54 protein-coding genes, 1 tRNA gene and 1 pseudogene (2 of these 56 only partly in view) are annotated in these 57,338 nt (G+C 68.1%); 39 read left to right on the top strand and 17 right to left on the bottom strand.

The genetic code is table 11. The annotated features are described in order from the left end of the window. On the top strand, positions 1-905 hold the 3' portion of the coding sequence (locus tag J2S53_RS07350) for a styrene monooxygenase/indole monooxygenase family protein (protein ID WP_456240364.1). The gene continues 328 nt to the left of window position 1, outside the view; the window shows 905 of its 1,233 coding nt (coding positions 329-1,233); its start codon lies beyond the left edge, outside the window; it ends in the stop codon at positions 903-905. A gap of 69 nt (positions 906-974) precedes the next feature. Here J2S53_RS07350 and J2S53_RS07345 read toward each other — a convergent pair whose 3' ends face one another. After that, complete coding sequence (locus J2S53_RS07345; RefSeq protein ID WP_130467698.1) at positions 975-1,886, bottom strand: PAC2 family protein; 912 nt, start codon at positions 1,884-1,886, stop codon at positions 975-977. 215 nt (positions 1,887-2,101) lie between these two features. Here J2S53_RS07345 and J2S53_RS07340 point away from each other — a divergent pair, with 215 nt between their 5' ends. From J2S53_RS07340 to J2S53_RS07330, 3 genes are all read left to right on the top strand, one after another. Continuing rightward, complete coding sequence (locus J2S53_RS07340) at positions 2,102-2,818, top strand: HAD family hydrolase (protein ID WP_456240363.1); 717 nt, start codon at positions 2,102-2,104, stop codon at positions 2,816-2,818. A gap of 64 nt (positions 2,819-2,882) precedes the next feature. Beyond that, a complete protein-coding gene (locus tag J2S53_RS07335; protein WP_092928048.1) occupies positions 2,883-3,146 on the top strand; it encodes a phosphoribosyl-ATP diphosphatase in 264 nt (87 codons plus the stop codon). A gap of 381 nt (positions 3,147-3,527) precedes the next feature. Continuing rightward, entirely contained in the window at positions 3,528-4,376 is an 849-nt protein-coding gene (locus J2S53_RS07330) for a VOC family protein (RefSeq protein WP_456240362.1), read from the top strand. 97 nt (positions 4,377-4,473) lie between these two features. On the opposite strand, the gene J2S53_RS07325 is transcribed toward J2S53_RS07330, so the two are convergent. Then, positions 4,474-5,259 (bottom strand): thioesterase family protein, encoded by a 786-nt coding sequence (locus J2S53_RS07325; protein WP_456240361.1) that lies wholly within the window; start codon positions 5,257-5,259, stop codon positions 4,474-4,476. 80 nt (positions 5,260-5,339) lie between these two features. Then, positions 5,340-6,239, bottom strand: coding sequence for a RecB family exonuclease (locus tag J2S53_RS07320; protein WP_456240360.1), 900 nt, complete (start codon positions 6,237-6,239; stop codon positions 5,340-5,342). Positions 6,240-6,479: 240 nt separating this feature from the next. On the opposite strand from J2S53_RS07320, the gene J2S53_RS07315 reads away from it, so the two are divergent. Further along, positions 6,480-7,619 (top strand): site-2 protease family protein, encoded by a 1,140-nt coding sequence (locus J2S53_RS07315; protein ID WP_092973415.1) that lies wholly within the window; start codon positions 6,480-6,482, stop codon positions 7,617-7,619. Positions 7,620-7,762: 143 nt separating this feature from the next. Then, positions 7,763-8,593: a tRNA (adenine-N1)-methyltransferase gene (locus J2S53_RS07310; protein WP_092927910.1), complete on the top strand. Its 831-nt coding sequence runs from the start codon at positions 7,763-7,765 to the stop codon at positions 8,591-8,593. Positions 8,594-8,686: 93 nt separating this feature from the next. Here the strand turns inward: J2S53_RS07310 and J2S53_RS07305 are convergent, their stop codons facing one another. The 3 genes from J2S53_RS07305 to J2S53_RS07295 all read right to left on the bottom strand — a co-directional run bounded on the left by J2S53_RS07305 (position 8,687) and on the right by J2S53_RS07295 (position 11,289). Then, complete coding sequence (locus J2S53_RS07305) at positions 8,687-9,571, bottom strand: Rv0361 family membrane protein (RefSeq protein ID WP_456240359.1); 885 nt, start codon at positions 9,569-9,571, stop codon at positions 8,687-8,689. A gap of 99 nt (positions 9,572-9,670) precedes the next feature. Beyond that, the gene (locus J2S53_RS07300) at positions 9,671-10,420 is read right to left on the bottom strand and encodes an Rv0361 family membrane protein (RefSeq protein ID WP_456240358.1); all 750 of its coding nucleotides are present in this window, start codon (positions 10,418-10,420) and stop codon (positions 9,671-9,673) included. Positions 10,421-10,602: 182 nt separating this feature from the next. Continuing rightward, a complete protein-coding gene (locus J2S53_RS07295) occupies positions 10,603-11,289 on the bottom strand; it encodes a hypothetical protein (protein ID WP_456240357.1) in 687 nt (228 codons plus the stop codon). Positions 11,290-11,792: 503 nt separating this feature from the next. Between J2S53_RS07295 and arc the strand changes: the two genes are divergently transcribed. Continuing rightward, positions 11,793-13,586, top strand: coding sequence for a proteasome ATPase (arc, locus tag J2S53_RS07290; protein WP_456240356.1), 1,794 nt, complete (start codon positions 11,793-11,795; stop codon positions 13,584-13,586). Positions 13,587-13,813: 227 nt separating this feature from the next. Next, positions 13,814-14,767, top strand: a complete 954-nt coding sequence (locus J2S53_RS07285; protein WP_456240355.1) for an aldo/keto reductase — start codon at positions 13,814-13,816, stop codon at positions 14,765-14,767. 294 nt (positions 14,768-15,061) lie between these two features. Here J2S53_RS07285 and J2S53_RS07280 read toward each other — a convergent pair whose 3' ends face one another. Continuing rightward, positions 15,062-15,652, bottom strand: a complete 591-nt coding sequence (locus tag J2S53_RS07280) for a helix-turn-helix domain-containing protein (RefSeq protein ID WP_456240354.1) — start codon at positions 15,650-15,652, stop codon at positions 15,062-15,064. Between the two features lie 55 nt (positions 15,653-15,707). Here J2S53_RS07280 and J2S53_RS07275 point away from each other — a divergent pair, with 55 nt between their 5' ends. Further along, entirely contained in the window at positions 15,708-16,751 is a 1,044-nt protein-coding gene (locus tag J2S53_RS07275) for an NAD(P)/FAD-dependent oxidoreductase (RefSeq protein WP_456240353.1), read from the top strand. A gap of 67 nt (positions 16,752-16,818) precedes the next feature. Here the strand turns inward: J2S53_RS07275 and J2S53_RS07270 are convergent, their stop codons facing one another. Beyond that, positions 16,819-17,490 (bottom strand): TetR/AcrR family transcriptional regulator, encoded by a 672-nt coding sequence (locus J2S53_RS07270; protein WP_456240352.1) that lies wholly within the window; start codon positions 17,488-17,490, stop codon positions 16,819-16,821. Between the two features lie 157 nt (positions 17,491-17,647). On the opposite strand from J2S53_RS07270, the gene J2S53_RS07265 reads away from it, so the two are divergent. Beyond that, positions 17,648-18,412 (top strand): SDR family NAD(P)-dependent oxidoreductase, encoded by a 765-nt coding sequence (locus J2S53_RS07265; RefSeq protein WP_456240351.1) that lies wholly within the window; start codon positions 17,648-17,650, stop codon positions 18,410-18,412. 104 nt (positions 18,413-18,516) lie between these two features. Here the strand turns inward: J2S53_RS07265 and J2S53_RS07260 are convergent, their stop codons facing one another. Continuing rightward, complete coding sequence (locus J2S53_RS07260) at positions 18,517-19,029, bottom strand: NUDIX hydrolase (protein WP_456240350.1); 513 nt, start codon at positions 19,027-19,029, stop codon at positions 18,517-18,519. Positions 19,030-19,223: 194 nt separating this feature from the next. On the opposite strand from J2S53_RS07260, the gene dop reads away from it, so the two are divergent. The 14 genes from dop to J2S53_RS07190 all read left to right on the top strand — a co-directional run bounded on the left by dop (position 19,224) and on the right by J2S53_RS07190 (position 34,799). Further along, positions 19,224-20,720 (top strand): depupylase/deamidase Dop, encoded by a 1,497-nt coding sequence (dop, locus tag J2S53_RS07255; protein ID WP_456240349.1) that lies wholly within the window; start codon positions 19,224-19,226, stop codon positions 20,718-20,720. A 224-nt stretch (positions 20,721-20,944) separates the two neighbouring features. Continuing rightward, positions 20,945-21,142 carry a ubiquitin-like protein Pup gene (locus tag J2S53_RS07250; RefSeq protein ID WP_092927919.1) on the top strand — a complete coding sequence of 66 codons (198 nt, stop codon included), beginning with the start codon at positions 20,945-20,947 and terminating at the stop codon, positions 21,140-21,142. Positions 21,143-21,367: 225 nt separating this feature from the next. Further along, a complete protein-coding gene (gene prcB, locus J2S53_RS07245) occupies positions 21,368-22,216 on the top strand; it encodes a proteasome subunit beta (RefSeq protein WP_456240348.1) in 849 nt (282 codons plus the stop codon). A gap of 140 nt (positions 22,217-22,356) precedes the next feature. Continuing rightward, a complete protein-coding gene (gene prcA / locus J2S53_RS07240) occupies positions 22,357-23,130 on the top strand; it encodes a proteasome subunit alpha (protein WP_130467685.1) in 774 nt (257 codons plus the stop codon). A 206-nt stretch (positions 23,131-23,336) separates the two neighbouring features. After that, entirely contained in the window at positions 23,337-24,695 is a 1,359-nt protein-coding gene (gene pafA, locus J2S53_RS07235; protein WP_043574844.1) for a Pup--protein ligase, read from the top strand. A 61-nt stretch (positions 24,696-24,756) separates the two neighbouring features. Further along, on the top strand, positions 24,757-26,235 hold the full coding sequence (locus tag J2S53_RS07230; protein WP_456240347.1) for an amidase: 1,479 nt from the start codon (positions 24,757-24,759) through the stop codon (positions 26,233-26,235). Positions 26,236-26,399: 164 nt separating this feature from the next. Further along, positions 26,400-27,386 carry a helix-turn-helix transcriptional regulator gene (locus tag J2S53_RS07225; protein ID WP_456240346.1) on the top strand — a complete coding sequence of 329 codons (987 nt, stop codon included), beginning with the start codon at positions 26,400-26,402 and terminating at the stop codon, positions 27,384-27,386. Further along, the gene (locus J2S53_RS07220; protein ID WP_456240345.1) at positions 27,383-28,354 is read left to right on the top strand and encodes a helix-turn-helix transcriptional regulator; all 972 of its coding nucleotides are present in this window, start codon (positions 27,383-27,385) and stop codon (positions 28,352-28,354) included. The genes J2S53_RS07225 and J2S53_RS07220 overlap by 4 nt, the downstream gene beginning before the upstream one ends. Positions 28,355-28,372: 18 nt before the next feature. Beyond that, on the top strand, positions 28,373-28,564 hold the full coding sequence (locus tag J2S53_RS07215) for a bacteriophage holin (RefSeq protein ID WP_092973389.1): 192 nt from the start codon (positions 28,373-28,375) through the stop codon (positions 28,562-28,564). Between the two features lie 78 nt (positions 28,565-28,642). Next, positions 28,643-28,948, top strand: coding sequence for a Sec-independent protein translocase subunit TatA (gene tatA / locus J2S53_RS07210; protein WP_456240344.1), 306 nt, complete (start codon positions 28,643-28,645; stop codon positions 28,946-28,948). A gap of 100 nt (positions 28,949-29,048) precedes the next feature. After that, positions 29,049-29,918, top strand: coding sequence for a twin-arginine translocase subunit TatC (tatC, locus tag J2S53_RS07205; RefSeq protein WP_456240343.1), 870 nt, complete (start codon positions 29,049-29,051; stop codon positions 29,916-29,918). Between the two features lie 71 nt (positions 29,919-29,989). Next, positions 29,990-32,788 carry a DEAD/DEAH box helicase gene (locus J2S53_RS07200; protein ID WP_456240342.1) on the top strand — a complete coding sequence of 933 codons (2,799 nt, stop codon included), beginning with the start codon at positions 29,990-29,992 and terminating at the stop codon, positions 32,786-32,788. Between the two features lie 175 nt (positions 32,789-32,963). Then, on the top strand, positions 32,964-33,479 hold the full coding sequence (locus J2S53_RS07195) for a DUF4333 domain-containing protein (protein ID WP_165400653.1): 516 nt from the start codon (positions 32,964-32,966) through the stop codon (positions 33,477-33,479). Positions 33,480-33,584: 105 nt separating this feature from the next. Next, positions 33,585-34,799 carry a GNAT family N-acetyltransferase gene (locus J2S53_RS07190; RefSeq protein WP_456240341.1) on the top strand — a complete coding sequence of 405 codons (1,215 nt, stop codon included), beginning with the start codon at positions 33,585-33,587 and terminating at the stop codon, positions 34,797-34,799. Positions 34,800-34,853: 54 nt separating this feature from the next. Here the strand turns inward: J2S53_RS07190 and J2S53_RS07185 are convergent, their stop codons facing one another. Further along, positions 34,854-35,861, bottom strand: a complete 1,008-nt coding sequence (locus J2S53_RS07185; RefSeq protein WP_456242729.1) for a 5'-3' exonuclease — start codon at positions 35,859-35,861, stop codon at positions 34,854-34,856. A gap of 116 nt (positions 35,862-35,977) precedes the next feature. Here J2S53_RS07185 and J2S53_RS07180 point away from each other — a divergent pair, with 116 nt between their 5' ends. The 5 genes from J2S53_RS07180 to J2S53_RS07160 all read left to right on the top strand — a co-directional run bounded on the left by J2S53_RS07180 (position 35,978) and on the right by J2S53_RS07160 (position 40,762). Further along, a complete protein-coding gene (locus tag J2S53_RS07180) occupies positions 35,978-36,544 on the top strand; it encodes an ArsR/SmtB family transcription factor (protein WP_456240340.1) in 567 nt (188 codons plus the stop codon). Next, positions 36,541-37,869 carry an MFS transporter gene (locus tag J2S53_RS07175; protein ID WP_456240339.1) on the top strand — a complete coding sequence of 443 codons (1,329 nt, stop codon included), beginning with the start codon at positions 36,541-36,543 and terminating at the stop codon, positions 37,867-37,869. The genes J2S53_RS07180 and J2S53_RS07175 overlap by 4 nt, the downstream gene beginning before the upstream one ends. A 183-nt stretch (positions 37,870-38,052) precedes the next feature. Then, entirely contained in the window at positions 38,053-39,207 is a 1,155-nt protein-coding gene (locus tag J2S53_RS07170; protein WP_456240338.1) for a M24 family metallopeptidase, read from the top strand. Next, positions 39,204-39,677 (top strand): Lrp/AsnC family transcriptional regulator, encoded by a 474-nt coding sequence (locus J2S53_RS07165; protein WP_092973375.1) that lies wholly within the window; start codon positions 39,204-39,206, stop codon positions 39,675-39,677. Before J2S53_RS07170 ends, J2S53_RS07165 begins: the two co-directional genes overlap by 4 nt. Positions 39,678-40,057: 380 nt before the next feature. Continuing rightward, the gene (locus J2S53_RS07160; RefSeq protein WP_456240337.1) at positions 40,058-40,762 is read left to right on the top strand and encodes a class I SAM-dependent DNA methyltransferase; all 705 of its coding nucleotides are present in this window, start codon (positions 40,058-40,060) and stop codon (positions 40,760-40,762) included. On the opposite strand, the gene J2S53_RS07155 is transcribed toward J2S53_RS07160, so the two are convergent. After that, a complete protein-coding gene (locus J2S53_RS07155; protein WP_456240336.1) occupies positions 40,749-41,858 on the bottom strand; it encodes a GDSL-type esterase/lipase family protein in 1,110 nt (369 codons plus the stop codon). The genes J2S53_RS07160 and J2S53_RS07155 overlap by 14 nt on opposite strands. A gap of 208 nt (positions 41,859-42,066) precedes the next feature. Between J2S53_RS07155 and J2S53_RS07150 the strand changes: the two genes are divergently transcribed. The 4 genes from J2S53_RS07150 (at position 42,067) to J2S53_RS07135 (ending at position 47,196) form a co-directional block, all read left to right on the top strand. After that, on the top strand, positions 42,067-42,678 hold the full coding sequence (locus tag J2S53_RS07150) for an FxsA family protein (protein WP_456240335.1): 612 nt from the start codon (positions 42,067-42,069) through the stop codon (positions 42,676-42,678). 199 nt (positions 42,679-42,877) lie between these two features. Then, a complete protein-coding gene (locus J2S53_RS07145) occupies positions 42,878-44,494 on the top strand; it encodes an amidohydrolase (RefSeq protein WP_456240334.1) in 1,617 nt (538 codons plus the stop codon). A gap of 271 nt (positions 44,495-44,765) precedes the next feature. Then, positions 44,766-46,304, top strand: coding sequence for an apolipoprotein N-acyltransferase (lnt, locus tag J2S53_RS07140; protein WP_456240333.1), 1,539 nt, complete (start codon positions 44,766-44,768; stop codon positions 46,302-46,304). 97 nt (positions 46,305-46,401) lie between these two features. Beyond that, positions 46,402-47,196 carry a polyprenol monophosphomannose synthase gene (locus J2S53_RS07135; protein ID WP_456240332.1) on the top strand — a complete coding sequence of 265 codons (795 nt, stop codon included), beginning with the start codon at positions 46,402-46,404 and terminating at the stop codon, positions 47,194-47,196. 105 nt (positions 47,197-47,301) lie between these two features. Here the strand turns inward: J2S53_RS07135 and J2S53_RS07130 are convergent, their stop codons facing one another. From J2S53_RS07130 to J2S53_RS07120, 3 genes are all read right to left on the bottom strand, one after another. Then, on the bottom strand, positions 47,302-47,658 hold the full coding sequence (locus J2S53_RS07130) for an RNA polymerase-binding protein RbpA (RefSeq protein ID WP_092927937.1): 357 nt from the start codon (positions 47,656-47,658) through the stop codon (positions 47,302-47,304). Between the two features lie 593 nt (positions 47,659-48,251). Further along, positions 48,252-49,649 (bottom strand): MFS transporter, encoded by a 1,398-nt coding sequence (locus J2S53_RS07125; RefSeq protein ID WP_456240331.1) that lies wholly within the window; start codon positions 49,647-49,649, stop codon positions 48,252-48,254. A 144-nt stretch (positions 49,650-49,793) separates the two neighbouring features. Next, positions 49,794-50,615 carry a glycerophosphodiester phosphodiesterase family protein gene (locus J2S53_RS07120; RefSeq protein ID WP_456240330.1) on the bottom strand — a complete coding sequence of 274 codons (822 nt, stop codon included), beginning with the start codon at positions 50,613-50,615 and terminating at the stop codon, positions 49,794-49,796. Positions 50,616-50,759: 144 nt separating this feature from the next. Between J2S53_RS07120 and J2S53_RS07115 the strand changes: the two genes are divergently transcribed. After that, on the top strand, positions 50,760-51,122 hold the full coding sequence (locus J2S53_RS07115; RefSeq protein ID WP_342752583.1) for a hypothetical protein: 363 nt from the start codon (positions 50,760-50,762) through the stop codon (positions 51,120-51,122). 162 nt (positions 51,123-51,284) lie between these two features. After that, positions 51,285-51,947, top strand: coding sequence for a VOC family protein (locus tag J2S53_RS07110; protein WP_456240329.1), 663 nt, complete (start codon positions 51,285-51,287; stop codon positions 51,945-51,947). Between the two features lie 21 nt (positions 51,948-51,968). On the opposite strand, the gene J2S53_RS07105 is transcribed toward J2S53_RS07110, so the two are convergent. Together J2S53_RS07105 and J2S53_RS07100 are read right to left on the bottom strand one after the other, a co-directional pair. Further along, positions 51,969-52,979, bottom strand: coding sequence for a tyrosine-type recombinase/integrase (locus J2S53_RS07105; RefSeq protein ID WP_456240328.1), 1,011 nt, complete (start codon positions 52,977-52,979; stop codon positions 51,969-51,971). A 159-nt stretch (positions 52,980-53,138) separates the two neighbouring features. Continuing rightward, the gene (locus J2S53_RS07100) at positions 53,139-54,500 is read right to left on the bottom strand and encodes a M20/M25/M40 family metallo-hydrolase (RefSeq protein WP_456240327.1); all 1,362 of its coding nucleotides are present in this window, start codon (positions 54,498-54,500) and stop codon (positions 53,139-53,141) included. A 122-nt stretch (positions 54,501-54,622) separates the two neighbouring features. Between J2S53_RS07100 and J2S53_RS07095 the strand changes: the two genes are divergently transcribed. The 3 genes from J2S53_RS07095 to J2S53_RS07085 all read left to right on the top strand — a co-directional run bounded on the left by J2S53_RS07095 (position 54,623) and on the right by J2S53_RS07085 (position 56,373). Continuing rightward, positions 54,623-54,709: transfer RNA gene (locus J2S53_RS07095), tRNA-Leu, on the top strand. 82 nt (positions 54,710-54,791) lie between these two features. Further along, on the top strand, positions 54,792-55,322 hold the full coding sequence (locus J2S53_RS07090; protein ID WP_456240326.1) for a hypothetical protein: 531 nt from the start codon (positions 54,792-54,794) through the stop codon (positions 55,320-55,322). Beyond that, on the top strand, positions 55,315-56,373 hold the full coding sequence (locus J2S53_RS07085; RefSeq protein ID WP_456240325.1) for a tyrosine-type recombinase/integrase: 1,059 nt from the start codon (positions 55,315-55,317) through the stop codon (positions 56,371-56,373). The genes J2S53_RS07090 and J2S53_RS07085 overlap by 8 nt, the downstream gene beginning before the upstream one ends. Positions 56,374-56,544: 171 nt before the next feature. Here J2S53_RS07085 and J2S53_RS07080 read toward each other — a convergent pair. Then, positions 56,545-56,999 (bottom strand): annotated as a pseudogene (locus tag J2S53_RS07080) (IS5 family transposase); the annotation flags it as partial. A gap of 90 nt (positions 57,000-57,089) precedes the next feature. Here J2S53_RS07080 and J2S53_RS07075 point away from each other — a divergent pair. Next, positions 57,090-57,338, top strand: partial view of a transposase gene (locus J2S53_RS07075; protein WP_456240324.1) — the 5' portion only. It continues 177 nt past the right edge of the window; the window shows 249 of its 426 coding nt (coding positions 1-249); the start codon lies at positions 57,090-57,092; its stop codon lies off the right edge, out of view.

The following is a 57,338-nucleotide window of genomic DNA, read 5'->3' as shown; positions in this document are numbered from 1 at the left end:
GGTTGGAGCTGTTCGAGGACAACGGCGGCAAGGTCATCTTCCACGGGGTGACGACCTCGGATCTGGACTCGCTGACCAGGCACTACGAACTGGTGCTCGTCGCGGCGGGCAAGGGCGAACTCGTCCAGCTGTTCGGACGCGACCCCGACCGCTCGCCCTACAACACCCCGCAGCGAGTGCTGTCGGTCAGCTATGTCCACGGTGCGGATCGTCGGCCGGAGCACCCGGACATGGACGCGGTGCGGTTCAACGTGGTCCCCGGCGTGGGTGAGCTGTTCGTCATTCCCGGCCTGACGTTGAGCGGGCCGTGTGAGATCCCGTTCTTCGAGGGCATACCGGGTGGCCCCTTGGACTGCTGGTCGGACAGGCCCGCCCCGGGCGAGCACTGGAAGCGCATGCTGGAGCTGATGCGGCAGTACGTCCCGTGGGAGTACGAGCGCTTCAAGCACGCCGAGCTCACCGATTCGCAGGCGACCCTTTCCGGAGGTTACGCACCGGTGGTGCGTAACCCCGTGGGCGAACTGCCGTCGGGAGGGGTCGTTCTCGGTATGGCCGACGTCGTGGTGGCCAACGATCCCATCACCGGGCAGGGCTCCAACAACGCGAGCAAGTGCGCCGCGTCCTACCTCGAGAGCATCCTGGAGCGGGGCGGCGAACCGTTCGACAGCGACTGGATGCGGCGAACCTTCGAACGCTACTGGTCCGTGGTCGAACCGGCCACCACCTGGACCAACGCGATGTTGCAGCCCCCGCCGGCGCACGTGCTCGACATCTTCTCCCGTGCCGAGCGCAACGCGACCATCCGCAAGCGCTTCGTCAACGGCTTCGACGATCCGGCCGATTTCGGTAACTGGTTCCTCGATCCGGAACTGGCCGAGCGGTACCTGCGTGAGGTCGACGGCTGAGCGGTCCCGCTCCCGACGCGACGGCTCGGCCGGGCCCCACCCGGCCGAGCCACACGGGGCCCGTTCCGACTACGGGTTCTTGCTCGGTCCGGCGGGCCCCTTACCGCGTCCTCCACCCTCCCCGGGGCCACCGGGACCCCTGCGGCGCAGGTAGCGCTCGAACTCCGCCGCGATCGTCTCACCGCTGGTCTCACTCAGCGTGTTCTCGGCGTCGCCACGTTCCTCCAGGGCCCGCACGTAGTTGCGAACGTCCTCGTCCTCCTCGGCCATCTCGCTGACGGTGTTCTCCCACTCCTCCGCCTGCTCGGGCAGATTGTTGAGCGGGACCTCCAGGTCCAGCGCCTCCTCCACGCGGTGCAGCAGCGCCAGAGTGGCCTTCGGCGAGGGGGGTTGCGAAACGTAGTGCGGAACCGCGGCCCAGAACGAGATAGCCGGGATACCGGCCTGTACACAGGCGTCCTGGAAGATGCCGAGAATGCCGGTGGGGCCCTCGTAGCGGGAACGCTCCAAGCCGAACCGGCTCGCCGACTCGGCGTCGTAGGCGCTGCCGGTCACCGGGATCGGCCGGGTGTGCGGGGCGTCGGCCAGCAGTGCCCCGAGACTGACCACGGTGCTGGCGCCCGCCTGCTCGATGTGGGACAGCAGTTCGGAACAGAACGCGTTCCAACGCATGTTCGGTTCGATTCCGTGTATCAACACCACGTCCCTGCTGCAACCGGGTGGACGGCACACCGAGAGTCTCGTGGTCGGCCAGGAGACTTCTCGCGTCACACCGTCGACCAGTTTGACGGTGGGCCGGGACACCTGAAAGTCGTAGTAGGGATCCGGATCGATCTCCGTCCAGCTGGTAGCGTCCCAGGTGAGCTGGAGGTGTTCCACGGCTGTACTGGCGGCGTCGCCGCCGTCGTTCCAGCCCTCGAAAGCACAGATTATGATGCTGTTCTCGAGGGTGAAACCGGCAGGTGGGGCAGGTACGGACACATGGCGAGGGTACTACCCACCTCGTGCGCTGTCGGAGATGATGGATGCCGAGTGCTGTACCCGCTCGGTAACCGCCCTCGTGGCTGTGCTCACATCGCGTACTGCGCACCGTGAACGAGCCAGTAAGCTGGACGCATGCGTAACGATCTTCGACGGTCGTCCTGCCCGGGCCGTCCCGGAGCCTGGTCCCGGGAACGGGCGGGAGGTCCGCTTCGATGACCGAAACCGATCCTCGCGCCGCTGAGTCCCAGCGGCCCGCTGTTCCGGAGTTCCCCGCCGCCGTGCTCTTCGACATGGACGGCACCCTGGTCGACTCCGAGAAGCTCTGGACGGTCGCCATGGACGACTACGCGGCGGCCAACGGCGCCGAGATCAGCGATGCCGCGCGTGCGCGCATGGTCGGCTCCAACATGTCCCGCAGCATGCGGTTGCTGCTCACCGACATCGGCATGTCCACCGGCCCGGCCGACATCGAGGCGGCGGGCCAGCAGGTGATCGAGCGGATGGCCGAGATGCTCGCCAACGATCTCACCTGGCGTCCCGGCGCCGAGCAGGCACTGCGTCGGGTCAGTACCGACGGTGTTCCGGTCGCGCTGGTGACCTCCACCATCCGGTCGCTGACCGACATCGCGCTGCGAACCATCGGTGCCGAGATGTTCGACGCCACCGTCTGCGGTGACGAGGTGGACGGCTACAACAAGCCCGATCCGGAGCCCTATCTGCGCGCGTGCCGCGAGCTGGGCGTCGACCCGGCGGACTGCGTCGCGATCGAGGATTCCCCCACCGGGGTGAGTTCTGCCGTGTCGGCGGGGTGCGCGGTGCTCGGAGTGAGCTGCGAGGTCCCGCTGGAGCCCGAACTCGGGTGCACCATCCGGGAGTCCCTGGAAGGGCTCGACACCGCTGAGCTCGGTACGTTGCTGCGTCGCGGCTGAGCTCGTCGCGTCCGGCGCCGGGCGGTGTTCGGCCGAGCGTGGCGGGATGCAAGGATCACCGGTCGTGAAGACCTTCGACGAGCTGTTCAGTCAGCTTCAGCAGCGTGCGCACAGCCGGCCCGAGGGATCCGCCACGGTTGCCGCCCTCGACGCGGGGATCCACTCGCAGGGCAAGAAAGTCCTGGAGGAGGCAGGGGAAGTCTGGTTGGCCGCCGAACACGAGTCCGACGAGCAGCTCGCCGAGGAAGCCTCCCAGCTGCTCTACCGGCTGCAGGTGATTCTGCTCGCGAGGGGCCTCTCCCCCGAGGACGTATACCGCTATTTGTGATTCAGATTCCTCGCTCGTCGTGCCGGGGTGGGTGCGTGGCGGAACCTCTCGCGGGCTCTCGCTGCGGGGAGGCCCGACATCGAGTAGGTACTACGCCACGTCGGGCCTTCCTCACGAGAGCACCACGAGAGAACCCGCGGCGGTGCCGACTGCATGAGCGGCAGGAGCTCGGCCAGCGGAAGTGGTAGGAGTTCGGCTCTGGAAGCGACGCGGGCCCCGCGATTTCGCGAGAAATCGGCACCGCTCCGGCCACACCACCGCACCGGCCCGGCGGTTCCGCGTTCCGGTGAGGTGATCGGATCGTGATTGGAACAGCACATACAGCGCGTGTCGCGGCGGATAATGGTGTCCGGAAGACGCCAAGTACTAGCGGGAGGACCCATGGGTGTGGTCCCGGTGGACTCCGCGCCGCCGAAATGGCAGCTGTACGCGGGGATGCCCTGCTGGATCGAGTTGATAACTCCGGACCTCGAGCGGGCATGCGAGTTCTACACGGCACTGTTCGGCTGGCGGTACGAACAGCGCCGGGCATCGGACGGCAGTGATCACCTGATCGCCACGCACGACGACTTTCCCGTCGCGAGCCTGCGCGCGGCGGGTGAGGACGTGGCCGGATGGCGGTTGTTCCTGGCCACAGGGGACTGTCGAACAGCCTGCGAGCAGGCCGAGAGCAACGGTGCCACCGTGACCGTGCCGCCCGGCCATCTCAGCGGTATCGGCACCAAGGCCGTGCTCACCGATCCCTCCGGCGTCGAGTTCGGACTGCTCGAACCGGAGGACTCCTGGCAGTTCGACGTGGGCCTGCCCGCCACCCTCATGTGGGCTGAGCTGCTCACCATCAAGGCGCAGACGGCCGATCTGTTCTTCCAGGAGCTGTTCGGCTACACCGCCACGCAGTTCGGCACCGAGAACCAACTCGACTACTCGGTCTGGTACCTGGGTGAGGAGTCGGTGATGGCCCGCGTCAGCATGCTCCGTGATCACATCAACGGTGAGACCGAGCCGCACTGGTTGATCTATCTCGGTGTCGACTCGAACATCGGCACCGACGAGACGGTCCGGCGTGCCATCGCCGCGCATGGCAGGGTGCGGGCCAACCCGTACGACTCGTCCCTGGGCAGAATGGCTGTGTTGCGTGATCCCACCGGGGCGAGGTTCGCACTGGTGGATGCTTCGGAGGCGTCACGCGGCCACGGGATTCCCGGCAACTACGATCCCTACGAGGACTGAGCGGACCTTCCCGCTCGGGCGAGGCGGAGTCGCGTTCGCGGCCCCGGTCGGACTCGGCCCCGGTCGGACTCGGCCCCGGTCGGACTCGACTGGGACCTCAGAGTCGAGTGGGTAGCAGGGCCTGCGCACTTTGTCCGACGGGGCCTGCGGCGTCGTGCAGCGTGGTCCGGGTCAGTCCCGCGCCGTCCGGACCGAGCGTCATGCGCGCGTCGAGACCCACCCACTCGCCGTGTGGTTGCCGGGCCAGGTGCACGGTGAGATCGGTGTTGGCGAACGCCCACCGCTCGAACGGCAGACTGCTCGATACGCCGCTGGCGCAGTCGGCCACGGCGAACAGTCGCTGCAACGGGCTCGGCTCCTCGCCCGCCACCAGCGGCATGCGCTGCCTCGCCCACACCTCCGCGTGGCCCGGTTCCGGTGTCGCGGTGCTCGCCGTACGCCACTCCAGTGCGTCGGCGTAGCCGCCCGACCAGCCGGCCGGTAACGGCATCGCGGGGCACTCGGCCGGATCCGTGAGCCGCCGCGCGTCGTCGCGGGCTACGTCGGCGGTGTCGGAGCGCAGCATCCGCCAGGCCCGTGCCGTGGCCGCGATCCGTCCCGAGGCCGCTATCTCGGCGGTGACCAGTTCCACGGAGCGTCCCGGACGCGCGACCTCCGCTCGTACCGTCACCTCGTCCACCGGCACCGGCCCGAGCACGTCCACACTCACCCTGCGGACGGAGCGGCGTTCGTCGGGTTCACAGCACTCGATGCCGCGTACCAGCAGTGCCGCCACCGGCCCCAGATGCTGGGCCTTGTCCGACCACGGCCCGACGGTGTGCTCCGTGGCGCGGAAAACACCGTGGTCGAGCTGCTCGTAGAACACTTCCTCCGTCGCTGCCAACGCGGTTCCCTTCGCCGTTTCGTCATTCCGCCGTGTGATCGGTTCCGCACGGCCGTTCTCGCTCGGACTGCTGTCGGAGTTCAGGCGCCGTGCTTGGCGGAGGCGGCGGTTCGCTGTTCCGGTTCCGGCCAACCGGGGTAGGGCGGAGCCGTCCCGCCGTGTGCGGGGCACAGCGGTTTGAAGTCGCAGAAGTCGCACAACCGGGACGGCGTGGGGCGGAAGTCGCCGCTGCGTCCCGCGCGCAGGATGGCCTGCCAGATGGCCTCCAGCGTCCGCTCGAACCGACGCAGCTCCGCCTCGTCGGGCTTGTAGGTCAGCGACTGTCGGTCCTTCAGATACATCAGCAGCAGCTGCCGGGGAAGCTCTCCCCGGCTTCGCCACAGCACCAGGGCGTAGAACTTCATCTGGAACAGCGCCTTGTTCTCGCCTGGTTGCCGGGGCGCGGCACCGGTCTTGTAATCGACCAGCCGCACCTCCCCGGTGGGGGCGACATCGACCCGGTCGATGAACCCCCGCAGCAGTACACCGCTGTCCAGTTCGGTCTCCACCCGCAGCTCGCACGCCTCGGGGTCGAGTCGCCGCGGGTCCTCCAGCTCGAAGTACGATTCGAGTAGCTCGCCGGTCGACTCCAGCCACTCGGTCAGCTCGTGCTCGTCGGCGAACAGCTCGGCCAGTTCGGGCTGTTCGGCGCGCAGTTCCCGCCAGACGGGCGTGAGGAGTTCGGTTGCCGTGGCACGGTCCCGCCGCGCGGCGGGCAATTGGAACATCCGTTCCAGCACCGAGTGCACCACGGTGCCGCGTGCCTGCGCCTTCGTGGGGGTTTCCGGAAGCCGGTCCACCGCGCGGAACCGATACAGCAGCGGGCACTGTTTGAAGTCGCTCGCGCGGGACGGTGAGAGCGCCGGACGACGCCCGCCGGATCCCCCACGCGCGGAACTCGCGAGCTCGCCGCCTGTCTCGTTCCGGGCAGATTCCGCCATGACCGGCAACCCTAGTAGGGCTTCGTGGTTCCGATTCGCCGAGGTGCTCGCGTGGTGGGACTCGGCGGGCTCGCCGTCGCGGGCAGGGTTCGTGCCGGGAATTCGGCCGGTACGCCGGTGCTTCCGCGCCGGAGTGTTCGCAGCGGAGACGGCTCTCGGAGGAGTACCGAGAGCCACGACACGCCGCGTTCCCGGCACCGTGATCCGCTCGTTGTCGTCGCGGCGTTCTAGGCTGCTCGTATGGCCACCACCGAGGAGAGGCGAGCGGGTTCCGGCGGTGCGGGGCTGCGGCTCTGCCGGGTCGTCGGGGTTCCGGTACTGCTGTCCCCGTCCTGGTGGTTGGGCGCCGTCCTCATCGTGCTGCTCTACACCCCGCTGGTGCGCGGCCTGCTGCCGCACGCGGGGATATGGGCGAGCGCGTTCGTCGCGGCCGCGTTCACCGTGTTCCTGGCCGGTTCGGTGCTGCTGCACGAGCTCGGGCACTGTCTCGTGGCGCTGCGCCTGGGCCTGCCGGTGCGGCGGGTACGGCTGTTCCTGCTCGGCGGGATATCCGAGATCGCCCGCAGCCCTCCCACCGCGTTCCGGGAGGGGCTGATCGCGGCGGCGGGCCCCGTGGTGTCGTTGGTGCTCGCCGGTTTCACCGGGATCGGCTGGTTCGCGCTGCAGCCGCACGGTGCGGTGTGGCTGCTGGTGGCGCAGACCTGCGTGGCCAACCTCGCGGTCGGGGTGTTCAACCTGCTCCCCGGGCTGCCGCTGGACGGCGGCAGGATGCTGCGTGCGGTCACCTGGCGGCTGACCGCCGACCGGCACCGCGGAACCGTCGCGGGGGCTCTGGGGGCGGTGGTCGTCGCGCTCGGACTGCTCGGGTGGGCGGTCGGTGGTGCGCTGGGCGACGCTCCCGGGCGGTGGTTGCGGCTGGCGGTGTGTGCGCTGATGGCCTGGTTCGTGCTCGCAGGGGCGTACTCGGAGTACACCGCCGGACGGGGAGAGCGCTGGCCCAGCGGGGCGGTGTTGGCGGACCTGTTGCGGCCCGTGCTGCAACTGCCCGCGGAGAGCCCGGTGGGCGACGCGCTGTCGGCCGCCGCGGGACGTGGCGTGGTGCTGGTGCGGGCCGACGGGGTCGCGGTGGGGCTGCTGGACCAGTCACGTGCCGCCCAGCTGGCCGCGACTTCTCCCGGAGAGCCCGCCGAACGGGCGTCCGAGGAGGTGCTGCCCGAGACCGTGCTGCTGCGCGACGAGTCCCCTGAACAGGTGTTGCACCGGCTGCGCACCGTATCGGCGGAGCAGCTCCTGGTGGTCGACTCCGAGGGCAGACCCTGCGGCGTGTTGCGCCGTACCGCCGTACGGGACGCGGCGCGGCGCTACGGGCCGCAGTCCTGACCCGCGGCCCGGTGCTGCTCCACCGTGCCGCCGTAGGGACTCAGCGGCAGGGGCGCAGCTGCAGGGGTTTACGGCGCGTCTGGCAGGATGAGCCGCCGTGTCCGCATCGGTCCAGTGGACGCATTCGCGGGAGGTTCGCACAGGTGAGCAGTGTCAGCGGTCCGTTCGAGGCGGGAGACCGCGTCCAACTGACCGACCCCAAGGGTCGGCGTAAGACGATCGTGTTGCAGTCCGGCGGCGAGTACCATACCCAGCACGGTGTGCTGCCGCACGACGAGATCATCGGACGCGACGAGGGCTCGGTCGTCAGCTCCAACGGCGGAACCTCCTATCTGGCGGTCCGCCCGTTGCTGTCCGACTACGTGCTGTCCATGCCGCGCGGGGCGCAGGTCATCTACCCCAAGGACGCCGCGCAGATCCTGATGTGGGGCGACATCCGGCCCGGAGCCAGGGTGCTGGAGGCCGGTGCCGGCTCGGGCGCGTTGACCTGTTCGCTGCTGCGCGCGGTGGGCGACGGTGGCTCCGTGGACTCCTGGGAGGTGCGCCAGGACCACGCCGACCACGCCGAGCGCAACGTCGAGCGGTTCTTCGGCGAGCGGCCGGACAACTGGACGTTGCGGGTCGGCGACGTCACCGAGTACGACGGAGGTGAGGTGGACCGGGTCGTGCTCGACATGGTCTCGCCGTGGGAGGCACTGGAGACGGTGCACCGCGCTCTCGTGCCCGGTGGTGTGCTCGTGGTCTACGTGGCCACCACCACCCAGCTGTCCACGGTCACCGAGGCGCTGCGCGAGCAGCAGGGCTGGACCGAGCCGCAGTCCTGGGAGACGCTGCTGCGGCCGTGGCACGCGGTGGGTATGGCGGTGCGCCCCGAGCACCGCATGGTCGCCCACACCGCGTTTCTGCTGGTTACGCGTAGACTGGCCGACGGGGTCACGCCGCTGCGGGTACACCGCAGACCGAGCAAGGGCTGACCCGCCGCCCGAGTGACCCTCGCTTGGTCACAGGGTGGCTCCGACTTCCCGAGCCTGGCTTCCCGGCGGGGAAGTCGGAGCTGAGCCGTGGTTTCAGCCGGTGGGCTGGGCGGCGCCGTCGCACATCTTCCACTCGCCGTCCTCGACCACCATGTCCATCTCACCGCCGATGTTCTCTTCGTTCGACCGCGTTCCCGTCGGCCCCTCGAACTTGATCACCATGTTTCCGGTCATGCTGGCCACTGCCGTGGTGTCGGACTTTCTGGTGACCTTTTCGAGCTCGACGTTGAACTCCATCTCGTTAAAGACCTGGGTCGCTTGCTCCTGGCTGAGCCCCCGATTCTTGAACGAATCGATCAGGTCTTCCCTGTTGACGTCGTTGAAGGGGTTGTCCTGATCACTTAGTGTATTTTCACAGGTCATCGAGGCCAGTGCGGGGAAGTCCTTCTCCTTGATCTTGTTCACGTACTCCTGCGCCACGTCCTTCGGGTCGCCGGGGCCGCCGAGCACCACGAACAGCAGGGCGATGATCCCGCCGATGACGACGACGCCCGCCCCGGCGCCGCCGAGGATCCAGGGGAGTTTGGATTTCTTCTGCTGCGGCGGATAGGGGCCGCCCGGCTGCGTGTAGGGCGGGTAGGCGTTGGGATCGCCCGGGAAGCCCTGCTGCGGCTGTCCCCACGCCTGCTGTCCCCACGCCTGCTGTGGTCCCCACCCCTGTTGGCCCCATGCCTGCTGCGGGCCGCTCTGCGGGTACTGCCCACCGGTTTGCGGGTACTGCCCATCGGGCTGCTGTCCCCACACGGGTTGCCCGCCCGTCTGGGGATACTGCCCGCCCGGTTGCTGCCCGTAGGGATCCTGGCCGTACTGCTGTCCCCAGGCCGGTTGCCCGCCGGACTCGGGATAGTAACCGCCCTGCTGTCCCTGGTTCTGCTGCCAGGGGTCGTTCGGATCGGGATGCTGCGAAGGGTAGGTCATCGCTCCTCGCGTTTCGAATGGGTGTGCTTTTCGTCGAGCGGTGCGGTCACCGGTGTGCTCCGTTGGGATACCGGGCCGTTTCGGCGGTGAACTCCGGATTCAGGAGGGATAGCAGATCTTCCAGTCGTCGTTTTCCTTGACCAGATCGAGTTCGTTGGTGATCGGTTCCTCTCCGGGCGTGCTTATCCGCATCGTGAATGTGCCGCTCTTGTCGTCGTGCTCGACATCCCGCGTGGTCACGGTTGTGCGGCGCAGCTTGGACAGCTCCTGCTCACCGAGTTGTGAGGTCTGCTCCGTTTGGTTGCGAAGAGTTTCCTTCATGGCCTGCCGCTGCTCTTCGCAGAGCAGTTCGTCGTACTCCGACATTGGTGGCTGATTCAGCGGATTGGAAATCTGCTGCTGTGCGGCCTTCTCATAACGGGCGACCACGTCCTCGGGACCGTTCCCGCCCAGCAGGGTCACCAACAGCAGCGTGACGACTCCTCCCAGAACGAGAACACCGCCGATGCCGCCGCCGAGGATCCAGGGGAGTTTGGATTTCTTCTGCTGCGGCGGATAGGGGCCGCCCGGCTGCGCGTAGGGCGGGTAGGCGTTGGGATCGCCCGGGAAGCCCTGCTGCGGCTGTCCCCACGCCTGCTGTGGTCCCCACCCCTGTTGGCCCCATGCCTGCTGGGGGGCGCTCTGCGGGTGCTGACCGCCGGGGTGTTGCCCGTAAGGGTGGGGTTGGCCGTACTGCTGTCCCCAGGCGGGCTGCCCGCCGCTCTGCGGGTGCTGATCGCCGGGCTGGCCACCGTACGGCTGTTGGGCGCCCCGGGGATCGCCCTGTCCGGGAGGTTGTGGGTATGTCATGTCGTTCCTCGGTCCGAAATACTGCGCGATCACACGCCGGATGGCTGGAAAAGTCTCGGAATCGTTGCCGCAGCGTCATCGGCCGTTGCCGGGACAGCGACGGTGCGGCCCGTTCGGTTGAGAGAGGACGGCGGATTCGTCGGATCCGGCCGCCTCGCGGGTAGAGCGCCGCCACGAGGTCGTCAACGGGCCAGGTCGCAGAGTCGCCATCGGCTGTCCTCCCATCGCAGGCCGAGCGGTTGATCGACCCGATAGGACGCACTGCCCGCCGAGTAGGTTCCGGTGACCCGGACCGTCGCGCTCTCGCCTCGTGCACTGATCTCCCCCAGGTTCAGGTCGAACTCGCCCGCGCTGAGCTGTTCGAGCTGCCGGAGCAGTTTCGCGCGGTTCGCCGAACACAGTTCCGGTTCGAGCGATTCGAATCGACCGTCGTTGATTCTGTCCAACAGGTTCGTGGCGGCGGGTCGGGGGTCGTCCGGACCGGTGAAGAACAGGAAGTAGCCGCCCGTCGCGGCACCGGCGAGCAGCGCGCCGAGCAGCGCCGGAAGCACCCACCGCCGTCGTGAGCGGTGTTCGGTCGGTGGAGCGGCCTCGAACGATTCCCGGGACTCGCTCCGGGGCAGCCCGCGGTTGAACGCGGGATCGCCCCAGTCCGGCGGTGGGGGTGGAGTGCCGGGAACGTGTCGTTCCGAGGGAGGTGGGCCGCGACGGCCCGGGGGCAACGGTTGCCCGACGGGTGGTTCTCCCGGGTCGGAGTGTTGCCACGAGGCGGACGGATCGTCCCGGGGGTCGGTCCGGTGATGTCCGGTTCCGTTCTCCGGTCGCCGGGCCTCTCCGCCGGGGCCGGATCTTCGTGGCGGCTGGGTCATCGGGGCCTCCCGAGGCACGTGCCCTTCCGTGCGGTTCCGAAACAGGCTCCTGCGGCGGGTGTTCGCGCAGCAGCGGTACTCAAGTAGATCAGAGCAGGCCGCTTCGGAATCGGGTAGTGGTCGGCGGTTGTCCGCGGCTCGTTCCTCCCGAGCAGTGGGACTCCCGTGGTTGGCCGCACGATCGTGTCGGGATCACGAATCGGTTACCACACGGATGCCCGTGTGCGCTCCGTGCGGTGCGGTGATCGCGACAGCAGGTGTGCGAACAGGCCACGTGATCGGCGTCGAAGAGGAAAGTCTCTCCCGAACGGACCAACGGGACGAAACGCACCGTGGTCATCCGGCGAACCGCGTAACGAATCGCAACAATGCCGGAGTGGCTCAGTTCATGTGATGCGGCCGATTCGTGTGGCACGCTGGGCCGTCTAGCGGGATTCGACGACCTCGCGTTGTCGTTGATCGCCGGTACCGTGGTGGTACGAACACGGGAGGAGGGTGCCGATATGCAGCACGACCGTCCCGACAACCGGCCTGAAGAGGGCGTTGGCCAGGGAGCCCGCGGCAGTGCGGAAACGAACAAGCAGATCCGCGAGCTGGAGGACGAGGTCGCCTCGCTTCGAGACAGGCTCAACGAGTCCCCGCAACAGGTGCGGTTGTTGGAGCAGCGGCTTGCCGAGGCATCCGAGAGAGTGAGCCAACTCACCGAACGGAACGCCAAGCTCACCGAGACCCTCAAGGAAGCGCGGAGCCAGCTGACCGCGCTGCGCGAGGAAGTTGACCGACTCGCTCAGCCACCGAGTGGGTACGGCGTTTTCCTCAGCCGTTACGAGGACGGCACGGTCGACGTGTTCACTTCCGGCAGGAAGATGCGTGTGGCCGTGTCACCCAACGTGAATGTGGAGGAGTTGCAACTCGGCCAGTCGGTGCGCCTCAACGAGGCGTTGACGGTGGTCGAGGAGGGAACGTTCGAACGTACCGGCGAGGTTTGCACCTTCCGTGAGATGCTTCCGACCGCCGAAACGGATCAGCCTCGACGAGCACTGGTCACCGGGCACAGCGACGAGGAACGCGTGGTGTGGCTGACGCCGCCCATGGTCGAGTCCGGCCTGAAGTCCGGTGATTCGGTCCTGGTGGACAGCAAGGTCGGCTATGCCTACGACACGGTTCCCAAGGCCGATGTCGAGGATCTCACGCTGGAGGAGGTGCCCGATGTCGGTTACCAGGACATCGGTGGCCTCGGTGGTCAGATCGAGGAGATCCGGGACGCCGTCGAGCTGCCGTTCCTGCATTCGGATCTCTACATCCAGTACAAGCTGGCACCTCCCAAGGGTGTGCTGCTGTACGGACCACCCGGTTGCGGCAAGACCCTGATCGCCAAGGCGGTGGCCAACTCGTTGGCCAAGAAGGTCGCCTCGTCCCGGGGCGACGAGGACGGTCAGGCCAAGTCGTACTTCCTCAACATCAAGGGTCCCGAACTGCTGAACAAGTTCGTGGGCGAGACCGAGCGCCACATCCGGCTGATCTTCCAGCGTGCGCGGGAGAAGGCTTCCGAGGGCACACCGGTGATCGTGTTCTTCGACGAGATGGACTCGATCTTCCGCACCAGGGGCAGCGGTGTCTCTTCCGATGTGGAGACCACCATCGTTCCCCAGCTGCTCAGCGAGATCGACGGTGTGGAGGGGCTGGAGAACGTCATCGTCATCGGCGCCTCCAACCGGGAGGACATGATCGACCCGGCGATCCTGCGCCCCGGCAGGCTCGACGTCAAGATCAAGATCGAGCGGCCCGACGCCGAGTCGGCCAAGGACATCTTCTCCAAGTACCTCACCAGCGATCTGCCCATCCACGAGGAGGATCTGCGGGAGTTCGGCGGGGACCAGCCGTCGTGCGTGGACGCGATGATCCAGACCACAGTGGAGCGGATGTACGCCGAGACCGACGAGAACCGCTTCCTGGAGGTCACCTACGCCAACGGGGACAAGGAGATCCTGTACTTCAAGGACTTCAACTCCGGCGCCATGATCCAGAACATCGTGGACCGTGCCAAGAAGGCGGCGATCAAGTCCGCCATCGACACGGGGCAGCCCGGCTTGCGGGTGCAGAACCTGCAGGACGCCATCGTCGACGAGTTCGCCGAGAACGAGGACCTGCCCAACACCACCAACCCGGATGACTGGGCACGTATCTCGGGGAAGAAGGGTGAGCGCATTGTCTACATCCGCACCCTGGTCAGCGGTAAGAACCAGGAGTCGGGCAAGGCGATCGACACCGCCACCAACACCGGCCAGTACCTGTAGTCGTACCGGTTCCCGTAGTCGGCAGTGCCAGCGGTCGACGGTCAGCCGCGTCATCGTGTCGGAGAGCCGCTCTTCGACACCTGGCCGCTGGTCAAGTCGGCCACTTGAGCAACCTGGCCATTGACCAGACGGGGCGCCACTCGTTCGAGTGGCGCCCCGTGACTGTGTCGCGGCGCGGTCGGCGTCACCGGTGTCGTCATCGACGCGGGCTCGATAGGTTGCGGCGCATGACGGATGCTTCGACCGGTCCGGTGGACCGCTTCGGTGTCGGATTGGCCGCCCTGGGCAGGCCCGCCTACATCAACGTGGGGCGTGTCGGCGTGCTGCCGGAGGACCGCACCGTCGACGCCATGCGTACCCGGACCAGGCAGGTGCTGGACGAGGCCCATGCCGCTGGGATCCGCCGGGTGGACACGGCACGTTCCTACGGCAGTGCCGAGCAGTTCCTGGCCGAGTGGCTGCGCGACCGCGGTCACGAGGACGTGATCGTGTCCAGCAAGTGGGGCTACGCCTACGTCGCCGAATGGCGTGTCGAGACCGAGGTCCACGAGATCAAGGAACACTCCTTGGAGCGCTTCCGACAGCAGTGGTCCGCCAGCCGTGAAGCGTTGGGGGAGCACCTGAAGCTGTACCAGGTGCACTCGTTGACCACCGACAGCCCACTGTTCGAGGACGCCGAGTTGCAGCGGGAACTGGCCCGGCTGCGCGACAGCGGAGTGCTGCTGGGAATCTCCACGACAGGAGCGGCCCAGGCTGCCGCGATCGAGGCGGCCTGGGAGCTGCGGGTGGGCGGTGAACAGCTGTTCGGTGCCGTGCAGGCCACGTGGAACTCCCTGGAACCGTCGGCGGGCAGGGCGCTGTCGCAGGCCCACGAGGGTGGTTGGCGGGTGCTGGTCAAGGAGACCCTGGCCAACGGCAGGCTGGCCTCGCGACCGCCGGAGCCGCTGGCCGCCGTGGCGGGCAGGCACGGTGCCGGCGCCGACGCGGTCGCCCTCGCGCATGTGCTGGCTCAGCCGTGGGTGGACACGGTGCTGCTCGGTGCGGCGAGCGTGGGGCAGCTGCGCAGCAACCTGGCCGCCCGCTCGGTCTCGCTGAGCAGGCGTGATCTCGACGAACTGGCGGCCGTCGCCGGGGATCCGGCGACCTACTGGGGAGAGCGTTCCGCCCTACCCTGGCACTAGGAACTTACACGCGATCGAGTTGCTCGAGCGGTTGCTTGGCGGAACCTCTCGCACGGCTCTCGTTGCGGGTGCCCCGACTTCGGGTAGCGGCCTACACAACGTCGGGGCCGTCCTCACGAGAGCCGCACGGGAGAACCCGCTGGTGGTCGGGCTGCGTGCGTGGTCGTTTCGGTGCTGTCGCACCGAGGGTGCGTCGATTTCTCGCGAAATCGCCGGGCCGCTTCGGCGCCCCTGGAGGTTCCGCCACCCGCACCTCTCGCGGGCCGAGGTGGCTGCGCCTACTGGTCGGTCACTTCACGAGGAGTTCTCGCGGGGCCGGGCGCGTAGGTGGGCGCGCTCGCCCTGCTTGCCGAACAGGCTGAGGAATTCCACGGACTCCTCGGTGGCGCTGCCGAACCAGTGCGGTGTGCGGGTGTCGAACTCGGCGGCCTCGCCGGGCGAGAGCTCCAGGTCGTGTTCCCCGAGCACGAGCCGGAGGCGCCCGTTGAGCACGTAGAGCCATTCGTAGCCCTCGTGGCTCCGCGGATCGGGAACGGCGGGGCGGTGAGTCGCCGGGATCACGAGCTTGTACGCCTGGATCCCGCCCGCGCGGCGGGTCAGCGGCAGCATGGTCATGCCGTGCCGGTTGACCGGCCGCAGGTGCACGCGCGGGTCGCCGGTGGGCGGGGCGTCCACGAGTTCGTCGAGCGTCACACCGTGCGCCCTCGCCAGCGGGAGCAGTAGTTCGAGGGCCGGTCTGCGCTCGCCCGATTCCAGGCGGGACAGTGTGCTCACCGATATACCGGTCGTCTCCGACAGCTCGTTGAGCGTGGTTTCGCGCTGCCTGCGGAGCGCTCGCAGCCGGGGACCGACCGTGTCGAGTGTCTGGTCGAGGTCGTCGTCCATGCCCTCAGTTTGCCATTGCGGCAACAAAAGTTGCAGATGTTTCCCGCGGATTCGCATGGTGGTGGTGGAGGTGGTGGTAATGACCGACGAATCGGGTACGCACTACGAGGTTGCGGTGATCGGTGGCGGAGCCGCCGGTTTGAACGGGGCGCTGATGCTGTCGCGGGCGCGGCGCTCGGTGGTGGTGATCGACTCGGGCGAGCAGCGCAACGCCCCGGCAGCCGGGGTGCACGGTCTGCTCGGGCGCGAGGGGGTCCCTCCGGCGGAGCTCCTGGAACGCGGCCGGGAGGAGGTGCGCGATTACGGTGGTCACCTGCTCGCGGGCGAGGTCGGTTCAGTGGCTCGGGACGACGCCGGATTCGACGTGACCCTGCTCGACGGTTCTCGGATCAGTGCTCGCCGGTTGCTGGTGACCACGGGTCTGGTAGACGAGCTGCCCGAGGTGGCCGGGCTGCGGGAACGCTGGGGCAGGGATGTGGTGCACTGCCCGTACTGCCACGGCTGGGAGGTTCGGGACCGGGCCATCGGTGTGCTGGCGACCGGACCGATGTCGGTGCACCAGGCGTTGCTGTTCCGCCAGTGGAGCTTTGATGTCAAGTTCTTCTGCCACACCCGGGCCGCGCCCACCGGCGAGGAGGCGGAACGGCTCGCGGCGCGCGGCATCGAGGTGATCGACGGCGCTGTCGACTCGTTGGAGCTCGGTGAGCGTGGGATCAGCGGGGTGCGACTCGTCGGCGGCACCGTGGTCGGCCGCGAAGTGCTCGCGGTCGCGCCACGGATGACGGCGCGTGCCGCGTTCCTGGCCGAGCTCGGGCTGCGTGCGGTGGAGCACCCGGCCGGGGTCGGGGAGCACGTCCCGTCCGACGCGACCGGTGCCACCGATGTCGACGGAGTGTGGGTCGCGGGCAATGTCACCGATCCGTCGGCCCAGGTCGGTCCCGCTGCCGCGGCGGGAGCCAACGCGGCGGCACGCATCAACGCCGACCTGGTCGAGGAGGAGACAGCCCGTGCGGTCGCCGCTCACCGAGACCCGTTCTCCGCCGAGTCCGAGGCCCGTGGCTGTGAAGCGGTAATGGGCGAACGCCGCCACGGGCTGTGAACCGGGAGAGTCCTGTGAACCTGGGGAGCCTCGTGAAGCGGGCGTGGATCCTCGTGGCCGAGCGATTCTAAGCGGGCGCACCGGGAAGAGCGTTGCCGACAGCATGGTCGGGGACATCCCGGCTGATCGTCGGGAGGACCTCGCGCAACGCCGCGCGCAGCACGGTGCCGGCCCGCTCCGGCGCGGGGGAGTGCTCGGCGGTGTGCTCCACGGCCACCCGCAGTGCCGTGTTGACCATCGCCGCCTCCGTCTTCACGCTCAGCTCGTCGGCCCGCCTGCCGGTTCGGTGGGCGATCCCCGCGGCGAACGCGGGTTCCGCGTCCCGGTGAGCCTGCAGCCACACCGTCCTGATCTCCGGCTCCTCCTTGGTCAGTCGGACCAGCGCCAGCATGGTGTCCACATCCGCGTTCTCGTCGGCCCCGGCGTGCCCGCTCAGTTGGTCGGGCAGCGCCTCGCCGGGCGCCCAGTCGGCCAACGCTCGGGCCACGTCGTCGATCCCGTTGGTCAGCAGTGGGCGTATGAAACTCTCCTTGCCCGGCCCCGGGCAGTAGCGCCACAGCGTCCGGATCGACAACCCGGCCGCTTCCGCTATCTCATCGGCCGAGGTCTCGGCGACCCCTTTGCTCGTGAACAGCCGCACCGCCTCACGTGCGATGTCCATGCGCGTCGCCGCCTTGCGGCGCTCGGTCAGCGGCGGGCGTCCGGTGCGCCTGTTGGACGTCTCCTGCTCGCTCGACATCCCGGGTTTCCTCCTCGTGGCGGCGGTCACCCGATTCTAGGTCGTTCATTTTTCGGCGCATAATGTAAACTTGGCGTACTGTGCCTAGAAGTATCGAACGGTTCGGGTCACATCGGTCGTCCGGCGGGCCCGGAACAGGGCGGAAAAGGAGTTCGGGATGAGTGGAACCGGCCTGGAAGGGCGCTGCGTCGTGGTCACCGGCGCCGGATCGGGTATCGGGCGCGCCGCCGCGCTGCGGTTCGCCTCCGAGGGGGCGCGGGTACTCATCGCGGACCTCGATGCCGAAGGTGCCTCGGCCACCGAACAGCTGATCCGGAAACAGGAGGGCACCGCGACCACCGTGATCGGCGATCTGAGCGAGCGGACCGTGGTCGACGAGATCGTCTCCACCGCGGTGGAACGGTTCGGCGGGCCGGACGTGCTGGTCAACAACGCGGGCATCATGGACAGCTTCGCCGCGGTGGCCGATCTGACCGACGCCGAGTGGGAACGCGTCCTGCGGGTCAACCTGAGCGCTCCCTTCCTGCTCACCCGCGCGGCGCTGCCGCACATGCTGGCCAAGGGCAGCGGTGTCGTGGTCAACACGGCCTCGGAGGCGTCCCTGCGGGGCAGTGCGGCGGGGGCCGCCTACACTTCCGCCAAGCACGGCGTCGTCGGACTGACGAAGTCGCTGGCCGTCATGTACCGCGACAGCGGCATCCGGGCCAACGCGATCGCCCCCGGCGGTACCGCGACCGGCATCACCGTCGACGCCGATCCCGAGGCGCTCGGCCCCAACGTTCTCGGCAGCTACGGCAAGAACATCGGTCGCGTCGCCGACGCCGACGAGCAGGCATCCGCCATCGTGTTCCTCGCTTCCGATGCCGCCAGCAATGTCAGCGGGGTCGTCCTGCCGGTGGACAACGGGTGGTCCGCCGTCTGACGTGGGCTCTCGAAGGTCGCTACCCGATGTCGGACCTCCCGGAGCGAGAGCGAGCGGGAGGTTCCGCCAAGCGAGTAGTTCGAAACCCGACCGGAAAACTTCAATCAACTTTCCCGGAGGTCGAACCACTCGGTGAGGAACTGCCTGCCGTCCGGAACGAACGGCCAGTCCGGATCCCGTGCGCGTTCCCGCAGCTCGGTCAGCGGCATCCACCAGCCAGCGGCTATTTCCTCCGGCTGATGGATCACGGTCCCGTCCCAGCGGATCTCGTACACGAAAGCGTGAAATCGCACCGGTCCTCGTTCGTGGCTGGTCCGGAACAGGAAACGCGGTTCCGCCTGGATTCCCAGCTCCTCGGCCAACTCCCGCCGGGCTGCCTCGTCCGGAGTCTCACCGGCCGCCACGACACCGCCCGCCCAGCAGTCGTACATGGCCGGGTAGACGTCCTTGTCCGCGGTGCGTCGGTGCACGTACACCTTCGTCAGGTCCGTGGAACGCACCAGCACCGAGGTGGCCGCGTGCCACAGTCCCTCGGAGCGCATACGTGCTCGCAGGGCCGAACCGACCACCGAGCCGTTTCGGTCGTAGACGGCGACTCGTTCCTCTCCGATGGTCACCACCCGAGGATGTCAGTTCCGTTGCCGGCGCCGGGGGAGAATGTCCTCGCGCGGTGCCGCGTCGAGCCGGTAGCGGCAGTGAGCGAGCCGGTGTCGACAGTGGGTGCGGGCCCACCGTCGTTGCCCGCGCACGGGACCGGAATGTGAACGCTACGGGGAGTCGTACGCCGCGTTGAACCCGTAGGCTGAATACCATGCGTCGGATCATGGGAACCGAGGTGGAGTACGGGATAACCGTGCCGGGAGACGCGACCGCGAACCCGGTGCTGACCTCCACCCACATCGTGCTGGCCTACGCGGCGGCGGCCGACATCCCCCGAGCGCGGCGCGCTCGGTGGGACTACGAGGTGGAATCGCCGTTGCGCGACGCCCGCGGCTTCGACATGGGCGCCTCGACGGCACCGTCGAACGGCTCGGAGGGTGACGATCTCGGTGCGGCCAACGTCATTCTCACCAACGGTGCGCGACTCTACGTCGACCACGCCCACCCGGAGTACTCCGCTCCAGAGGTGACCAATCCGCGTGACGCCGTGCTCTGGGACAAGGCCGGGGAGCGGGTGATGGAGGAGGCAGCGCTGCGTGCCGCCAGCGTACCGAGCACCACCCCGATCCAGCTGTACAAGAACAACATCGACGGCAAGGGCGCCAGCTACGGCACCCACGAGAACTACCTGTGTGCCCGTGACACCCCGTTCACGGCCGTCATCGCCGGACTCACGCCCTTCTTCGTCTCCAGGCAGATCGTCTGCGGTTCCGGCCGGGTGGGCATCGGCCAGGTGGGGGAGAAACCGGGCTTCCAGCTCTCGCAGCGCGCCGATTACGTCGAGGTCGAGGTGGGGCTGGAGACCACCCTCAAACGCGGCATCATCAACACCAGGGACGAACCCCACGCCGATGCCGACAAATACCGCAGGTTGCACGTGATCCTCGGCGACGCCAACCTCGCCGAGACGGCCACCTACCTCAAGCTCGGCACTACCGCCCTGGTCCTGGACATGATCGAGTCCGGACGTCGTTTCGACGATCTCCGGTTGGCCGATCCGGTCAAGGCGGTGCACCAGATCAGCCACGACCCGAGCCTCAATCAGAAGGTCGAACTCGCCGACGGGCGACATTTCACCGGTCTCGACCTGCAGCGGGCCTATCACGAGCGGGCGGTGGAGTACGTCGAGGCGCACGGCAGCCACACCTCGGGCGAGGTGGTGCGTACCTGGGGAGAAGTCCTAGACCTGCTCGCGCGCGATCCGATGGAGTGCGCCGACCGGCTCGACTGGCCCGCCAAGTTGAAGCTGATGGAGAACTACCGCAGCCGGGACAACCTCGGCTGGGGCTCGCCGCGGTTGCACATGATCGACCTGCAGTACGCCGACGTTCGCATGGACAAGGGACTGTACAACCGGCTGGTCAGCCGTGGTTCGATGCGTCGCATCCTCGCCGAGGAGGAAGTCCGTGAGGCCGTCACGACACCGCCGGAGGACACCAGGGCCTACTTCCGCGGTCGGTGTCTGGAGCGCTACCCGAACGAGGTCGCCGCCGCCTCCTGGGACTCGGTGATCTTCGACCTGGGACGCGAGTCGCTGGTGCGTATCCCGACCCTGGAACCGCTGCGGGGGACGAAGGCGCACGTGGGTGAACTGCTGGAGGCCGCCTCCAGCGCCGAGGAGCTGGTGGACTCCCTCACCGGCGGGTGATATCGGAGCGCCCGGTTCGATGACCACTCGGTCGCGGGATCTTCGGAGCGCGACAGATCCAAAACGGCCACCTTTGGATCTGGGCGTGCGGCCGATTGACTAGGTAGTGTTCACACCAGGATGTTTTGTTGCCCGTCCGGCCCGGGACGTTGTCGGGTACGCCCGGCGGAAGCCGCGGTGTCGGTTTCGGGCAGGCATCCTCGATGAGACCACCGGGAGGCGAGATGTCCCAGGAAAAGGTTGAGCGGCACGGCGGCGGAGACGAAGGCGACGAGGAACAGAACGGTGCCGAATCCGCTGGTCAGGAGCGTCGGGAGAAGCTCGGCGAGGACGTGGACACCATTCTGGACGAGATCGACGACGTCCTGGAGGAGAACGCCGAGGACTTCGTCCGGGCCTACGTCCAGAAGGGTGGCCAGTAACCCAGTGACCCGGAAGGGTGGCCAGTAACGGAGTGCTTCGGGACGGTTCGTCCTGCCGCTCCCGGCTGAGACGGCGGGACAAGACGTCCGAACCGCCCGATGGGACTCCCGCTTCGCGGTCAGCGCCGGCCGGCACCGGGCCGACCGGCGCGACCGCGCACGGCCTAAAGTGTGCACAACCGATCATGTGACGCCAGTTACTTCGAGCAGGAGACGATGTCGCCCATGGAATCCAGCTCGACTCGGAGCCATCCGGGTCAGGCGCTGCCCCCCGAGTACTTCACTCCCGGATCCTCCTCGTTCACGGACTTCCTTCGAGCCACGGCCCCCGAGATGCTGCCGCGGGCCGCGGACAGCACCGAGGGATCGATGGACGTGCCGCACGGGACGACCATCGTCGCGCTGACCTTCCGGGGAGGTGTGCTGCTCGCGGGAGATCGTCGTTCCACGATGGGCAACATCATCGCCCAGCGGGACATGGACAAGCTCTACGTGACCGACGACTACTCCGCGGTGGGGATCGCGGGTACCGCCGGTATCGCGCTCGAGATGGTGCGACTGTACGCCGTCGAACTCGAGCACTACGAGAAGATCGAGGGCGTTCCGCTCTCGCTGGACGGTAAGGCCAACAAGCTCGCGACCATGTTGCGCGGCAACCTGCAGGGTGCGATGGCCGGACTCGCGGTGGTTCCACTGTTCGCCGGTTTCGACACCGCTGCCGAGGACCCCGAGAGGGCGGGGCGCATCGTCACTTACGACATCACCGGCGGACGCTACGACGAGAGCACGGGGTACAACGCCGTCGGCTCGGGCTCGCTGTTCGCCAAGTCGGCGTTGAAGAAACGTCACGATCCGGAGGCCGATGTCGACTCGGCCGTGCGCAACGCGATCGAGGCGCTCTACGACGCGGCCGACGACGACAGCGCGACGGGTGGGCCGGACGTGGCCAGGAAGATCTATCCCACGGTGGTCACGATCACCGGTGCGGAGGGGGCTGTCCGCATGTCCGAGGAACGCACCGCCGCCGTCGCCGAGGAGGTCGTCGCGGGCAGGCAGCAGAATCCCGGAGGCTGAGGCCGGGAGCCCGCGCGGGGCAGGATCGCCACGACCGGGAGCACGGTGCGTTCCGGCCGGCCCGGTGTCCGTCGCCGCGTGCGAAGCAAGCGCCATGTGCCAAGTCGGTACAGCACGATTCGAGCCAGGAGTGCACAACCGTGACGATGCCCTTCTACACCTCGCCAGAGCAGCTGATGCGCGAACGCTCCGAGCTCGCCCGCAAGGGGATCGCTCGGGGTCGTAGCGTGGTGGTGCTCAAGTACACGGGCGGGGTGCTGTTCGTGGCCGAGAACCCCTCGACCACCCTGCACAAGATTTCCGAGATCTACGATCGCATCGGCTTCGCCGCGGTGGGGCGGTACAGCGAGTTCGAGAACCTGCGCATGGCCGGTATCAGGATGGCCGATGTCAAGGGTTACTCCTACGACCGGCGTGACGTCACCGGTCGGGCACTGGCCAACTCCTACGCGCAGACGCTGGGGGCCATCTTCACCGAACAGGTCAAGCCCTTCGAGGTGGAGATCTGTGTCGCCGAGGTGGGGAGCACGCCGGACGCGGACCAGCTGTACCGGTTGACCTACGACGGTTCCATCGTCGACGAACCGCAGTATGTGGCGATGGGCGGGCAGGCCGAGACCGTCACGTCCGTATTGAAGGACTCCTTCACCGACGGCATGGAACTCGAACCCGCCGTTCGTGAGGCGGTGAGCGCCCTGATGGCCGGCGGCGAGGGATCCCGCCAGTTGGGAGTCGGGCAGTTGGAGGTGGCGGTGCTGGAACGGTCCAGGCCGCACCGCACGTTCCGTCGCATCACCGGTGCGGCACTGCGCCAGCTGCTTCCCGACGAGTCCGAGCAGTCTGGCTCGGGGGCGGACGACACCGGCTCGGGATCCGACTCGGAGCAGTCGGAAAACGGCGGCTCACCCGAGTGACGGGTCGGCCCCGGGTGGCTCGCGCCGGGGGCACGGCGGTGTCGTGACGAGCGGAACCGGTGGTTTCGGTGTTCGGTCCCCGACCGCCGAAACCCCGCTTCCGGCCCGCGTGCGGCCACGGTGTGTGGTGTTTTCGACCGAATTTTCTCGCGTCCGGCCCCGAACGGCGGACCGCCGAGTTCGACGAAGACGCCTACTGTGGAGGCATGCAGCGGAGGATCTTCGGCATCGAGACCGAGTTCGGGGTGACCTGTACCTTTCACGGGCAACGCAGGCTCTCCCCGGACGAGGTTGCCAGATACCTGTTCCGAAAGGTCGTTTCGTGGGGCCGTTCCTCGAACGTTTTCCTGCGCAACGGCGCGAGACTCTATCTGGACGTCGGTTCGCACCCCGAGTACGCCACGGCCGAGTGCGACGATCTCGTCCAGCTCGTCACCCATGACAAGGCGGGTGAGCGCATACTGGAGGATCTGCTCACCGATGCCGAGCGGAGGCTGGCCGACGAGGGTATCGGCGGGGACATCTTCCTGTTCAAGAACAACACCGACTCGGCGGGCAACTCCTACGGTTGCCACGAGAACTACCTCGTGGGGCGTTCGGGGGAGTTCTCCCGCATCGCCGACGTGCTGTTGCCCTTCCTCGTCACCCGACAGTTGATCTGCGGAGCGGGCAAGGTGCTGCAAACCCCCCGCGGCGCGGTCTACTGCCTGTCCCAGCGGGCGGAGCACATCTGGGAGGGAGTTTCCAGTGCCACCACCCGCTCCCGCCCGATCATCAACACCAGGGACGAGCCGCACGCCGACGCGGAGCGCTACCGCAGGCTGCACGTGATCGTGGGTGACTCGAACATGTCCGAGGTCACCACCCTGCTGAAGGTGGGCACCGTCAACCTGGTGCTGGAGATGATCGAGCAGGGCGTGCAGTTCCACGACTTCAGTCTGGACAACCCGATCCGCGCGATCCGGGAGATCAGCCACGATCTCACCGGAAGACGCCCCGTGCGGCTGGCCGGTGGCCGCGAGGCGTCCGCGCTCGACATCCAGCGGGAGTACTACGGCCGCGCGGTCGAGTACGTGGCCCGTCGCGGTTCCGACCCCATGACGGACCGGATCATGGACCTGTGGGGCAGGGCGCTGGACGCCGTGGAGTACCAGGACTACTCGCTGATCGACCGGGAGGTCGACTGGGCCATCAAACATCGCCTGCTGGAGCGCTACCGCGACAAGCACGGACTGGAGCTCTCCAGCCCGCGCATCGCGCAACTCGACCTGGCCTACCACGATCTGCGACGCAACCGGGGTCTGTTCGAGATGTTGCAGCGCAAGGACCTGGTGGACCGTGCCACCAACGACGGTGACATCGAGGCGGCCAAGGACACCCCGCCGCAGAGCACCAGGGCCAAGCTCCGCGGCGACTTCATCGCGGCCGCCCAGACGGCGGGCAGGGACTTCACCGTCGACTGGGTGCACCTCAAACTCAACGACCAGGCGCAGCGGACAGTGCTGTGCAAGGACCCGTTCCGCGCGGTGGACGAGAGGGTGGAACGTCTGATCAGCTCGTTGTGATTCGTTCGTGTCCGATCCGCGTGGCCGGACGCGTCGAGGCTGCCGCGACGGAAGGGTGGGCATGGACTATTCGGAGTACCGCGAACACGACGGGGTGGGGCTGGCCGAGCTGGTCTCCAGCGGTGAGGTCTCCGCGACCGAGCTGCTCGACGCCGCCTTCGACCGCTACGAGAAGGTCAACGACCGCATCAACGCGGTGGTCCGCACCGACCGGGTGGCCGCGGCTGAACTGGCGAGCGGGCTGTCCGCCGGTGGTCCGCTCGCGGGGGTTCCGTTCCTGCTCAAGGACTTGAACCAGGAGTTGGCAGGGCACACTTCCAGCGCGGGGACAGCCGCGCTGGCGCGGGTGGCGGCACCGGAGACCGCCGAGGTGGTGCGCCGCTGGCTGAACGCGGGGCTGCTGCCGTTCGGACGCACCAACACCCCCGAGTTCGGGGCCAAACCGGTCACCGAGCCCGAAGCCTTCGGGCCCTCCCGCAACCCGTGGTCGCCGGAGCGTACTCCGGGTGGTTCCTCGGGCGGCTCGGCGGCCGCGGTCGCCGCCGGGATCGTGCCGGTGGCCGGGGCCAGTGACGGAGGCGGGTCCATCCGGATCCCGGCCGCGTGCTGCGGCGTCTTCGGGCTCAAACCCGGTCGTGGCCTGGTGCCCGCCGGACCCGTGCGTGCGGAGAACTTTCACGGTGCCGCCTCGGACGGTGTGCTCTCGCGTACGGTTCGGGACAGCGCCGCCGCGCTGGGCGCGATCGTGGGAGCCGATCCGGCTGGTCCGTACTCACCCGCTGTGCCCCACAGGGACTTCACCACCGAGATCGCCTCCGAACCCCCTCGGCTACGTGTCGGTTTCACCTCGCAGTCGGCGCTGGGACGGCCGCACCCCCACGCGACCGAGGCGTTGAGCGACGCCGCCCGGCTGTTGGAGTCACTGGGGCACCACGTGGAACCGGTGAGCTCACCGGTGGATCTCGACTCGCTGGCCGTGGACTTCCTGCGTGCCTGGTCGGTGAAGCTGGCGGCCTCGATCGACGACGCGGTGACTGCCACCGGGGCGCCGGAAACCTCGTTCGAGCTGGACAGCAGACTGCTCGCTGCGGTGGGGCGCACCATCAGTGGCCCCGAGTACAGTGCGCTGCTCGACCGTTGGCACGGCTACACGCGCAGGCTGGCCGAGTTCCACCGCGACTACGACCTGCTGTTGACTCCCGGACTCGCCGGGCCACCGGTACGCGTGGGTGAGCTCGCGACCGGTGGGCCGCTGCGCGCGGCAGGCAGAGCCGTGCTCGGGCTGGGGCTGGGGAGAATGCTGCGTGCCAGCGGAATGGTGGACCGAGTGGCCCGGGAGAACCTGCGCCACGTGCCCTACACCCAGCTGGCCAACATCACCGGCAGGCCGGCCATGTCCGTTCCGCTGTACTGGGATCCCGACGGGCTGCCGCTCGGTGTGCAGTTCGTGGGGCCGTTGGCGGGTGAGGGGATGCTGTTCCGACTGGCTGCGCAGCTGGAGCGTGCGCGGCCCTGGGCTCGGCGCGAACCCCCGCTGTGACCTGCGGGCCTTACGTGCTTCGGTCGCCCGATAGGGCAAGCTAGCGTGCCGGGTAGTCTGGAATGCATCCAGATTTCCCGGCAGAGGTTCGGGCGCACCGTTTCATCAGGTCACGACGCCGGCCCGCGAACGTGACCGCCCTTACCGTCACTAGACTCGGGACAGTGGGCATTCCGCGCGCAGAACGCCTGGTCAACCTGGTGCTGTGTCTGCTGTCGACTCGCCAGTACCTCACCGCGGAGCGAATCAGGGGGATCGTTCCCGGTTATTCCGACGCTGCCAGTGACGAGGCGTTCTATCGAACATTCGAACGTGACAAGGCCGAACTCCGCGACCTGGGTATCCCGCTCGAGACCGGGCGCAACTCGGCCTTCGACGGTATCGACGGCTACCGGATAGCGCGCCGTGACTACGAGATCGGTGACATCGCGCTCGAGTCCGACGAGGCCGCCGCCGTGGCGCTGGCCTCCCGACTCTGGGAGGCCCCCGAATTCGGCACCGCCGCGCGCGGTGCCCTGCACAAGCTGCGTGCCGCCGGTGTCGATGTCGACGACAGCGCCGCCGGACCGATCGAACCCAAGGTGCGGGCGGACGAACCGGCCTTCTCTCCGCTGCTGATCGCCGTACGCGAAGGGCGGCCGGTGACCTTCGACTACCGCAGACCCGCCAGCAGTTCCGCGCAGCCGCGAACCGTGGAACCGTGGGGAGTGGTGTCCTGGTGCGGCCGGTGGTACGTGGTCGGCCACGACAGGGACCGGCAGGCCGCGCGTTGTTTTCGGCTCTCCCGCATCACCGGAGAGGTGTGCGCCTTCGGCTCGCGGGGGCAGGTGAACCGCCCCGAGGACGTTGACCTGATGAGTCTGGTCACCGGTTTCGAGTCGACACCACCACCGCGAACTCCGGTGCGCCTGTGGGTGGCGAGCGGACGTGCCCAGGGGGTGCGGCGGGACGCGGAAGTCGTCGCCGAGCGTGAGCTGGACGGCGTCGCGGGTGAGGAGCTGCGTCTCGAACTGAGCTATCCCGAATCGGCGACGGGGTGGCTCGCGGGCTACGGACCCGATGTGGTGGTCCTGGAACCGGAAACGTTGCGGAAGTCCGTCCGCGAGGCACACCTGGCGACGTTGCGGACCCTTCGGGAGGGAGATCGGTGAGCAGCACGAGTGAGCGGCTGCCTCGGTTGCTCGCGATGATTCCGTACCTGGTCAACAGGCCGGGAATCGAGGTGACCGAGGTCGCGGCCGATTTCGGGGTCAACGCGCAGCAGATTCGTCGGGATCTCGAGCTGCTCTGGATGTGCGGCCTGCCGGGATACGGCCCCGGGGATCTGATCGATCTGTCGTTCAGCGGGGACACCGTCACGGTGGTCTACGACGCGGGGATGCGCAGACCGCTGCGCCTGACCGGTCAGGAGGCCACCTCGCTGCAGGTGGCGTTGCGTGCGCTGTCCGAGACACCGGGCATCGCCGACACCGACGCGGTGCGCAGGGCGTTGGTGAAGGTCGAGAACGCTGTGGGCGCCGCACGGCGCCAAGGTGTCGTGGTCGGGTTGGCCGATGAGTCCCGACCGGTGTCCACCGAGGTGGGCTCGACCGTCGAGGAAGGCACCAGACTGGGCAACGCGCTGCACATCAGGTACTACACCGCCTCCAGGGACGAGATCACCGAACGTACGGTCGACCCGATGCGGTTGGTGCTCGTGCAGGGGCACAGCTACTTGGAGGCCTGGTGCCGGCGCGCGGGTGGGGTACGGCTGTTCCGGCTGGACCGGATCGACGACGCCGAGGTTCTCGACGAGCCCACGCGTCCCCCGGCCGAGGCGACCAGCACCGACCTCTCGGGAGGACCGTTCCGCCCCGCGGAGCCGCAGCCGAGCGTCGAACTCGTACTGCGTCCCGAGGCCCGCTGGGTTGCCGAGTACTACGCCGTCGACGAGCTCACCGATCTACCGGACGGATCCACCAGGGTGAGGCTGCGCTACTCCGACCACGCGTGGTTGGTGCGGCTGGTACTCGGACTGGGTGGGGGAGGAAGGATCCTCGCACCCGCGGAACTGGCGACCGAGGTTCGACAGCGCGCGGACGAAGCATTGGAACGGTCGCTTCACCCGCTGTCCACCTGAGGGCGATACGGTGTCACCGTGCCGTACGCGTTGATGGTGGGACTTGTGCTGGTGGCCCTGATCGCCCTGATCCCCGTGGTGCTGACCACACTCCGCTCGGTTCGCCGCGCGCGGTCCGCATACACCCGGGTGTCCGGTGAGCTGTCCGACCGGCTCGGTCTGCTGCGGGCACGCGGTGCCGGAATCGGGATCGCCCTGAAGCGTCATTGATCCGATCGAACCTGTCGAAACCGGCCTCGTCCGGCGTAATATCCCCGTTGCAGCAGGCTTGAGAAGAGGTGTACAAGCATGAGTTTCCCCGGTGGTTGGGAGCTGGTCCTCATCGTCGGTGTGTTGGTGTTGCTCTTCGGAGCCGCCAAACTGCCGCAGCTGGCCAGGTCGCTCGGTCAGTCCGCACGGGTCTTCAAGGCGGAGACGCGTGGTATGAAGCAGGACGAGCAGGCCGCGTCCCCCCAAGGCGATTCCGAACGGAGCGATCCGCAACAGCTCACCACGGGTGAGCAGCACTCGACCGGGTTCACGGCGACCAGCGCGGAGCGGTTGAACGGCGAACGGCCGGCCGAGGACAAGCACCGCAACGACGCCACGAACTGACGCGGGGGCTGTGACGGTGGAAGGCAGTCGGCTTCGCCGCCTCAACCCGTTCGGGCGTGATCGCACCAAGTACAGTCGCCGCCGGAACCCCGACGGGACCATGACACTGGTCGATCACCTCTACGAACTGCGCTACCGGTTCGGGGTGGCCCTGCTGGCGGTGATCATCGGCGGGATCTTCGGTTTCTGGTGGTTCTCCCACCAACTGTTCGGGTTGCCGAGTCTCGGTGACTTCGTGACCGGACCGTACTGCTCGTTGCCCTCCGACATGCGGCTGAGTCCGAACGACAAGTGCCAGCTCATGCAGACCCGTCCCTTCGAGATCTTCATGATCCAGCTCAAGGTCGGCCTGTCGCTGGGTGCGGTGCTGCTGAGCCCGATCTGGTTGTATCAGTTCTGGGCGTTCATAGCGCCCGGGCTGCATGCCAGGGAACGCAAGTTCGCCAGGGTTTTCGTGGGCATCGGCAGTCTCCTTTTCGTGGCGGGTGCGGCGCTGGCCTACTTCGTCGCCCCGAAGGGACTCGCCTTCATGTCGGGCTTCGGTGGCGGATCGTTCTTCACCGCGCTGACCGGCGGGGAGTACATCAACTTCGTGCTGCTGATGCTGTTGTTCTTCGGTATCAGCTTCGAACTGCCGCTGGTCATGGTGATGCTGAACCGGGCCGGTGTCGTGAGCTACGCCAAGCTGCGCAACTGGTGGCGTGGCAGCGTGTTCGCGTTGTTCGTCTTCGCCGCCATCGCCACCCCGGGGCAGGATCCGTTGTCCATGCTGGTACTGGCCGCGGCCCTGTGCACGCTGTACGGATTGGCCCTGCTGATCTGCCGGGCTCACGACAACTCCAAGGCGCGCAAGCAGGCCTCGGCGCAGCAGGTCGACCCCGATCAGCCGTCCGAGCTGGATACCCGGCCCTCCGAGGTCGATGTCGGTGGTCCGGCCAGATCCGGTGTCGAGGAGGACGACGCGACCTGACCGCTCCCCCGGGCGGCCTCGGTGTCAGCATGGTGGACACGTTCACGGCCGAGATATGAAAGTCTGGGAGAGTGGCTGACAGCCGTATTGAAACCACGGAGACGAGCGCCGGGTCCGCTGATCCCGCGGCGGCGTACGCCGCGCACCAAGCGCGGAGTGCGCATCCGAGACTGCGGGCCTTCACGATCGACCTGTCCTTCGAGCTGGATCCGTTCCAGCGGACCGCCTGCCAGGCGCTCGAGGACGGGCACGGGGTGCTCGTCTGTGCGCCCACCGGCGCGGGCAAGACCGTTGTCGGCGAGTTCGCCGTCAACCTCGCCCTCGCCGGTGGGCGCAAATGCTTCTACACCACGCCGATCAAGGCGCTTTCCAACCAGAAGTACACCGACCTGTGCGAGCGTTACGGCACGGGTTCGGTCGGGCTGCTGACGGGCGACACCTCGATCAACGGCAGCGCCCAGGTGGTCGTGATGACCACCGAGGTGCTGCGCAACATGCTCTACGCGGGTTCCAGCAGCCTGGACGCGCTCGGCTACGTCGTCATGGACGAGGTGCACTACCTCGCCGACCGTTTCCGGGGTGCGGTCTGGGAGGAAGTGATTCTGCACCTGCCGCAGCAGGTGCAGGTCGCCAGCCTCTCGGCCACGGTGAGCAACGCCGAGGAGTTCGGCGAGTGGCTGGTGGAGGTGCGCGGCGACACCACGGTGGTCGTCGACGAGCACCGACCTGTCCCGTTGTGGCAGCACATGCTGGTGGGCAACCGCATGTTCGACCTGTTCGGCGGCGAGGACGAGAACCGCGAACTCAAGATCAATCCCAATCTGCTGCGGCACACCCGTGAACTGGGGCGTACCAGGGAGCCACCCGGCAAGGTGCGTCGTGGTCGGGACGGCAAGCGGCGCGTGCAGAATCGGGGTGGGAAGTCCTTCCAGCCCTCGCGGGTGGACGTGCTCAATCAGCTCGACGAGGCCGAGCTGCTGCCCGCCATCGTGTTCATCTTCAGCCGTGCGGGGTGCGATGCCGCCGTGGGCCAGTGCGTTCGTTCCGGTCTGCGGCTGACCAGCGAGGAGGAGCTGGACGAGATCCGCGCGGTGATCGACGAGTACACCAGTACCCTGCCCGAGAGCGATCTGGACGTGCTCGGGTACTGGGAGTGGCGGGAGGCCCTCGAACGGGGTGTCGCCGCCCACCACGCGGGACTGCTTCCCGCGTTCAAGGAAACCGTCGAGGAACTGTTCGTCCGCGGTCTGGTCAAGGCGGTGTTCGCCACCGAGACACTGGCGCTGGGCATCAACATGCCCGCCCGCACCGTGGTGCTGGAACGGCTGGTGAAGTTCAACGGGGAGTCGCACGTCGATCTGACTCCCGGCGAGTACACCCAGCTCACCGGGCGTGCCGGGCGTCGGGGTATCGACGTGGACGGGCACGCCGTGGTGATCTGGCAACCGGGTATGGATCCCGAGCAGGTCGCGGGGCTGGCCTCCACGCGTACCTATCCGCTGCGTTCCTCGTTCCGGCCCGGATACAACATGGCCGTCAACCTGGTCGGACGCCTCGGGACCGAGTCGGCCCGGGAACTGCTGGAGCAGTCGTTCGCCCAGTTCCAGGCGGATCGTTCCGTGGTGGGGCAGTCCAGGCGGGTCGAACGCAACACGGCCGCCCTCGACGGCTATGCCGAAGCCATGCACTGCGACCAGGGTGATTTCGCCGAGTACTTCGATCTGCGGCGTCGTATCTCCGATCGGGAGAAAGAACTCGCGAAGCAGAACAAGGCCGCCAAGCGTGCCGAGGCGGCCGAGTCGCTCGAGAAGTTGCGCAAGGGCGACGTGATCACGATTCCGTCCGGCAAGCGCTCCGGGCTGGCCGTGGTGGTCGATCCGGGGCTGGATCCGATGGGCGAGGCACGACCGCTGGTGGTGACGGAGGACCGTTGGGCCGGAAGGGTCTCGGTCGCCGACTTCACCAATCCCGTCGAACCCCAGGACAGGATCAAGCTGCCCAAGTACGTCGACGTCCGCTCGCCCAAGTCGCGGCGCCAGCTCGCGAACACGCTACGGGAGAGCGGGATCGCTCCCGCGGGCAAGCGCCGTGGCGGCAAGGGCTCTTCGGCCGGTGACGACCGGGAACTGGCCAGCCTGCGCCGGGCGATGCGGTCGCATCCCTGCCACGGTTGCGACGAGCGCGAGAACCACGCCAGGTGGGCGGAGCGCCACGAGCGACTGCGCCGCGAGACCGAACAGATCAGGAACAAGGTGGCCGCCACGACGAACTCGTTGGTGCGTTCCTTCGACCGGATCACCGCGTTGCTCGGGGAGCGTCACTACCTGGATCCGCACAGTCCGGACGACCCGGTCACCGACCACGGCAAGCGGTTGGCGCGGCTCTACAGCGAGTCCGACCTGCTGCTCGCCGAGTGCCTGCGCGTGGGCAAGTGGCGTGCGCTGCAACCGGCACAGCTCGCCGCGGTGGTCTCGTCGCTGGTCTACGAGTCCAGAGGCGACGCGCCGATGGTTCCGGAGGTCCCGCCGGGGGCGGTGTCCGAAGCTGTTTCGGCGACCTGGGAACTCTGGGCGGAGCTGGAGGACGACGAGCGCAGGCACAAGCTGGACCGCACCCGGGAACCCGACGCGGGATTCGCCTGGCCGGTGTACCGCTGGGCTAGGGGGGACTCGCTGGAGAAGGTGCTGACCGCATCCGCCTCCGCGGGACACGAACTCTCCGCGGGGGACTTCGTGCGCTGGTGCAGGCAGGTGATCGACCTGCTGGACCAGATCCGCGAGGTTCTCGGCCGGGAGGATCCGGTCGGTTCGGCCGCGAGCAAGGCGATCAACGGGATTCGGCGGGGTGTGGTGGCCGCGGGCTCCGTGTGACCTGCCGAGAGAATCAGCGACCGGGTGGCTCTGTGGCCGGTGAACCGAGGTTTCCCGGAGCGGGTCGCTCCGCTCCGGGAGAAGCCCACCTCCGATCAGTCCTCTTCGATTGTGGTTGGATCGGATCCCGACGTCGGCCGATCCGATGCGAGCTGACCTCCGTCGAAAGGCGCACATGAGCAACCCCTACGGCTCGTCGCCGCACGGGCAGCCGGACGAACGGCATCACTACGGGCTGTCCGGCTCACCCGGCGTCGGCTTCGAGCAGCGGGCTGCCTCCCCGGCGAGGTCCTTCGGCGGGGACCTGCGGGGTTCTCCGTGGGACCGTCCCCCGGGCAGTGGAATCGGCTCCGGTGCCCCCGAGGGGCGGCGCCGACGCCGCGCGTGGCCCTGGTTACTCGGGTCCGTGATTCTGCTGTCCGCGCTGGTGGTTGCCGTACTGGGATTCGTCACCCCCGGCTGGTTCCACCGCACCGTGCTGGAGGCCGATTCGGTGCAGCAGGGGGTGCGCCAGATCGCGCGGGATTCCTACGGCGTGGACGGTATCGAGTCGGTCACTTGCCCCAAGGGGGAACCGGTGCGCGCCGGACACAGTTTCACCTGCGAAATGCGGGTCGGCGGCGTCACCAAGAACGTTCGGGTCGTGATCCGGGACGAGAAGGGGACCTACGCGGTCGGCAGACCCGACTGATTGTTCCCGCACGTTCGAGTGTGTGCTCCTCGAACGAGCGGGCGGTACTCCGTGAGCCTCGTCAAATCATTCGACCGTGTGGAGCATCGGCGGCATCATGAAGGCGTGATCGAGCACGATGTCAGGCTGTTGGCGGAATCCGAGTATCGCGCCGCGCACGACCTCTTCCGAGCCGCGCTGCACATGCCCGCCGCGAGCGATACCGCTTGGCGACGGATGGCGCCTCCGTACGAGGTCGGCCGGGTCTGGGGAGATCACCTCGACGGTGAGCTGGCCGGAACCGCGATAGCGTTTCCCGCTTCGGTGGTGCTGCCGGGTGGGGCCGAGTCGTCCGCCGCGGCCGTGACGGCCGTCGGTGTGCGAGCGGACCGGACCCGGCGGGGTGTGCTGACCCAGCTGATGCGTGCCCAGCTGCACGAGACGTGGCGACTCGGTGAGCCGTTCGCGATGTTGCACGCTTCGGAGACGGCCATCTACGGGCGTTTCGGCTACGGGATCGCCACCAGGGCACGCACGGTTCGCCTGGAGAAGAGTGCCGCGAAGCTGCGTGCCAGCGCTCCCGGCGGTGGCGACGTGCGACTGGTCGATTCCGAAACGGCCGGTCGACTGCTCCCCGAGATCTACCGGAACCTGCCCGCCGGGCCGGGTGCTATCGCTCGTCCGTGGGTCTGGTGGCAGACCCAGCTGCGCCGGGACGGTACGAGTGAGGAACACACCTCGACGGCTGTGCACCGCGACGCGGCGGGCAATGACGACGGGTTCGTTCGCTGGACGACGCACAGCAACGACTACAGGTTCGGTGACGGACGCACCACGCTACGGGTGCTGGACATGCGGGCGGCCGACTCGGCCGCGTCCTGTGAGCTGTGGCGGTTCCTGCTCGGCATCGACCTGGCGGACGAGGTGGTGGCGATCGAACGACCGCTCGACGAGCCGTTGGAGTGGTGGTTGACCGACAGCAGGCAGTGCCGGGTACGAGACGTCTACGACGACCTGTGGGTTCGCCCGGTGGACGTCGACGCCGCCCTGCGGGCGCGTGAGTACGCCGGATCCGGCGCAGTGGTGCTCGAGGTACGCGATGCCACGCTGCCCCACAACGAGGGCCGGTACCTGGTCGGTCCCGAAGGGGTCGAACGCGGTACCCGCGAAACGCAGCTGAGTCTCGACGTCGCCCAGCTGGCGCCGCTGCTGTTCGGCGAGGTCGAGCCCTCCACCCTCGCGGACGCGAACCTGCTCGCCGTGCACGATCCCGCCGCGCTGCCGGTGGCCGACGCGCTGTTCGCCACGCGGGGGCACGCCTGGTGCGGCACGCACTTCTGATCGAAGTTTTCCGGTCGGGTCGTCGGGTCGGCTCGGTCCCGCGCCGTGCGGGACTCACTCCCGCAACGCGTCGAGCAGCCGGTCCACGGTGCTGCCGAGCCCCCATTCCCGTTGCAGCCCGCGAACCCGATCGATGTCGACGGCGGTAGCGAGTCCAGCGCTGGAGGGCCTCGTATCGTGGGGCAGGGTGTCGTGGGGCAGGGCGTCGGAGGGCAGGCTGTGGATCACCGGGGCGTCGGACACGGTGTTGACCACCGTCGGTGCGGCGTCGAGGTAGTCCGCGGCCTCCGACAGTTTCTCCCGGTTGCGTTTCGTCACCCCCTGGTCCCCGGCATCGGCCGCCGCACGCAGTTCGGTCAGCGAGCCGAATCGCGTGATCAGTTTGGCCGCCGTCTTCTCCCCGATCCCGGCCACGCCGGGCAACCCGTCCGAGGGATCTCCGCGCAGCATCGCCATCTCGGCGTAGGCCCGCCCCGCGTTCTCGGTGGGCAGCTCGTACCGTGCTGCCAGCTCCACCGGACCGTAGTCCTGTGCCTTGGCCAGTCCGCCACCGATGTAGACGACCCGGCATGTGGTGGGGGACTCCCGCACGAGTTGGAACAGATCGCGGTCGCCCGTGATCACCTCGATCGGATCGGTGTCCTCCCGCGCCACCAGCGTCGCGATCACGTCGTCGGCCTCGTAGCCCTCGGCCTCGGCGGTGTCGATGCCCAACGCGGCGAGCAGGTCCAGAATCACCGGAACCTGCGGTTCCAGCGTGTCGGGAACCGCTTCCTCCGATGTGTCCGTCCCCGCCGTCCCGTCCGCCGTTGTCCCGGACTTCGGGGCGGGTTCGGCCACCCGGTGTGCCTTGTACGAGGGCAGTGCACGCACCCGGAAGTCGGGGCGCCAGTCGTTGTCCAGACACGCCACGATCCGGCCGGGCGCGCGCTCGGTGAGCAGTTTCGCGAGCATGTCGCAGAATCCGCGTACCGCGTTCACCGGAGTTCCGTCCGGAGAGGTCAGTGACTCCGGCAGCGCGTAGTAGGAGCGGAACCAGATTCCGGCCGAGTCGAGCAGCATCACCGATGACTTCACGGCGCCCAGCTTGGCACGCCTCCGGTGCGGCACGCCGTCCGGCACGACCAAATCAACAAGAAAACTTGGCAGAGATTTCTTGGTGGTTTACGGTGTGCCGGGTGACCGAAGGACACAGCTACGAGCTCGACGCGGCCGGACTGCGGGCACTGGCTCACCCGCTGCGGATCCGGATCCTCGCCGAGCTGCGTGCCGAGGGCCCCGCGACGGCCACCCAGCTCGCTGAGCGCTTCGAGCAGCGTTCGGGAACCACCAGTTGGCACCTGCGGCAACTCGCCGAACACGGCTTCGTCGAACAGGACACCGAACGCGGCAACCGCAGGGAACGCTGGTGGCGGGCCACGCACGCCGAAACCGCGTTGCACCCCGAGAGGTTCAGCGCCGACACCGAACTCGGTCCCGCGCTGAGCACCCTGCTGCACGAGATAGCCGCCAACCACCACCGCGAACTCGCCGGATTCCTGGCCAGACTGCCCGAGTGGTCCGAGGAGTGGATCGAGGCCTCGGAACTGTCGGACTGGCAGCTTTCCCTCTCGCGGGACGAACTGGCCGAGTTCACCGCCGAAGCCGGTCGACTCGTGGAACGCTACCGCCGCGCCCCCGCGGCGGGTGACGAACCGGTAATGGTGCAGCTGCGCGCCTTCCCACGAGGGGAGCGGCGGGAATGAACCGCTTACGGTTACTGGTGCTGTGGTTGTCGACCGGCACCGTCAGTGCCGCCAGCGCGGCCGGATTCGTGGCGATCCCGTGGTTCGTGCTCATGACCACGGGAAGCGCCGCGAACGTGGGTATGGTCACCGCGGCCGAACTCGTGGGAATGCTGCTCGCCACCGCGCTCAGCGGCCCGCTGATCGACCGCGTCGGGCCGGCACGTACCGCGCCGCTGGCCGATCTGGCCGCCGCGCTTTGCATCGGCGCGATTCCGCTGGCGGAAACCACCACAGGTCTCACGCTCTGGTCGCTTATGTCGCTGGCAGGTGCGTTCGGAGCGTTCCGCGAACCCGGCCAGACCGCTCGCCGGGTCGCTGTTCCGGAACTGGTCGGCAACGCCGGGGTGGCGATGGAACGCGGTGCGGGAGGGATGGACGCCGCGCTGCGGGCGGGGCACCTGTCGGGGGCGCCGTTGGCGGGCGGAGCGCTCGCGCTGTTCGATCCGCCGGGTGTGCTGTGGATCGCCACCGCCGTGATGACGCTCTCCGCGCTGCTGGTCGCCTACGCCGCGCGCGGCGTGACCACATCGGGGTCAGCGGGGCAGGACACATCCGAGGGGTTCGCGCGCCGATTCGCCGCCGGGATCGGTTATCTCCGTCGCGACCGGCTGATCACCTGGATCGTGGTACTGCTGTTGCTGACGAACACCCTCGACCTGGCGTTGACGGGAGTACTGCTCCCGACCTACTCGGCGCGGATACTGCACGACTCGCTGGCACTCGGGGTGCTGGTCGGCGCGTTGGGCGGCGCCGCGCTCACGGGGAACCTGCTGTTCACCTGGCTCGGCGCGCGGGTGCGACGTCGGAGGATGCTGTTCACGTTCGCGTTCGCGCTGGGACCGATCCCGCCCCACCTCGCGATGGCCGCGGGGTCCGGATTCGCGGTGCTTTTCTGCGTGGTGGTCGGGTGCGGACTGGTCGCCGGAATGATCAACCCGATCCTGGCCGCCGTGAGCTACGAGCGAATCCCCGCCGAGCTGCGCGGACGCGTGCTGAGCCTGACGACCCTCGTGGCGCAGGGCGGTACCCCGCTCGGCGTGTTGTTCGGTGGCCTGGCGGTGGAGGGGATCGGGCTGCGTACCACCCTGACCTGCACGGCCCTGCTCTATCTGGTCGCGTTGGCGATACCGGTTCTCGGTGGTGGTTGGCATGAGATGAACCGTCCCCGAACTCGGCCGACGGCCGAGGAGGTGGTCGTGGGAAGTACACCGCACGGCGGGCAGGAGTTGGTGGATTCGTCATCTCCGGGTTGTGGTCGGCAGACCGAGGACCGGGGATGGTGAGCGTGTCGGTTCCGGAGCGCTTTTCTCCCTCCCGTTGTGCGCTCCGGAACCGTCACGTCGCTCTCGTACCGTCGGAGAGGTGGCGCTCGTGGTACGAGTCGCCGGAAGCTTCCGCCCCGGTACGGGTTTCTCGGCACCCCGGCCAGCCGACCTCCCCGTAACCGGGGCACTTAGAGTTGGGCCATGTCCACCGTTGCAACGAAGCAGGACCCCACAGTGCTCTCGGCGCGGCTACAGCACGCGGCCGAGAAGGCCGCAGGCGCGGACATCGACGCGCTGCTGATCTCGCCCGGCTCCGACCTCGGTTACCTCATCGGGGTGGACGGTGAGTCCTTCGAACGCCTCAGCTGCCTGGTGCTGCCCGCGGCGGGCAGCACGGCTTCGCCCGTGCTGGTCGTTCCCAAACTCGAGGAACTCGGTTACTCCGGGGTGCCCGCGCGGGAACTCGGGCTGGAGATCGTCACCTGGGTGGACGGGCAGGATCCGCACGGCATCGTGGCGGATCTGCTGCGTCGTGACGGTGCCACCCCTTCCCGGGTGGGTGTGGCGGACGTGATGCCCGCCCTGCACACCCTGCCGCTGCGCACCGCCCTGCCGGAGACCGAGCAGGTGCTGGCCAACCCGGTGCTGCGCGCCCTGCGGATGCGCAAGGACCCCGCCGAGATCGACGCCCTGCGCGAGGCCGGCGCCGCCATCGACCGGGTACACGCCCGGATGGGCGAGTTCCTGCGAGTCGGTCGCACCGAGGCCGAGGTGGGTGCCGACATCAGCAGGGCGATCCTCGAGGAGGGGCACGCCGAGGCTGAGTTCGTGATCGTCGGTTCCGGCCCGAACGGGGCCAGCCCGCACCACGCGCTTTCCGAGCGGGTGATCCGGGAGGGCGACGTGGTCGTGGTGGACATCGGGGGCCCGATGCCCAGCGGTTACAACTCGGACTGCACCCGCACCTATTCGCTGGGCGAGCCGCGGGACTCCGACGTGCGTGACACCTACGAGGTGCTGCACGCCGCCCAGCGGGCCGCCGTGGATCGGGTGCGCCCCGGAGCCACGCCCGCCGAGGTCGACGCCGCCGCCAGGGAACCGATCGCCGCTGCCGGCTTCGGTGACTACTTCGTGCACCGCACCGGGCACGGCATCGGTCTGGACGTGCACGAGGAGCCCTACATCATGGGGGGCAACGAGATCGCGCTCGAGCCGGGAATGGCGTTCAGCATCGAGCCGGGGATCTACCAACAGGGACACTGGGGTGCCAGGATCGAGGACATCGTCGTGGTCACCGAGCACGGTGTCGAGAGCGTGAACAACCAGCCGCACGAGTTGGTGGTGCTGCCGACGTGACAGACCGGAATGCCGCGCAGAGTTCCGAACTCGAGGCGACCGATCGGGCCATTCTCCGTGAACTGCTCCGGGACGGGCGGTGCAGTTTCACCGATCTCGGCGAGCGGGTCGGGCTCAGTGTCTCGGCGGTGCACCAACGTGTCCGGAGGCTGGAACAACGCGGAGCGCTGCGCGGTTACACGGCCAGGGTGGACGGAGAGCAGATCGGGCTGCCGCTGACGGCGTTCATCTCGCTCACCCCGATCGACCCGGCGGCTCCGGACGACTATCCACAGCGATTGGAGCATCTGCCGGAGATCGAGTCCTGCTTCTCGGTGGCCGGTGACGAATCCTACATCCTGCAGGTTCGGGTGGCCTCGCCGCTGGCGCTGGAGGATCTGCTGCGGCAGATCCGCGAGTCGGCGAAGGTTTCCACCCGGACCACCGTGGTCCTGTCCACCCCCTTCGAGAACCGCGCCCCGGAACTTTAGGGGGATTCGCGTCCCGGTCTGCCGGGATGGGCGCTTGGCGGAACCTCTGGTGCGGCTCTCGCTGCGGGTGCCCCGACATCGGGTAGCGGCCCTACACAACGTCGGGGCCGTCCTCGCGAGAGCCGCACCGGAGAACCCGCGGCGGTGCCGACTGCCAGGGTGGTGGGGGTTCGGCTTGCGGGAGTGGTAGGAGCTCGGCGTATGAGAGTGCTCGGGGCCCGGCCTGTGGGAGTGAACGGGGGTCGGCACTGGTAACGCGGCAGCGAACGGGCTACTCGTTCGGGTGAGTACAAGCGGGACACGCCGGTGCTCGGCGTGTCGGTGTGGGCGCGCCCGTCGCATCGGATGAAGATCGCCGGAAATTCCACTACCGTAATCGGGTGGCACGCAATACGATCTACGATCAGTTCGCGGAAGCCTACGCCCTGCACTCCGAACACAGCCCGGCCAATGCCTACTACGACCGTCCGGCCGTACTGGACCTCGCCGGCGACGTAGCCGGCAAGCGAGTGCTCGAACTCGGATGTGCCGCCGGTGTGCTGTCCGAGCAGCTCGTCGAACGTGGCGCCGCGGTGTTCGGAGTGGACCGCGAGCCCAGGATGGTCGAACTCGCCCGTCGCAGACTCGACGGTCGCGCCGAGTTCGACGTGGCGGATCTGTCCGAACCGCTCGATCTCGTCACCGACTCCAGCACCGACCTGGTGGTGGCCTCCCTGGTACTGCACTACCTGGCGGACTGGGAACCGTTGTTGACCGAACTCAACAGGTGCCTGGTGGCCGATGGCGAGCTGGTGTTCTCGGTACATCACCCCGCCGCCGACTGGCAGTGGTTCGGACGTCCCGACTACCTGCGTACCGAACTGGTCACCGAGACGTGGCCGGTGGGCGGGCAGGAGGTTTCGGTGTCCTTCTACCGCAGACCCCTCTCGGCGGTGTTCGAGCAACTGCACCGCTCCGGTTTCGTGATCGACACCATCGGTGAACCGCGTCCGCTGCCCGAGCTCAACGAGCTCTCCCCCGACGCGTACGTGGAACTGAGCAGCAAGCCAGTGTTCCTGTTCGTCAAGGCGTTCAAGGTGGAGTGACGGTGTCCGAGCTCTCCCCCGGGGGCGGTTCGGCGGTGTTTCCGTCGAGCGGAGCCACGCGCAGGGATCCGTCGCCGGTGGTGACGCACTCCGCCTGTTGCCTACCGGACGGCAGGAAGTCCTCGAGGCAACCCGCTATGCGCTCGTATCCGGCCGCGTTGGGGTGAAACGACTCCTGCATCGCGTGCGAGGCGCGTTCGTCGTGCTCCAGATCCTGCCAGTCGACGGCGAGGCGGCGGAACCATTCCGTGTCCGCCGATTCGCTCGGTGTGGTACAGGCCTCGTGCCCGTACCCGGCGCGTGCGAGGTCGAGGAACCGCACGTCCTGTTGCTCGGCCACCTCGCGCAGTCCCTCCGAGAGTTGCGGGACGGCAGTGTCGCGGACCCAACGCACGTCGACGGTGCGTAACGGACAGCCGGACAGTCCTCGCAGATCCGGGCGAATGCCCGGCGCGACCGGGGAGGCGTAGGACTGCAGCACCAGCGAGTAGCTGTCCCGCGAGTAGCCGGCGCGGCGCATGACGTTTTTGATGTCGGCCAGCGCGTCGGCGACCTTGGGCCGCATCTCCGCTACGCGGTCGGGCCACTCGTCCCGCAGCCGCCGCGAGCAGCCGCCCGAACTCTTGGTGAACCACGCGCGGACACAGGAGTTCAGCACACCCACGAAATCGGGCTCGTTGTTCGCACCGACAGCCACCACGATGTCGGTGATGCGGTATCGCTCGGCGAGCCGTGCGAGCTGGCCCGCCTGCGAGGGCCTGCTGTCGTCCGAGCCGGAGTCGAGGCCGACGGTACCCGCTTTCGCGCCGGAACAGGCGAGGTTGAAGCGTTTCACATCGGTAGGTAGCCGCAGTTGGTGCACCATGGCCTCGGAGGAGCGGTGACACCAGTTGCCGTCGCGCCCGTCGGTACCGGGGAGGTAATCGCCCGCACCCTCGCCGGAGATCGTGCTGTCGCCCAGGGTGACCACCGCGCGGGGCAGTTCCGGCTCCGGTGGTTGTGGTACCTGCACCGGTCTGTCGCTGACGAGCAGCACCAGTGCGAACACGCTTCCGACCAGGAACAGGGTGATCAGTTTGGCTGTGCGTGTTCGCATCACCCCCGAAGTCTATGGCCCCGTGGGTGGTGGGTGGCACGGTGCCCGATCCGAGTTCGGGTAACGTTTCGGACACCACCGTCCCGACTCGCCGCCGGCCGGTTCCGGAGGTGGGGCGGCGTGGGACGAACCGGGCCTCGGGAGTAATTCGGTTTACTCGCGCGTTGTTGTCTGCAGAAGGTTCTGTTAGCGGAGGTGCCAGCGCGACGTGCCGATACTGATCCTGCTGCTCGTCGGGTTCGCCGTCGAGGTCAGCGTACTTGTTCTGGTCGGTCAGCTCATCGGGGTTTTTCCCACTATCGGGTTACTGCTCGCCGGTGCGCTGATCGGATCCTGGCTGCTGCGCCGTGAGGGGCGCAGGACACTGCGCGAGTTCTCCGAGGCGGCCCGGTCGCGCCGGCCCCCCGAGCGTGAGATCTCGGACGGCGTGCTCGTGAGTGGCAGCGGATTCCTGATCATGATCCCCGGCCTGATCAGCGATCTGTTCGGTCTGCTGTTGCTGTTGCCTCCGGTCCGTGCGGTACTGCGAACCCGGATGCGGCGCAGCGCCGAACGCAGGCAGCGGTTGATGCGGGAACGCATGGCCGGTTTCGATCCTGCCGGTTTCGGCCCCGCGGCCTTCGGTCCGGACGCGTTCACCGCCCCCGGTTTCGGAACCGGTCGTGGGCAGTCGACCGGTAGCGGTGACGAGGACGTGATCGACGGCGAGGTCATATCCGTCTCGGAGGACGACGATCACGAGCGGTACGATCACGGTTCCAATCCGCTCCGCCGGGGTGGAACCGACGAGGAAGACGGCCAGGACCGGCGACAGTCCTGAGTGGGTCGGCTGTGGTCGGGCGAGTACAAGCAGCGGGTTAAGCTACTCGGGGGCGACCGCGACCGACGGCCACGAGCCGTGGCGGTAGTGCCGCACGGCGGTACGGCCGGATACGCGACTCGGAACACGACGAGTGACGGTCGGGCGGTTCGCGCAGGTTGCACACGCGAGGGTGAACTACAGGGGCCAGGTCCGATACATGTCCGACACCACGCTCTTGCTCGGCGGGCGAATCCATTCGCCGGGCAATCCGGACGCCACCGCGATGGCCGTCAAGGACGGCACCATCGCCTGGGTTGGCACCGACACGGTTGGCCGTGCGTTGCATCCGGACGCCGACATCGTCGAGCTGGACGGCGCGTTCGTGGCGCCCGCCTTCGTGGATTCGCACGTGCACGCGACCTCGAGCGGTCTGTTGCTCAACGGACTCGACCTCACGGGGTGCGCCTCGCTGACCGAGTTCCTGCACGCGTTGCGGGACTACGTGGCCGAGCACCCCGGCAGGCTCGTCTGGGGGCACGGCTGGGACGAGAGCTGGTGGCCCGAACAACGTCCTCCCACCAGGGCCGAGGTGGACGAGGCCGCCCGCGGGGCTCCGGTCTACCTGTCCCGCATCGACGTGCACTCGGCACTCGTCTCCAGCGCGCTGCTCGACCGGGCGCCGCTGGCGAAGGGCGCCGAGGGCTGGGACGAGCAGGGACCACTCACACGCGTCGCGCACCATCACGCCCGCAGCGCCGCGCGGGAATCGCTCAGCCCGCTGCAGCGCAGGGAGGCTCAGGCAGCTTTCCTGCGTCACGCGGCCTCGCAGGGCATAGCCTGTGTTCACGAGTGCGCGGGACCGGACATCTCGGGTGCCGACGATCTCGCGGATCTGATGATGCTCTCCAGGCAGGGCGGGGTTCCCGAGGTCGTCGGCTACTGGGGGGAGCTGGGGGCGCTGGAGACCGGGCGAGAGCTCGGGGCCAAAGGACTCGGGGGTGATCTTTTCGTGGACGGTGCGCTGGGATCGCGCACCGCGGCGCTGCGGGAGCCCTACACCGACTCGCCCACCACCTCGGGAGTGCTCTACCTCGATGCCGACGCCATCGCCGAGCACCTCGTGGACTGCACCCGCAACGGTGTGCAGGCAGGTTTCCACGTCATCGGCGATGCCGGGGTCGCCGAGGTGGGTGAGGGGTTCCGACGTGCCGCCCGAGTGGTCGGCACCCCGGAACTGGCGGGCAGCCGGCATCGACTGGAACACCTGGAGATGATCGACGGTGAGCTCGCCGGCGAATTGGCGGGCTACGGAGTGGTGGCCTCGGTGCAGCCCTGCTTCGACTCCTCGTGGGGTGGCACCTCGCGGATGTACGCCAGCAGGCTCGGCCCGCGGCGGGGTGCGAGGTTGAACCCGTTCTCCGAGCTGGCCTCCAGTGGTCTGGTGCTCGCGTTCGGTTCCGACGCTCCGGTCACCCCCCTCGGCCCCTGGGAGGCGATCCGAGCCGCCGTGCACCACCGGACCGAGGGCTTCGGCATCTCCCCGCGGGCCGCGTTCAACGCGCACACCAGGGGCGGTTGGCGAGCCGCGGGAGTCGACGACGGCGTGACCGGAACCCTTGTTCCGGGAGCCACGGCCACCTACGCGGTGTGGAACGTCGACGAGTTCGTCTCACCGGTGCAGGACTCGCGCGTACGTCGCTGGTCGACCGATTCCCGTTCCGGCGTTCCCGACCTGCCGGACGTGTCCCCCGAGGCGAGACTGCCGCGTTGCCTGCGCACCGTGCTGCGCGGTGAAACCATTCACCAGCGCGACCCCGGGGACGAGGACCAGTGAGCCGTCGGGATCACTGACCGGGCGGTACCGGAGCCGGGGAGCCCGCCGTCCTGTTGCCGTGAGCGTCGCCACCACCACGCGTGTTCGGGGGAGCGTAACGGCGGAGTAGATTCGCCCCGTGTGCCGCCGGTGGTGGTGGCCGAGTTGCTCGTTGGCGGCGAAGGTTGATCGGTTGGTTGTCCCCAGGGTGAGTTCGGGAGGCGAACGGCATACCGGCCTCCGGGCCGGAATCCGTTCGAAACGCGCTCGCTTCCCGATACCGGTGCGGCTCGTGTCGGCCGTGCTCGCCGGGCTCCTGCTTTACTGGTCGTGCCCACCGCGTGAGCTGTGGTGGCTCTCCCCGGTAGCGGTGGCCGGTTTCGTGCTCGCCGTGCGCGGAGGCCGTGCCCGGGCCGGCTTCTGGTACGGGCTGCTGTTCGGGTTGGCCTACACCCTCCCGCTGCTCGGCTGGCTGCTGGATTTCCTCGGTGCGCAGTTCGGTCCGTGGCCGTGGCTCGGGGTGTGTCTGGTCCAAGCGCTGTTCTTCGGCCTCGCCGGAGCGGGTGCGGCCCGGGTCACCCGCCTGCCCGCCGCCCCCGTCTGGCAGGCGGCTGTTTTCCTGGCGGCCGAGGTGCTGCGTTCCGCGCTGCCTTTCGGCGGTTTCCCGTGGGGGCGGCTGGCGTTCACCCAGACCGATGGTGTGCTGCTGCCGCTCGCGTCGGTCGGGGGCACCGCGCTGGTCGGCTTCGCCGTGGCACTGATCGGGGCGGGACTGGCCGAGTCGGTGAGCCGGTCGCCGTGGCCAAGAGGTGGTGTCGAGCGCGGTCGAGGGGGGATCCGTGGCACGGTTCGGCTGTTCGTCGTGCCGGTCTGCGCGGTCCTGGTGCCCGTCATGGCGGGGCTGGCGGTGCTTCCCACCGTCGGCGCGGGAAGTCGATCCGGGACCGCCACGGTGGCCGTCGTGCAGGGCAATGCCCCCAACGTCGGTCTGGATCTGCTGTATCGGGACGAGCAGCTGCAGGCGAACCACATCCGGTCCGCTCGCCGGTTGGCGGCTGACGTGGCCGCCGGACGGGTTCGACGCCCCGACTTCGTGCTGCTGCCCGAACAGGTCGGCTCCTGGGGAGCACAGCGGCGGGATCCGGCGTTGCGGCGTGTCGCCGAGCGGATCGGTGCGCCGGTGATCGTCGGTGGTCTCGCTTACGGTCCGGACGGTGGGCTCAGCAATCGCATCGTGCGTTGGGGACCGGACAACGGGGCCACCGGGGAATACGTCAAGCAGCACCTGGTGCCGTTCGCCGAGAAGATTCCGCTGCGCTCGGTGGCGGGTGCGGTGAGTCCCTTCGTTCAGAGGTTCCAGCAGGACATGACCGCGGGGGAGGAGCCGGGGGTGCTGGCCGCCGGACCCGCACGGCTGGGAGTGGGGATTTGTTACGACGTGGCCTACGACGACGTGTTCCGGGAAGCGGCGCGTGCCGGAGCCGATCTGTTCGCGTTACCCACCAACAACGCGTGGTACGGCCGTTCGGAGATGAGTTATCAGCAGCTGGCCATGGCCCGGTTGCGTGCGGTCGAACACGATCGTGCGGCGCTCGTGGCAGCCACCTCCGGAGTGAGTGCCGTGGTGCGGCCGGACGGGAGCGTGCGGCGGAGCACGGAGCAGTTCACCGCCGAGACGGTCGTGGCCGACGTGCCGCTGCGTTCGTCGAACACGGTGGCCACCTTCCTGGGCCGCTACGTCACCTGGTTGGTGACCGCCCTCGGCGCGGGGGCTGTGCTGTCGACCTCACTGCGGCGCTACCGCGACCGTGCGCCGAGGCGGGCCCGTTGATACGACCTACCGTTGCGGGCCGTTCGATCGCTTCGGCCGGAGGACGTGCCGCCGGCCGGCCGGATGTCGACGGCGGTGAGTGTGCGAGGGGAAAGCGATGACGAATCCGCGGCAGTCGGCGAACTCCACCGCGTCCTCGGTACTCGTGGTGATTCCGACCTTCAACGAGCGGGAGAATCTGCGAACCATCGTGCGGCGGCTGACCACGGCCGTGCCCACCACACACGTCCTGATCGTCGACGACAACAGCCCGGACGGGACCGGTGCGCTGGCAGACGAGATCGCCGCGGTCGACGAGCGGATCCACGTGCTGCACCGTGCCGCCAAGGCCGGGCTCGGTGCCGCTTACGTCGCGGGCTTCGACTGGGCGCTCCGGCGCGGTTACGAGGCGATCGTGGAGATGGATGCCGACGGTTCGCACGCCCCGGAGCAGCTGACCACCATGCTCGAAGCGCTTCCCCGGGCGGGCATGGTGCTGGGGTCGCGATACGTCCCGGGTGGGACCGTGCTGAACTGGCCCTGGTACCGATCCCTGTTGTCGCGAGGCGGCAACGTCTACTCCAAGTGGGCACTCGGGGTGGCGATCAACGATCTCACCGGTGGCTTCCGGGTTTACCGGGGCGAGGTGCTGCGCGAGCTGGAGCTGCACACCGTGGCTTCGCAGGGTTACTGCTTCCAGGTGGATCTGGCGATGCGCGTCGTGGAGACGGGCAGCACCGTGGCGGAGGTGCCCATCACCTTCGTGGAGCGGGAAAGCGGCGAGTCGAAGATGAACGGCTCGATCGTGCGGGAGGCACTGTTGCGGGTGACCAAGTGGGGACTGCGCCGCAGGGGGCGTCGGCTGCTTGCCTGGCTGAGCGGCGGGAGGGCACCGCTGCGACGCGGTCGGTGACATCGGTGTGCGGGAGCACGTTCGGGCTGTCGAGGAGAACCCGGGCCCAAACCGAACGGGCGCCCGTTCACCCGGTGGAACGGACGCCCGTGTGCGGTCGCACGGTCAGTTCGTGCTCTCGGTGGGCCGGTTACGGCGTGCGCGCAACTCCTCCAGCCGCTCGTTGAGCAGTTCCTCGAGCTCGGGGACGCTGCGGCGCTCCAGCAGCATGTCCCAGTGGGTGCGCGGCGGCTTGGCCTTCTTCTGCTCCGGCTGGCTGCCGTCGATGATCTTCGACTCGGTGCCGTGCAGGCGACATTCCCAGGTCGACGGGATCTCGGCGTCGTCGGAGAAGGGCACCTCGAACTCGTGGTCCTTGGAGCAGGCGTAGCGCACCGTCCGGCGCGGTGCGAGGTCGTGGTTACGATCCGTCTCGTAGCTCACCGCTCCGAGCCGGCTGCCACGCAGAACGCGGTCGGCCATGACGGTTCCTTTCGCTTCGGGGCCCGGGGTCCGGGCGGCTGTGCTCACCGAGTGCAACGACGTGGGCCTCGTCGTCTGTTCCCGGTATGAGGTTCCTGGTTGCCGTCGGTGACGACATTCACTCGTCAACTAGGTCGACTACCCGTGAGATGCACGGTTGCGGCGTTCGTGACGCGTTTTCCCTCTCGTAACCCACAGGTGCGTCTGAACGGGTGATAGTGCCAGAACACCCGTCACTCGGACCAAATACCAACCCGGACATGTTTCGGAATGCGACCGATCTCACTTCCTCTTTCGTGTTGATGAGCAAGCGTATCGTTACTCTTCGTAATTAATGCTGCCCTCACTCCGATAGTGACGCAAGGTACTGGAATATGCCAACACACGGATGAGCGGGGGGACAGTGTCACCGATTTGGAGCAGTGTTGCCGGCAGCGACGTGCCGGGAACCCGTACGAATACCTTTCCGGGCGATCGTCGACCCACGTCGGAGTCACTAGACCTCGTTGCCCGATGTCGGGTATCCCGACGCGAGATCCGGCGGGAAGTTCCCTCCGTGCGAGCATCCGGTCGACCCGTCCGGAAAATTTCGATCAGAGCACTTTGGGAGCGGGGTTGCCCGCCTGCCGGATCGCTCGACGTACCGGCACCATCGAGACCAGCAGCAGGCCCAGCACGAAGAAACCGAGCAACGACAGGATCGCCAGTCGGAACGAACCGGTCGCCTGTCCCACCGCCGCGAACAGCAGCGGTCCCACCCACGAAGTGGAGCGCTCGCCGATCTGGTAGAGCGAGAAGTACTCGGCCTCGCTCCCGGCCGGGATCATCTGGCTGAACAACGAACGCGACAACGCGTTCGTTCCGCCGAGTACCAGGCCGATCCCGGCCGCGACCCCGTAGAACTGCAACGGTTCCCCCTGCTGGGTGAAGAACGCCCCGGACAGCACCACGATCCAAACCGTCAGGCTGAGCATGATCGTGCGCTTGGCTCCCAGCCTGCGCGCCACCCAGCCGTGCAGCATCCCACCGAGAAACGCTATGAACTGTACGATCAGGATCGTCGTGATCAGAACCTGTCGGTCGAGACCGAGCTCCAGCTCACCGTACTGTGCCGACACCTTGAACACCGTGCTGATGCCGTCGGTGAAGACCATGTACGCGCCGAGAAAGGCCAGGGTCAACGGGAGCCGCCGTGCCTGCCGCAGCGTGGCACCCAGCTGCCGGAAACCGGCACGCAGCACCGGTCCCTCGGAACTCGCGCCCGGTCGCCTGCCCGGCAGTAGCCGCAGTGGCAGTACGGTGAACACGGCCCACCACACCCCGGCGGAGACGAATACCAGCCGTACCGCCGTGTCCTCACCGATGCCTAGCGCGTCGTGCCCGACGTAGAGCATCAGGTGCAGCGCGAGAGCCACCCCGCCCCCCAGGTAGCCGAACGCCCAGCCACGCGCCGACAGTCCGTCGCGTTCGTCGGCGTGCGCGATCTCCGGCAGCAGTGAGTAGTAGACCACCACGGCCGCCCCGAAACACAGGTTCGCCAACAGGAAGAGCACGGCGCCCAACAGCCAGTTCTGCCCGCCCACCAAAGCCAGCAACGCGGTGGTTCCCGCCCCGCAGAAGGCGAAGATCCCCAGCATTCTCCGCTTGTCGCGGGTCCGGTCGGCGACAGCTCCCGCGATCGGCAGGACCAGCACCTGAACCACCGCGGCCAACGCGAGCAGATAACCCCACAGCGAACCGGCCGGGAACGACCAACCCAGCACGGCGATGTCACACCGCTGCAGCGCGTCACCTCCCGGGCAGGCCGCCGCGCCGTTGCGTGCCGTGTCGGACTCCGCTGCCCGGGTCGCCACCGTGGTCAGGTACAGCGACAGGAACACCGTCGTGATCGAGGTGGGAAACACCGAGTTGGCCCAGTCGTACCAGCACCAACCGCTGTGCTCGCGCCGCCGGGCCGTTTCCGGCGTGAACTCCGCGTCTGTGGCGGCCATGCGCTCCGTCCTCGAGATCGGTCATCGCGTCGACTACTTCGAGGACCTTTCTCGTCCGAACCGGGTGTGGCAATGCGTAGTTCCACTCAGAAGTGGTGAACCCCTGGTTCGTCCGGCGGAGAACGATCGGCGGAGAACGATGCGCTACCGGGCCGTGTGCCACTGCTCCCGCCCGCGCAGGACGTCCCGCAGCAGATCCGGACGGTCGGTCAACACCCCGTCGACACCCACGTCCAGCAGCTCGGCCATTTCCCCCGGATCGTCCACGGTCCACACGTGCACCTCGGTGCTTCGGGCGTGTGCTCGTTCGACGAACCGCCGGTCCACGACGTGCAATCCACGATGCCTACGCGGCACCTGGGCCGCGACTCCGACGGGTAGCGAGGCGCGGCCCACCGTCCCCGCGAGAGCGGATGCCCGCGAGCCCAACCAGAGCCCACCGATCTCCATCGGTCCCATGGAGGTGAGCAGGCGGGCGTCCCCGTGTGCCCGCAGCACCCCCAGCCTCCGATCGGAGAAACCCGCCAGACACACCCGGTGCCAGGCGTTGTGCCGCCGGATCGTTCGCAGCGTCGCCACCACCGCCGAATCCGCCTTGACGTCTATGTTGAGCAGCGCCTCTGGCAGTTCCTCCAGCAACTGGTCCAACGAGCACACCGGTTCACGTCCTCCGACGCGCGCGTCGGAGACGCTCGACCAGCGCCGACGATGGATCTCACCGGTGCTGTCGGTGGTCCGGCGCAGGTCGGCGTCGTGGTGCACCACCGCGACACCGTCCGAAGTGGAGTGCACGTCCGTCTCCAGGTAGTGGAACCCCTCTCGAACCGCACGCCGGAAGGCACTGAGCGAGTTCTCCATGCCCGCCAGTTCGCCGATGTGCCAACCCCGGTGCGCGAACGCGCGGGGACGGAGCTCGGGACTCAGGAACGGGTGCTGCCGGGAGGAAGCCGGGGACGAGCCGTACATCGCACCACTGTGCAACGAGTCCCGCGGCGAGTCCGCGAGGGGTACCCGATGACTGTCGGTGTCGTCCCCCCGTCGGCCGGTACGGAAGGATTTTTCGGCGTGCCTGCCCGCAAATGAGCCTGATTCGGACTAGCGTGGTCAACCGTGGAGACAACATCCGATATCGAATCGCTCGAACCACGCACCCGAACACCGCGGCACTGTTCGTGGTGCGGTCGTCGGATACCGGGCGCAGGCAGTGTCGGTCGCCCACGCATGTACTGCGCGCAGTCCTGCAGACAGCGGGCCTACGAGCGTCGCGCGGCGGTACAGCGCGGTGGGCTGCCGGAGGACGCGGTGGTGCTTTCCGGGGCGGAACTCGACGATCTGCAGGACAGACTGTTCCAGCTGCGGTGCGCCGCCGAGGACGTCGCCACGGCGGCGGGTGAGGGTGCGGAACAGGCGGAGGTACGAAGTCTGGCGCAGCAGCTGCTGGACAGCGCGCGTGACTTGGAACGTATCCGCTAGCACGATGAACGGTCCTCTCCGTTGCTCCGAACGGAGCATTGCCAACAGCGGCGTGGTTAGCCAAGATGATACGCCGAACGCTGCCCCAAGCGAGTGATCGCCGCGACGACACCGCGATCGTCGCAGCACGGTCACTCCGGTACCGGCTAGGAAGCTACAACGTTGCCCCCAAACTCAGCGGTTTGCGGCCTGCGCCGCGCCGAGCTGCGTACTGCCGATCCCGCCGCCACCGCAGGCTTCTACCGGAAACTGCTGGACTGGACGGTGTTGCGATCCGAGGAAGGCTTCGAGTGCTGGGTCGGTGAGCGCAAGTGCGCCACGCTCCGCACGAACCGTTCCCGACGAACCCCGCAGTGGCAACTCGTGTTCGCGGGTGCCACCACGGACGGAGATCTCTCGGGCCCGGAGGACACCTGCGCGAGCATGGTCAGAGGCCGCGCACAGCACGGCCCGTGGGCGCCACCGCCCCGCAAGGGCGAGCCGTGCTGGGTCGAACTGCGCACCGCACAGGCGGAGTCCGCCGACAGCTTCTGGAGCGAGTCGTTGATCTGGACGGTGCGGACGGACTCGCCGAGGACGAGTTACACGGTGGGGGAACGCGCGGTGGCGGCCCGGAGCGGTCCGCGCGGTGCGGCGGAGAGCACCGGTTGGCTGTGCTACTTCGTGGTGGGCGCACTGGACGAGGCAGCCGAACGCGTCACGGAACTCGGGGGATCGGTACTGGAACGCGCGCCGCACGACGTACTGGGGGAGTCCATCGTGATCGCCGACTCCGACGGGGTCGTCTCCGCGCTGGTGGGGGAGACGGCCCGCTGGGGCGGCTGAACCGTTCGCCGCGGGCGGTGGTCACTCGGACTCGGAACCCCTGGACAGTTCGCCCAGCACCCGGTGCGTTCGGTTCGCCCGCACGGACAGCCGCTGTTCGCGCGCCGTCACGTCTATGTAGGCCTGGCTCGAATTGATCGAGGTGTGCCCCAGCAGTTTCGCGATCTCGGTGGCGTTCGCACCGTCCTCGGCGAGCCGGGTCGCGAAGGTGTGACGCAACGCGTGCACCATGGCACCGCGCTGCACCCGGTCGGAAACCCCCGCGGCACGCAGCGACTGCCGAACCAGGTACTGCAGCCCGCCGCGCCGCAGCGGCTCACCCCGATGGTTGACGAACAACGGCTCCCCACCGGGAAGTCGCCGCCCGAACCGCAGCCTGCGGCTTTCCAGGTATTCCTCCAGCACTCCCTCCAGGGACTCGTCGATCGGTATCGACCGGTTGGAACCGCCCTTGCCGCGGACGTGCAGCCGACGTTCGCCGCTTCGGCCCGCCAGCGCCGAGACGGTCAGATCCAGCAGTTCCGCCGAGCGCAGTCCCGTGCACAGCAGAGTGGACAGTATCGCCAGATCCCGCTCAGGCCAGGGGTTCCGTGCCTTGCGGGCACCCTGGGCGATCAGCCGCAGCAACCGCTCCGGGGTTTCCTCGCCGTTGAGCGGTTTCGGGGTGGCCGCGGCCAGCCGCGGCTTGGGCACCACCGGCATCGGGTTCCCCGAGGCCGCGCCCTCCACGACCAGGAACCGGAAGAACCCGTTCCAGCTCGACCACGCGCGGGTGACCGACGAAGCCGAACGACTGGCGGCGTGCCGGGCGAACGCCGAACGCAGCGTTTGGGCCGTCACGGACTCCACGGGCAGTCGCTCGCCGTCCGTTCCCGTCGTCTCGGCCAGCTCAGCGGCGATCGATTCGAGGTCACGCCGGTAGGCGCGCAGTGAGTTCTCGGCCAGTTTCCGCGCCTGCAGGTGTTCCAGGTAGGCCGCTATCCAATCGGTGAGGGGCTGTCGGTTCGGCGCGTCCCGTGTACTCGTCGGCACCGTGCCACCTCCCGGCGTGGTTGGCTGCCGGAACGATCCGGCGTCGTCCTTCGAAGTCGATCATACGAGAACGCGCGACGGTCGGCGCGTTCCGTGCGGACCTCCGTGGTGACCGGCACCGCTTCGCGCCGGTCACCGTGTCGCGGGCAGGTGTCCGGATCAGGAGGTGCGCAGGAAGTGGTCCAGCACCCGGGTGCCGAACCGCAGCGAGTCCACCGGGACACGTTCGTCCACCCCGTGGAACAGCGCGGAGAAGTCCAGATCCGCGGGCAGGCGCAGCGGGGCGAAGCCGAAGCAGTTCATGCCCAGCCTGCTGAACGACTTCGCGTCGGTGCCGCCCGACATCATGTACGGCAGGGTGCGGGCCGCCGGGTCCTCGGTGAGCAGGGAGCGGCTCATGGACTCGACGATCTCGCCCTCGAACCGGGTCTCCACCGGCGGCAGGCCGACCCACTCGCGTTCGACGTCCGGGCCGAGTACCTCGGCCAGCTCCCGGTCGAACTCCTCCTCTCGCCCGGGAAGAATGCGGCAGTCGACCGATGCCTCCGCCACCGAGGGGATCACGTTGGCCTTGTAACCGGCGTTGAGCATCGTCGGGTTGGCGATGTCGCGGACGGTGGCTCCGATGATGCGGGAGAGATTGCCCAGCTTGGCGATGGCGCCGTCCAGGTCGTCCTCCGGGAAGCTCCAGCCGGTGAGTTCGCTGACCCCGTCGAGGAACTCCCGCACGCTGTCGTTGAGCACGATCGGGAAGCGGTGCTGCCCGAGTCTCGCGACGGCCTGGGCGAGCTGGGTCACCGCGTTGTCCTCGTGCACCATCGAGCCGTGCCCCGCGCGGGCGCGGACCCGCAGCTTGAGCCAGCGGATTCCCTTCTCCGCCGTCTGGATCAGATAGGCCCGGACGCCGTCGCCGAAGGTCACCGAGTAGCCGCCGACCTCGCTGATCGCCTCGGTGCAGCCCTCGAACAGCTCCGGTCGGTGGTCTACCAGCCACTGCGCGCCCTGCAGCCCGCCGGCCTCCTCGTCGGCGAGGAAGGCGAACACGATGTCGCGTGGTGGCGTGATGCCGTCACGGCCGAGTCGGCGGGCCGTGGCCAGGGTCATGCCGACCATGTCCTTCATGTCGACCGCGCCGCGGCCCCACAGGTAGTCGTCCTGCACCGCCCCGGAGAACGGATGCACCGACCACTCGGTCGGGTCGGCGGGGACCACGTCCAGGTGGCCGTGCACCAGCAGGCCGCCGCGCTGTCGGTCGGCGCCGGGCAGACGGGCGATGACGTTGCCACGTCCGGGGGTGTCCCCGGATTCCACGTAGGTGGTCTCGAATCCGACCTCACCGAGTTTCTCGGCCACGTACTCGGCCGCCGGGCGTTCCGGGTTCAGGGTCGCCGGATCACCGGTGTTGGTGGTGTCGAACCGGATCAGCTCGCTCGCCAGCGTGACGACCTCGTCCTCGGCTCGGCGTAGCCCCGGATCCGTGCTCGACCGGTCGTCGTTCTCGGGATCAACATGTGCGCTCACCTGGCCTTTCTACCACTTCCGGATCAAAAGAGGGGGGTGGTTGGCGGGCCGCTGTGTCGATCGGTTATCGTAGTATCACAACGCAATGAGGGGCTCGGAAGAAACCGAGTCGATGTTGCCGCGTCGGAGTGGCGGAAACGGTAGACGCGCTAGCTTGAGGTGCTAGTGACCTATTAATGGTCGTGGGGGTTCAAGTCCCCCCTCCGACACACTGTCAGGGGAAATTTCCCCGATGTGCGAGGTTCGAAGGTCTGTTGTCGCGGCACCGTGGGTGCCGCCTTTTCTCATGTCGTGACGCGCTGGCTGTGCGTGGGCCGTGCTGTGGCCGCCGGGGTGGTGGTCGGCATGGCTGAGTCGATCGTGTCCGCGGTGGTTCCCGGTACCGGGCGTGGTGAGTCCGCCCGGAGCCCGGTGGCTGGTGGGGTGTCGCCGCGTGCGTTTCCGCTGGCCGAGGTGCCGGAGTCCGCCGGGGTGTCGTCGTGGGTGTTCGGCATGGGCCGGGTGGATGCCTCGGGCCGGGTCGGTGATCGTGCGGTGGTGGCCGCGCTGGGCTGGGGTCGTGATCAGCGGTGCGAGCTCGGTGTGCTCGCGGGTTCGGTGCTGCTGCGGGCCCACCCGGACGGGCTCTATGGGCTCTCCGGCCCCGGGTATGTGGTGGTTCCGGCGCGGGCGCGTTCGCGCTGCGGGATCAACCCGGGTGATCGTGTGCTGTTGGCGGGATCGCCGCGGCAGGGGGTGCTGCTGGTGCACCCGCCGGTGGTGGTGGAAGCGGCGCTGGCCGAGCGGCACGCGGCCGTGCTGGGGGTGAGCCCCGATGAATGATCGAGTGGAACACTCCGGCAACACCGGTCCCGCTCCGTCGGAGCTGGAGGCGGCTCGGTTGGTGTTGGCGCGGATGGGGGTGGCGCCGGAGGATCTGGTCGGGTCGGTGGTGGAGTCGTGTGTGGTGCCGACGTTTGCCGAGTATGTGCCGGTGGTGGAGCAGGCGGTGTCGGTGGGCACCAGGCGGGTGTATGGCTCGTACTGGAAGCGGGTGCTGGAGTTCTGGGGCGAGCGGCGGTTGGACGAGCCCACCGCGTCGGAGATCAAGCACTTGGCTGAGCGGGTGCGGTCTCAGCGGGTGGTGCGGCGCAACGCGCGGGGCGGCCGGAGCGCGGTGGAGCACTGTATCGCGGCGTTGCGGTGTGTGTATCGGCACGCGGTGGCTGACGGGATTCTGTCGGAGTCGCAGGATCCGGCCCGGCGGGTGGCGATGCCGCGCCGGTTGCCGAGCACCCGGCGAGGGTTGGGTGAGCAGCCGGTGGCGGAGTTGAACCGGGTGGCCGCGTCCACGGGCAACGATCCCGCGTTGGACACGTTGCTGCTGCGGTTGCACACCGAGACGGCCTGCCGCCGCGGCGGGGCCCTGGCGTTGAGGGTGGCTGACCTGGATCCGGATCAGTGTCTGGTGCTGTTGCGGGAGAAGAACGACACGGTGCGGTGGCAGCCGGTCTCACCCACACTCATGCGGCACCTGCGGGAGCACGCCGACCAGCGGGGCGCGCACGTGTCCGGTGACGGGAGGGTGCTGCGCTACCGCAGCGGGGCGGCGTTGACGCATCGGCGGTATGACCACTTGTGGCACCGGTTGGGGCAGCACGTGTCGTGGGTGGCCACGCAGCAGGTCAGCACGCACTGGCTGCGCTACACCACCCTGACGTGGGTGGAGCGCCACTTCGGCTACGCGGTGGCCCGGGCCTACGCCGGCCACACCGACCACGCCGGCCAGGACGGGGCAACGGCCACCTACGTGCGCGCCGGGCTCCCCGAAATCGCCACGGCCCTGGCCGCCCTGACCGGAGAAGAACACCCACTGGTCCGTTCCTCGGGATAGTGCCCCCTAGGAGTGTCTCCGGTTGGGTTGGCCGGAGACACTCACGTCCTTCAAGTGAGACCTGCTCGCCGCCAGAGCGGGCAGGTCTTGGAAGAGAGATTAATGATCGAGTTTTCTCGTGGATGGATTGATCGTTGTCTCCACAGGACAGCTCATGATTGAGACTGTGTCTCATTTGGTGAGTTTTTTGTAGCAGGTGAGGGCGGCGGCGAGGGTGAGGAAGGCGACGACGTGGTTGCCGTAGCGTTCGTATCTGGTGGTCAGTCGTCGGTAGCCGGACAGCCAGGAGATGGTGCGTTCGACGGCCCACCGGTGTTGTCCGAGGGTGGTCGAGGTGTCGGTGTCGCGGCGGGCGATGCGAGCGGTGATGGAATGCCGACGGAGCCAGCGACGCAGTTCGGGATGGCCGGAGGAGCTTTGTCGGCGTGCAGCGTGTCCGGGCGGAACCGTCGCGGGCCACGTCGGCTACGGGTGGGCGGGATCGCCCGCACCAGAGGAATCAGAGCGTGGCTGTCATGGGTGTTGGCCGCCGAGACCCCCACCGACAGGGGGATGCCGCCCCGTTCCGTGGCGATGTGGATCGTGCTGCCGGATTTTCCGCGGTCGACCGGATTGGGGCCGGTCAGTCAGCCCCTTTTGGGCGTGTTTACTGGTTTGTGTAAGGCCCGGTAGGCCAGGGTAGGTCACCGGTGATGGTGGCTGGAAAGGAATGACACTTGGCCACGAGCGGGAAAGACAGTCAGGATCAGTCCGAGGCGTCGCAGCGGTTGGAGCGGATTCTGTCTCCGGAAGCGATGGACGCTCTCATCGCGGACGCCGAAACTACGGGTACTCCGATCGACGGCACGGACGGTTTGTTGAATCAGATCACCAAAGCCGTGTTGGAGCGATCCCTGGAAACCGAGATGACCGATCATCTCGGCTATGACAAGGGCGATCCTGCCGGGTATGGATCGGGTAATTTC

The sequence above is a fragment of the Actinopolyspora lacussalsi genome (genome assembly GCA_030803735.1).
Taxonomy (GTDB): Bacteria; Actinomycetota; Actinomycetes; order Mycobacteriales; family Pseudonocardiaceae; genus Actinopolyspora; species Actinopolyspora lacussalsi.
Note: the sequence above shows the minus strand (reverse complement) of the source record. Positions and strands in the feature narration are given on the sequence as shown.

Coding starts and splice junctions, on each gene's coding strand:
- J2S53_RS07155 (WP_456240336.1), bottom strand. CDS start 41,858: ATGCGAACACGCACAGCCAAACTGATCACCCTGTTCCTGGTCGGAAGC.
- tatA (WP_456240344.1), top strand. CDS start 28,643: ATGAGTTTCCCCGGTGGTTGGGAGCTGGTCCTCATCGTCGGTGTGTTG.
- J2S53_RS07330 (WP_456240362.1), top strand. CDS start 3,528: ATGGGTGTGGTCCCGGTGGACTCCGCGCCGCCGAAATGGCAGCTGTAC.
- tatC (WP_456240343.1), top strand. CDS start 29,049: ATGACACTGGTCGATCACCTCTACGAACTGCGCTACCGGTTCGGGGTG.
- J2S53_RS07130 (WP_092927937.1), bottom strand. CDS start 47,658: ATGGCCGACCGCGTTCTGCGTGGCAGCCGGCTCGGAGCGGTGAGCTAC.
- J2S53_RS07175 (WP_456240339.1), top strand. CDS start 36,541: ATGAACCGCTTACGGTTACTGGTGCTGTGGTTGTCGACCGGCACCGTC.
- J2S53_RS07250 (WP_092927919.1), top strand. CDS start 20,945: ATGTCCCAGGAAAAGGTTGAGCGGCACGGCGGCGGAGACGAAGGCGAC.
- J2S53_RS07265 (WP_456240351.1), top strand. CDS start 17,648: ATGAGTGGAACCGGCCTGGAAGGGCGCTGCGTCGTGGTCACCGGCGCC.
- J2S53_RS07135 (WP_456240332.1), top strand. CDS start 46,402: ATGACGAATCCGCGGCAGTCGGCGAACTCCACCGCGTCCTCGGTACTC.
- J2S53_RS07295 (WP_456240357.1), bottom strand. CDS start 11,289: ATGACCCAGCCGCCACGAAGATCCGGCCCCGGCGGAGAGGCCCGGCGA.
- J2S53_RS07285 (WP_456240355.1), top strand. CDS start 13,814: ATGACGGATGCTTCGACCGGTCCGGTGGACCGCTTCGGTGTCGGATTG.
- J2S53_RS07145 (WP_456240334.1), top strand. CDS start 42,878: ATGTCCGACACCACGCTCTTGCTCGGCGGGCGAATCCATTCGCCGGGC.
- J2S53_RS07270 (WP_456240352.1), bottom strand. CDS start 17,490: ATGTCGAGCGAGCAGGAGACGTCCAACAGGCGCACCGGACGCCCGCCG.
- J2S53_RS07300 (WP_456240358.1), bottom strand. CDS start 10,420: ATGACATACCCACAACCTCCCGGACAGGGCGATCCCCGGGGCGCCCAA.
- J2S53_RS07195 (WP_165400653.1), top strand. CDS start 32,964: ATGAGCAACCCCTACGGCTCGTCGCCGCACGGGCAGCCGGACGAACGG.
- J2S53_RS07320 (WP_456240360.1), bottom strand. CDS start 6,239: ATGGCGGAATCTGCCCGGAACGAGACAGGCGGCGAGCTCGCGAGTTCC.
- J2S53_RS07085 (WP_456240325.1), top strand. CDS start 55,315: ATGAATGATCGAGTGGAACACTCCGGCAACACCGGTCCCGCTCCGTCG.
- dop (WP_456240349.1), top strand. CDS start 19,224: ATGCGTCGGATCATGGGAACCGAGGTGGAGTACGGGATAACCGTGCCG.
- J2S53_RS07120 (WP_456240330.1), bottom strand. CDS start 50,615: ATGTACGGCTCGTCCCCGGCTTCCTCCCGGCAGCACCCGTTCCTGAGT.
- prcB (WP_456240348.1), top strand. CDS start 21,368: ATGGAATCCAGCTCGACTCGGAGCCATCCGGGTCAGGCGCTGCCCCCC.
- J2S53_RS07230 (WP_456240347.1), top strand. CDS start 24,757: ATGGACTATTCGGAGTACCGCGAACACGACGGGGTGGGGCTGGCCGAG.
- J2S53_RS07185 (WP_456242729.1), bottom strand. CDS start 35,861: ATGCTGCTCGACTCGGCCGGAATCTGGTTCCGCTCCTACTACGCGCTG.
- J2S53_RS07340 (WP_456240363.1), top strand. CDS start 2,102: ATGACCGAAACCGATCCTCGCGCCGCTGAGTCCCAGCGGCCCGCTGTT.
- arc (WP_456240356.1), top strand. CDS start 11,793: ATGCAGCACGACCGTCCCGACAACCGGCCTGAAGAGGGCGTTGGCCAG.
- pafA (WP_043574844.1), top strand. CDS start 23,337: ATGCAGCGGAGGATCTTCGGCATCGAGACCGAGTTCGGGGTGACCTGT.
- J2S53_RS07125 (WP_456240331.1), bottom strand. CDS start 49,649: ATGGCCGCCACAGACGCGGAGTTCACGCCGGAAACGGCCCGGCGGCGC.
- J2S53_RS07315 (WP_092973415.1), top strand. CDS start 6,480: ATGGCCACCACCGAGGAGAGGCGAGCGGGTTCCGGCGGTGCGGGGCTG.
- J2S53_RS07275 (WP_456240353.1), top strand. CDS start 15,708: ATGGTGGTGGTGGAGGTGGTGGTAATGACCGACGAATCGGGTACGCAC.
- J2S53_RS07305 (WP_456240359.1), bottom strand. CDS start 9,571: ATGACCTACCCTTCGCAGCATCCCGATCCGAACGACCCCTGGCAGCAG.
- J2S53_RS07170 (WP_456240338.1), top strand. CDS start 38,053: ATGTCCACCGTTGCAACGAAGCAGGACCCCACAGTGCTCTCGGCGCGG.
- J2S53_RS07280 (WP_456240354.1), bottom strand. CDS start 15,652: ATGGACGACGACCTCGACCAGACACTCGACACGGTCGGTCCCCGGCTG.